We start from the raw sequence: 50,814 nt of genomic DNA on the forward strand, positions 1-50,814 counted from the left end.
CGCGTGCGGACCACCGCGCCGGCCACCGTGCCCACCGAAGCCGTGGCCGTACGGGCCGCCCATCGGCCGGCCGGGGCCGCCACCACCGAACGGCGGGCCGAAGCCGCCGAACGCCTCCCGGCCCTCGATGCCCTCACCGGGCATCCCCCGGAACTCCGGGCCCGGGCCGCGGCGTCGACCGCCGCCGCGCGGGCCCTCCCAACGGAAACTCATTCCTTGACGTTCTGAGCGCATCGCGCCCACCTCCTCGGATCTCCGAGTCGAACGAGTCAGTCGAGTCACTGTCTCGATAGTTCGACGATATATCGGTGACTGTCGCTCGTCAACGGATTCCGACACGCCCGCGGAGCACGCCGCATCCCCCGTCCAGCCGCTACGGTGGCGGGCATGGCCGCAGAACGAGACCTTGCGACGCTGCTGCGCGGAATGAGCCCGCAGCTCAACCCGGGGCGGTACGTCTACTGCACGCTCCCCGCGCGGGTGCCCGCCGGCATGCGGCCGGTGGTGACCGTCGCCGAGCCCGAGGGGGTGACGATGGTGGTCGCCCAGGAGGAGGCGGACGCGCTCGGGCTGCGCTACGAGTACGTGGCGGCCTGGATCACCCTGCGGATCCACTCGGCGCTGGAGGCCGTCGGGCTGACGGCCGCCGTGTCCGGCCGGCTCGCCGAGGAGGGCATCAGCTGCAACGTGGTGGCCGGCTTCCACCACGACCACCTGTTCGTCGCCGCCGACGACGCCGACCGCGCCGTCCGCGCCCTGGAGGACCTCGCCGCCCGCTCCGCCTGAGGCCGCCCCGTCCGCCCTCCTCCGCCCGACAGTCCCCCCGGGTGGCCGTGGCCGACCGGCCCTTCGACACTGGGAAACGAGCCACCCCGCCCCGGGGCGGCCCCACCGGAAGGAGACGGCCGCCATGGCCATCTGCGTCACCTGCGGCAACGACTACTGGCTGGCCTTCGAGATCAAGACGGTCACCGGCGACACCTACACCTTCGACAGCTTCGAGTGCGCGATGGAGAAGCTCGCCCCGCGCTGCGAGCACTGCAACGTCCGCATCGTCGGCCACGGCGTCGAAGTGGCGGGCATGTTCTTCTGCTGCGCCAACTGCGCCCGCGTCAACGGCGGCCTCGGCGACCAGATCCGCGACGCCGTCGGCGCCCGCCCCGCCTGACGGGGCCCCGCGCCGGACGGCGGGAAGGAAAGGGGGCGGAAGAGTCGGCCTGTACGCCGGGTACAGGCCACACTCCCCCACATGCGGCCCCTTCCGGGAGTGGCGACCTGGGGAAACGCGGGAACAGCCGCGCTCTCTACGCCGCCCTGGGGAGCGGTTGGGGAGATCCGTTTCCGGCGCCCTCTCCGGGGAGCACTTCCGGTGCCGCAGGCGTCGACGCAATCCACCGGCCGAGGGCCGACAGCGCCTGCCGGCCGGCCTCCGGCAGGAAGTGGACATACGTGCGAAGCGTGAACGCAGGGTCGCTGTGCCCGAGCCACGCCGCCAGCGTCGTCACGGTCTCGCCGGCCTGAAGTACGACCGAGGCGAACGTGTGCCTGAGAACGTGGAATCCGTCGGAGCGCTCCATCTTCCAGGACACCCTCGTCCACATGACCTTCGCGCCCTGCACCTGCTCGCGCTCCGGCTCCGGAATCACGCCAGCCTTGACGAGCGCTGGCTTCCACGCCTTCTCATCCCACGTGGTCCGGTTGATGGCACCCCCGCCCTTACCGCTCACCCGGGCCGTCGTCACCAGGAGTCGCACGGTCTTCAGCGGCCTTTCCTCCCAGGGCAGGTTGGGCCTGTCCGGGTCGACCCAGGGCAGCGTGACCTCGACCGTGGGGAACTCCTCGGCGTAGGCGGCGACCCGCTCGGCCAGGCCAGGCGGGCAGGCCGTCACCCGGATCTTGTTGCCCTTGGGCGGCCCGAACGCAAGTTTGCCGTCGATCTTCAGCACCTGCCGGGTGACACGGATCTCTTGCCCGACGATGTCGTCCGGACTGAAGCCGAATGCCTCGCCCTGCCGCAGGCCCGCACCGACCGCTAGGTCGGGGAGGATCCGGTACCTGGGCGCCAGAGCCTCTCGCACCGCCAGGACGGTGGCCAGCGGCCAGGCCTTCGCCTTGCTGGCGGGAGCCGTCGGCGGCCTCAACTCGGGGTCTCGGAAGGGGTTCTCCGGGATCCGCTTCGCCTTGAATGCGGCCTGCATGATCGCGCTGAAGTGCTTCCAGGTAGTCCGGATGGTGCCGACGTCGATCGAGTTCTCCGCCTGCCTCACCCACCACTTGATCTGCTCGTCCCCGATCCGGATCAGCGGCTGTTCGCCCAGGTGCGGCAGGATGTGGTTCCAGATCCTGGGCCGCATGGACGACTTGGTGTTCGGCGGCTTGCGCAGGCTTGGCCACCAGTGCGTCTCGACGTACTCCCGCAGCGTGATCTCACCATTGCGGGGGTCGTAGAGGTTGCCGCGGGTGCTGTCCGTGGCGGCCTCGCGCAGCCACTTCTTCGCGTCTTCCAGGCCGGCGAACGAGCGGTCCCGGACTCCGGGAATGCCGGCCACGCGGTAGCGCTTGCCCTTGCCCCAGCGCTCGGTTCGGCGCTTCTTTCCGGTCGTCGGGTCCGGGCGCTTCGTCATCCACCGGTCTTCGATGTACCCAGCCACTGGGCACCCCCTTCCAGGTCGGCCGCACGGGTGCGGAGGATCCAGCCGGTCACGCCGAGCTCGGCGGCGAGCTCGGCCTCAGATGTTGCCCACTGCACAGCCGCGCAGAAGTCGCTGAGCGCAACCAGCTTTCGGGCGGCATGGAGGTCGGCGAGGCGTTCGGCTCGAAGGCCAGCCATGCCGCCGCAGCCGACGTCCCCGGCGAGGATGTGCTCGATCTCGTGCGCGAGCACGCAGCGTTCCTGAGTGGGACTGAGGCCCTGGGCAAGAATGACAACACGGTGCCGGGGAGACCACGCGCCCCAGGTGTCCCGCAGCCACTGGCGGATGACGGGTATGCCCATCTGCTCCAGCGTGGCGAGCGGGTCGTACTGCTGCGCTACCTCGGCGGCGTTGCCGACGGCTGTGGGCATGCCTCTCCCCCTGAGTCCTGACGTGTGGGAGGCATGCCGGAGAGCCGATTCTGGCATATGCGCGCGAGTAAACGTGAGGAAATACGCACGTAAAGTCACGCGTGTCGCGGGTGTGTCGGGGAGTTACGGCTGTTGCCGGCCCCGCTCGTACCCCTCGATGGCCTGGCGAATCCGCGCCGCATCGTCGTCCGGGACGCCCGGGTCGCCCTCCGCCCAGCCGTGCGGCCGGTACGCCGCGAGGCCGTAGGAGGTCTGCTGAGTGGCTGCTTCTCGCGGGATCGACTGAAGCAATCGGTCCGCGGCGTCTTCCAGCAGGTCCCGAAGCCTCGGATCGCCGCCGGCCTGGACTGCCGCGCGGGCAAACCGGCCAACCGCCGGAAACAGCTCAGCAGGAGACAGGCCGCTGACCCCTGGGGCCTCGGCGGCAGGCTCGATTGGTACTGGCTGCTCACCTCGCAGATAGCTGTCGACCCTGTCGGGGGTCCAGCCGAGGATCTCGCCAACCTTGTAGTAGCCGTCCGGAACCCGGTCAGCCCTGGCGGGTGCCCGACCGTTTTCGTAGTTGCTGATCGACTTCCGATCGAGGCCGGCTGCGGCACCAAGCTCCGACTGGTTCATGCCGCGCTTGATCCGCTCACGCCGAATCATGTGGCCGATCGCGGCCCAGTCGAGGTCAGCCTGCCTGGCTGCACTCATCACGGCCCCCGGGTTCCTGTCGATGGACAACGTTAGGCAACAGCATCGCAGATCACTGCCCATCGATGCGCGTCAGGTTCCCGCCATTTCCGCAGGTCGCAGCCATCATTGCTCACCATTACTCACCAGGGCTTGTCATTGCTCATCACTGCGCATAGTCTTCAGCTGTGAGAACGCGAGGCGCAGAAATCCGGCGAAGGCGCGAACTGGCAGGCCACGGCCTACGTAACTTCGCTGCTCAAGTCGACATCTCTGCCTCGCACTTGTCCCGCCTTGAGCGAGACCTGCGAGGCGCCCAACCCGAGGTGGTGAGGCGCATAGCCGACAAGCTCAACGCGGCCGTCTCGGACATCGCCGACCTATCAACCTGAGCAATGGAGGTAAGTGATGGGTGCCATTGAGGCATCGTCGCCCCTGCTCCCCCACGACCAGGCCGCTGCCTACATCGGACGCACTCCGAAGGCTCTGTACTGCCTGAACGACCGACGGATGGGCCCGCCGTCCTTCCGCCTCGGCGGCCGACGGATGTACCGCATCGTCGCCCTCAATGAGTGGCTCGCCGCACACGAGGCCCTCGACTCCCGGTCGAACCCCGAGTTGGACCCCACCCGCCAGGCCCCCGAGCCGCGCCGCGCCAAGCGCCGACAGCCGCTCGCCGCCTGAGCCGCCCCTGACATGGGTCGGGCCCCCGCCGGGATGCCGCCCGTACGAGAGCCCTCGGCCCACCCGTGCGTCAAACGATCACGAAAGAGAGGTGGACCTGTGTCCATCATCCACCACACGTCCCCGGAGACCGCAACCACGGTCCGGGTGACGGTCATCAACTCCGAATCCGAGCCCTGGCCCATCCCCGCCGACGTTGCCATGGTGCTCGACGGTGCGCTCGCGAAGTTGACCGCGCCGGCCACCCAGCTGGTGCTCAAGGACCCGTGGCTGGACCGGCTGTACGACGTGCTGGGCGGGCGGGCGGAAACCCCGCCGCCGGCGTGGTCCCCGGGGACCACCGCGCTGGTCGCCGAGTACGCGGCGCGGACGGGCGGTGCCCTGTGAGTACGGGTTTCTCGACGGGTCAGCACCCGTTGCAGTCACAGGCCGGTCTGCTGCGTGCGGCTCTGATGCTGGCGGAGGCGTTCCCGGAGCTGCCGGCAACGACCGTGGACGTGCGGTACGGCGAGATCGCGGTACACCTGCACCACGACGATGTGACCGCGTTCGACCAGTGGGTGGAGACGCTCGACCTGTCGGTGAAGGAGCCGCGGCAGTACGAGTGCCTGGGCCGGCTGCACGAGTCGTGGACCGCCGTGGGTGTGTGGGCCGAGGTCGAGCTGACGGTGAAGGCGTACCCGGCTGAACCGGTCGCGGCCCCGGCAGGGGTGGCGGCGTGATGGCGTCGGAACTGCCGGTGCGTCGGCCGATGGAGGCCGAGGTCGACCTGGCGACGGAGTTCCTGCTCGCGTACGGCGGTGACAGGCAGTCGTGGCCAGCTGAGGTTCGTCGGGCGTACGGGGCTGCGGTGGCCACGATGCGGTGGCGGTGGCTGCGGGGTGAGATCTGGTGACCGAGCCGAATGGCTGTGGCGTCTGCGGGGTGCCGCCCCGCGAGCACATGCAGCTGTGGAAGCTCCCGGCCGGCTGGCACCAGTGGTCGCCGCCCTCGAACGCTCAGATTCTCGCGCGGATGCAGGCCCGTCGTGCCGCCCGCGCCACCAACTCCCCGAAGGACGGTGTCTGATGCTCGGCACCCTGATCGCCCTGTCCATCGGCGCGTTCGCCCTGCTGCTGTGGCTGGACTGGCGGTCGCGTCACCGGGTTCGCCCGGTCCGGGCCGCTGAGGTGACGCCGGAGCAGATCCGGCACGTGGCCTCGCGGCAGCCCCAGGACGGTGACCAGTGATCGGCCACCTCCGAGCCCTGACCTCCCTCCGCATCGTGCGCGTCACCTGGCCGTACCCGGCCCTGGAGCTCGCCCGGCCCGACGGCCGCGGCTGGCTGATCTGCCCCCTCCCCACGAACTACCGCACGGAGAACGACCGATGACCGCTGAGATCGTCCGTACCGCCGCGCTGCCGGATCTCGTCCGGTACGCCGAGCACCTGGCGCACGCCGACTTGCTGCCCAAGCAGTTCGTCAACCGTCCCGCCAACGTCCTGTACGCCATTGAGTACGGCCGCACCCTGGGCATCACCCCGATTGCCGCGCTGACCGGCATCCACGTCATCGAGGGCAAGCCCTCGGCCAGCTCCGGCCTCATCGGCGGCCTGGTCCGTCAGGCCGGCCACAAGCTGCGGGTGAAGGGCGACGATCGGTCCGCGATCGCGCAGATCATCCGCGCCGATGACCCGGACTGGACGTACGAGGTCACGTGGACGCTGGAGCGGGCCGCGCAGGCGGGCCTGTGCCAGATCAAGAACGGAAGGCCGTACGCCCGGGACTACAAGGACCGGCCGACGGCGTGGGAGAAGTACCCGGCCGCGATGCTCAAGGCCCGCGCGATCACCGAGGTTGCTCGGGACGCGTGCGAGGACGTCCTGTTCGGCCTGCACTACACCCCGGAGGAGTTGGGGGCGTACGTCAACCAGGACGGCGAGCCGGTTGAGGCGCCGGTGCAGCCGCTGCGGGCGGTGCCTGCCGAGCCGGTGGCCGAGCAGCGTGACTTCCTGCACGAGGCGTACGAGGCGGCCACGGCGGCTGACGTCCGCCGGATCTGGCAGGAGGCGAAGGCGTTCGGCTCGTACGAGCCGTACTTGGAGCAGATCGCCGAGGTCGGCCGGAAGAAGGCAGCTGAGGTGGCCGAGCCGGTCGACGCGGAGATTGTCGAGGACGACGGGCGAACGGCTGCGGTGGACGCCCTGCGGGGCGCCGCGCTGGCCGCTGGTGTCGCGTCGAGCATCGAGCAGGACTTCGCCCAGTCGTACGGCGTGCCGATCACCGAGGCCTCGGTCGAGCAGCTCACCCAGATGACCGAGCTGCTGGCGGGTGCGGCATGAGCCTCGCCGATCTGGCCGCCCGCGAGGCGGTGTTGAAGGCCCTCGCCGACGCGATCGGCGACCAGCTCAAGGCCGTACGGGCTGACGTGCAGGCTGCACTGGATGAGTCGGTTGGCGTGCGGCAGGTGGCCGCCCTCCTGCCCGACGGCAAGCAGGTGGCGAAGGTGTCGCTCACCGACCCGGCCCCGGCCGCAACGGTCACCGACTCGGAGGCGTTCCTCGCCTGGGTCCGCGACAACCACCCCGACAAGGACGCCATCACCCGCCGGGTGGTGACCGAGGTCCGGCCGGCCACGCAGACCGCGTTGCTGGCGGAGATGACGGCCGCCGGGGTGCCGCAGTGGTGCGACACGGAGACGGGCGAGGTGCACACGGTGCCGGGTGTGGAGATCCGTGCGACCCGGGCCAGGAGCCACAGCGTTCGGTTCGACAAGGGTGGTCGCGACTTGGTGGCTGCCGCGTGGCAGGCCGGGGAGCTGGCGGCGCTGGTGCTCCCGGAGCTGACCGCCGGGGGTGCGGAGTGAGCAGGTTCTGGCACACCGAGCCGCTGGTCGGCTTCGACATCGAATCTACGGGCATCAACCCGGAGTCGGACCGCATCGTCACGGCCGCCGTTCTGCGGGTGGGCCCGCAGCGGTCGGACAACGCGGAGGACAACGCGATCCGCTGGAAGGCGGTTGACCGGTACGGCTGGGTCGCGGACCCGGGCGTGGAGATCCCCGAGGCTGCCGCGGCGGTGCACGGCATCACGACGGAGCGGGCCCGGATGATTGGCCGCTCGGCGCGGCGGGTGGTGCAGGAGATCGCGATCACCTTGGCCGAGCACGTCGACGAGGGCACGCCGATCGTGACCATGAACGCGCCGTACGACTTCACCATGCTGGACCGGGAGTTGCGACGCCACGGGCACCCCACGCTTGCCGAGCTGGCTGGCCGCGAGCCGATCGTGGTGGACCCGCTGGTCCTGGACCGGCAGGTGGACCGGTACCGGCGCGGGAAGCGCAACCTTGGTGCCCTGTCCGAGCACTACGGGGTCCGCCTCGACGGCGCGCACGAGGCCGCAGCCGACGCGCTTGCCGCGGTCCGGGTGTCGGTCGAGATTGCGACTCGCTACCCGGCGGTCCGGGAGACCCCGCTGGCCGAGCTGCACGTGTTGCAGCAGGGCTGGGCCCGGAAGCAGGCCGACGGCCTGCGCGAGTACCTGGCCGCGCGGGGCCGCGACGCCTCCGGTGTCCACGGGCACTGGCCGCTTATCCCTCGGCAGGGGGTGGCCAAGTGAGCGCCGAACAGCTCGGCGACACGGCTGAGCGCCTGCTGCCGATCGCGGCTGGCCTGGCGTGCATTGTTCGCGGTGAGGGCGGCCCCCGCGAGATCGCCCACATCCTCGGGCAGCTCGACGCCCGTGAGCGTGAGGTGATGATCGTCGTCCTCGCGGGCCTGGTCGACCCGGACCGGCAGGTGGCCGACGTGCTCGGCTACCTGACGTGGGACGAGCACGAGCAGCCCGTGCCGGCTCCGACGCTGACGAAGTCGCTGCGGGAGATCGCAGTCATGCCGCGGCTGTCGTCGCCGCTGATCAGCTGGTTCAAGGACGAGCAGCGCACCAAGGCCCGGATCCGCTACCACCAGCTCGGCGAGTTCCAGGGCGACATCGCCCGCGACCTCGGCGTGAACGAGCGGACCATCGGCCGCTGGGTCAACGAGGTGGCGGCGTGACGGCGAACCGGTACCGGGACCCGGCGGATCGGGCGGAGGTGTTCGGTGCCTCGTTGACGGCCACCGTGGTGCCCGAGGAGGGCCGGGAGAGCGCCCGCCGGTACGTGGCCCGTCGGGCCCGGGACGGCGCGGACGAGCAGCTGCTGCTGTCCGCCCTCGGCCTCGACCAGCCCTCGGCGTGACGTGCGGCCAGTGGCTGCCCGCGGTGCGTGAGTACTGCGGGCAGCCGGCCAGGCCCTACATCCCGGGGCCGCGTTGCCCCGACCACACCCCCGCCCGGCAGAACGGGCGCCCCGAACCACCAGACCCCAAGGACATGCGATGAGCGAGACGCCCACCGAGGAACCCTGCCAGCTCTGCAGCCAGACCCGCGTGCTCTTCACGTACGAGCACCAGGAGGTCTTCGACTGGGGCTTCGGCGACACCTTGATCTACCAGTTCTGCGTGCGCTGCTGGGAAAAGGTCGAGGCGGCCGAAGAGGCGGACAACCCGCTGGACCTGCCGTACCTGACCAACCAGGCCAAGCGGTACATCGCCGCGATGAGCCGGAACGCCGAGCGCGCCCTGGCCGTCCAGCCGGCCTGATCGGCCCCACCTGACTGCCTGGGGCGGGGTGACCGTCCCCCGCCCCAGGCCACCAACCCCGACCGCACCAACTGACCGGAGAGCAGCACATGGCCGAGAAGGACCGGCGCACTTACGTCCGTGTCCACGATGGGCTGACGGACCACCCGAAGATCATCGAGGTGGGCGGGGAAGCTGCGTGGCTGTACATCAGCGCACTCTGCTACTCGTCTCGTCAGCTGACCGACGGCCTGGTTCCGAAGCGTCTGATCCGCCGGCTGACCGATCTAAGCAACCCTGAAGCACTTGCTTCGGCACTGCTTCGCGTTGGCTTGCTTCACGAAGGCGAACACGACTGCTCGCGATGCCCTGTTGGCGGCCCCGATGTGTACGTCGTGCACGACTACCTGGAGCACCAGCGGTCCGCCGCCGAGGTCGCCGCACTCCGCGAGAAGCGTTCCGCCGCAGGTCAAAGGGGTGGAAGGCGCTCCGGCGAGTCCCGTCGGGCCGCTTCGAAGGGCGAAGCAAACGGTGAAGCACTTGCTTCGGATTTGCTGAAGCAAACGCGAACCAAAACCGAAGCAGAGACAGAGACAGAGACAGAGGTAGAAGAAGTACTACGTACTTCTTCACGTGCGCGCCGTGGAGCCGGCCACGATGAGCCGCCGAGGGCCGACGTTGAACGCGTCTGCCGGGCCCTCGCCGACGCCATCGAAGCCAACGGCAGCAAGCGGCCCACCATCACCAAGCAATGGCGGGACTCAGCCCGGCTGCTGATCGACAAGGACCGCCGCACGGTCGAGCAGGTCCTCGGCGCCATCGAGTGGTCCCAGAACAGCGACTTCTGGCGGCCCAACGTCCAGTCAATGCCCAAGCTCCGCAAGCAGTACGACCAGATGCGCCTCCAGGCCATGCGCGACAAGCCCAAGGCCAACCTGCCGGCCACCGCCAACGGCCACCTGCCCGGCACCGACAGCCGCGTAGCCGAGCACTACGACCTCATGAACGAACTCCTCGCCGAAGGGAGCAACTAGTGGACGCCGTCGAAGCCACCCGGCTCCTCGCCCACGCAGCCGCGTTCGACAACCGCAAGCCGTCCAAGGCCGCCAGCATTGCCTGGGCCGAAGCCCTCAAGGACATTCCCGCGGACCCCGACGCGTTCGCCGCAGTCGCCAAGTTCTACTCCCAGCCCAGCCGCGACGGAGACCTTGACTCCACCCGCTGGATTCAGCCCCACCACGTCCGCGCCCTCCGCAAGGAGATCCGCGACGAGCGCATCCCCGACGGCGCGTTCACCTACCCCCTGCCAGCCGGCAGCGAGACCGGCGCCGAGTTCGTCGAACGCCGCCGCCAGCAGATCGCCGCCATCGCCGACGGCCGCATCGCCGCCGAACCGATTCGTCAGCTCACCGGCGGGCCGCACCCGTCCGTCGCTGACGCCCTCACCGGTGTCGGCCGCATGCCCGACCACGTCCGCGAAGCCCTCGCCGATGCCCTCCCCGGCCGCAAGGCCCGCGAAGAGGCCCGCTTCCGCGGAGACGCCGACGCCCTCGCCGTCCCGTGCCCCTGGTGCCACTCCGCCGCCGGCGACCCCTGCAAGCGACGCCGAGGCGCCCGAGGCGACAAGCCCGGCACCTGGTTCCACCGGACCAGCCCCCACCCCGGCCGGGTCGACGCCGCGGCCATAGCGGCCCGGGCATGCCCCAGCTGCCAAGCACCCATGGGCGTGCCGTGCGCCTGGCCCGACGGCCGCTTCTACGACGGCGTCCACCCCACCCGCCAGACCACCCAACCCGCCGCCTGAGGAGACCTCGATGACCCGCAAGCCGTGGCCGCCCACCACAGTCGCCGGCAACCCCACCTGCCGAACCACCCACTGGACCCTCCCCGTTGCCTGCGCCCAGCCCCGCGGCCACCGCGACAACTGGCACAGCGGCTGGACAGGCCCCAGCGGCACACGCGGGCGGAAGCTATACCGCTGGCGCCGCACCGTCGGGGTCACTGAGCTTTCGGTCGGCAAGATCTGGCAGCCCACCAGTATCCCCGGCCCCAACCAGCCCCCGGCCGCCGCCGACCTGCCGGACTGCTCCATGACCACGCACACCTACGTCGACCCTGACGGCCACATTCTCCGCGTCACCGCTTACCCCGGCGCCCAAGCCGAAGTGCTGATCACCGTTCAGGGCCTCGACGACGGCCTCATGGTCGGCGCCAGCATCACCGCCGAAGCCGCCGCCCCCATCGGCGCCGCCATCCTCACCCACACGGACATGGGTGACCTGATCGCTGAGGTCAAGGGTCTCCGTGCTGCGTACCAGCGCCTCCAGTACACCGCTCGATGCGCCTCCGCGATCCTTCGCGAAGTTGACGCGAACGCCAACACGGGGCGGCCCCAGAACATCGGGGCCATCCGGTCCGTCGCCGACGCGCTCGACACCGACTCCGCCTGACCGTCCCGGGCGGCCGGCACCCACCGGCCGCCCCGTCGCCGGCGGCGCCCACCCCAGCCGCACCGGCGCCTGGATCGTCCACACCACCCAACCCGCCGCCTGAGGAGACCCCCGTGACCGACCAGCCCACCGAGTGGGTCCTGACGCCCGAGAACCTCTATCGCCTGTGGACCACCATCGGCCACAGCAAGGTCCACAACCGGTTCGACGCCGGCCACGTCGTCCCCGACGGCCTCACCATCTGGGCCCACAAGAGCCAGCCCCGGACTTGGGCCCGCTTCGGCGACACCATCACCCGCCAGCCCAACGGCACCTGGACCGTCACCCACGCCGAAGCGAACGCCTGATGGCCACCCAGCCCGTCGAGGCCCGGTGTGCACGCTGCCAGCAACGCCGCGTCGTCCACCCCGCAAGCCCCGCCTGGGGCCACGCCCCCACCCCGCTCTGCACCCACTGCTGGCAGCAGTACGCCGACGCCCGCGCCGCCGGCGACTACGTCGACTGGCCCGACGCCCTCCGCAACGCCGACGACGACCAGCTCACCCGCGCACTCACCACCGAGGAGACCACCCAATGACCCAGCCCGAGCCGTTCACCGACCCCGGCCTTACCGACCTCGCCACCAACTGGGTCGCCACCCGCCGCAACCCTGCCGACGCCCTCACTGCCGCACGACACGGCCTACGCCGCTTCGGCCTCCTCGGCGGCTTCCACATCGACATTGCCCGCTTCGAGGCCGCCATCCGTGCCGACACCCAGGCAGCCCTCCTCGACCGGGTCCGACAGCTGGAGACCGAGCGGGACCGCTACCGCACCGCCTGGCACTCCGCCAAGACCCGCGCCAGCAACCTCCGCGAACGCCTCGACAACGCCGACCACGGTCTCGCCTGCACCGGCGAGACCATCGAACAACTCCAAGCCACGCTCGACCAGATGCCCCGCTGCAACACGCCCCACCCCACCGTGGACGAAGCCTGGTGCGAGCTGATCATCCAACACCCCGGCTGGCACGCCGCCCAGGTCGGCGCCTGGCCCCACGCGAGCTGGCCCCGCGACCCGCAGTCGTAGAGGCCCCGTACGCGGCCAGGACCGGACCGACAACGGCCGCGCACGGCCCCAGGCGCCCCGAGTGCCACCCCACTGCCCACAGGCCCCCACAAGAGCCGCCACGCCAACCACCACGGAGACCCAGGTGACACCGCCCCGCATCGGCAGCCTCTTCAGCGGCTACGGCGGCCTCGACCTCGCCGTCGAAGCTTTCTTCGGCGCCGAAACCGCCTGGCACTGCCAGTACGACCCCGAAGACCCCCACCAGTACGCCGCCGCCATCCTCCGCAAGCACTGGCCCGACGTCCCCAACCACGGCGACATCACCGCCGTCGACTGGGACCAGGTCGAGCCCGTCGACATCCTCACCGGCGGATTCCCCTGCACCGACGTCAGCCTCGCCGGCCACCGCGCCGGCCTCAACGACCAGACCCGCTCCGGCCTGTGGGCCCACATGGCCCGCGCCATAGCCGCACTCCAACCCCGACTGGTGGTGATCGAGAATGTCCGTGGACTCCTCTCCGCGCCCGCCCACAGCGACGTGGAACCCTGCACGTGGTGCATGGGAGACGGGCCTGACGAGCCTGTTCTGCGAGCACTCGGAGCTGTACTCGCGGACCTGGCCCGCCTCGGGTTCGATGCGGAATGGCTCGGCCTACCAGCGTCCGCCGTGGGCGCTCCGCACGAGCGCTACCGCATCTTCGTCCTCGCGTGGCCTGCCGACACCGAGGGCCCGCGGCTGGAAGACCGGCGGCAAGGACGGCCTGGACGAGGCGTTGAAGCTCCTTCCGACGCCGACCAGCTCGGAGCACACCGGCCCCGGGCACGCAGCGCAGGGCGGGATGAACCTGCGAACCACGGTGTCGCTGCTGCCGACGCCCACGGTGGCCGACTCGCGGAACACGGCAAACTTCCGTCCGGACGGGACACCGTACGGGGCGGGCTACGGTCAGACGCTGGTCGACGCGACGAGGCTGCTGCCCACCCCTGTGGCGGCGGACAGCGCCCGGCAGAGCACCACGTACAGCCGGGGCAACCCGACGTTGGTAGGCGCGCTCCTGCCGACACCGCGAGCCTCGGACGGGGCGAAGGGCGGCCCGAACCAGCGCGGCTCGGCGGGGGACCTGACGTTGCCCTCGGCGGCGCACCGGATTGGGGCATCTACGGTGCGGCGGTCCGCCGCTGGGAGCACGTCACCGGACGGCCTGCTCCCCGGCCAACTGACGATCGAGGACGCCTCCACCCCGCCTTCGTCGAGTGGATGATGGGCCTCCCCGCCGGCTGGATCACCGACATCCCCCGGCCGGACGGCATGACCGCCTCCAAGGCCCGCAACGCGCAGTTGAAGGCGGGCGGTAACGGTGTCGTCCCGCAGCAGGCCTACGCCGCGCTCACCGAACTCTGGCACCGCGCCACCGCACCTGCCGTCCCTGCGGCCGCCTGACCACCTGACGCCCGACGCCGCCCGCAACCCGCGGGCGGCCCAACCCGAGGAGCACCCGTGGCCCGGTACATCACCAACCCCACCGTCGTCGACGCAATGCAGCTCACCGAAACCAACCTCCAGGCCGTTGCGGAGTGGTGTCAGCAGTTGGGAGCCACCCCCGAGACCCAGAGCTACCACTTCCAGCCCTGGGCTCTGAACTTCGACGCAGAACACATGACCAGTGGCCAGATCGACTCGGCCAGCGAAGGCGACTGGGTCCTTCACCACGAAGACGGCAAGTTCGAGGTCATGAACGAGAACCAGTTCGAGATCACCTACACCGAGTACCGCAACTGACCCTGCCCCGGCCTGCCGTCACCCAGCGGCAGGCCCCACCTACCCGAGGAGCACACCGTGACCGACCAGCCCGCCGACCTGCTCACCGCCGCAGCCCAGCGGCTCCGAGACCTCTACGCCTCTGCCGCCACCCACGGCAGCCCCCACTGGACCTACATCCAGCGGCGCGACAGCCCCGAGTACGGCGGCTCCGGCTCCGTCTGCGCCCAGGACGGCAAGACCATCGCGGGCACGCGTGCCTCCGTCGGCGGCCACACCCGAGTGCCCGCCATCATCCGACCGTACGGCGAGTGGATCGCCACCATGGACCCCGCCACCGGCCTCGCCATCGCCCGCATGCTCGACCAGGCCGCCGAAGCCCTCGCCGGGCAGGACATCCCCGACGACGAGCCCGCCCTCGCGGTGGCCCGCGCGGTGCTCGGCCAGGACGGCGGCCAGAAGTGACCGCCACCGCGTTTGCCCCACCACCCATCGGCGCCAAGGTCATCATCACCGCCTGGTGCGCCACACATCACCGTGCCATCGGCCACGAGCGCTTCACCTGGACCGAGGGGCGCCACGCCTTCCAGTTCGTCGGCTGCGGCCAATCGAACTGCCGACTCGGAACGACCACCACCTACACCAGAACCGCCACCGCGTGACCGTGTCCCCGTGGCTGGTCCTGGCCGGCGCCCTCCTCGGCGCCGGCCTCGCAGCCGCCCTCCTCGCACTCCACCCCTGGAGGCGCACATGACCACCAACCTGGCCGTCCTCGCTACATGCAGCCCCCTCATCCTCTGGTGGGCCTGCCGCATCGCCACCCTCCGGAGGCTCCCCATGCCCGACCTGCCCGACGACATCGGCATCACCCCCGCCACCGGCACACGGCCCCCCATCCTCTGGGCCCGCTACGGCAACACCATCGAGTACTACGCGGTGCGGCCCGCCGTCCACGGAACCCAGCCGGACCACGAGGAGCCGCAGCCGTGACCAGCACTCCCCGCACCAGCCACCGCATCCACGGTCCCACCCTCTGGGCCGCCCTCGACAAGAAGCGACGTGCCGAGGGCCTCTCCTGGCGTGGCGTCGCCCGCATCACCGGATGTACCACTGGCGCGCTCTTTACCCGGCTCCAGCGCGACGACATCGGCCTCCACTCCCACGCCCTCGTCAGCCTCCTTGTCTGGCTCGGCCGGGACGAGCAGATCCGCGACCTCATTGTCGACGCGTCGCCCACCACAGGCGAAAGGGGGCGTTTCACCGCTGTCGATCGGCTCGCCGCGGCACTCGCCGACGCCACCGCGAGCGACGTGCAGGAGGCGTTCCACCGGATGGGAGCCACGGTCCATCTCGTCGAGGAGCCGCAGCCGTGACCCGCCTCACCGAACGGCAGCGACAGATCCTCACCCTCGCCGCCGAGGGACTCACGTACGCCGAAATCGGCGAGCGCCTGTTCATCGCCGCCGCCACCGTGAAAGTCCACCTCAACGGGGCCAGCAGCCGCCTTGGCGCCAACGACCGGGCCCACGCCGTCGTCCTGGCCTCCCGCCTCGGCGAGATCGACGTCCTCGGCAACGCCACCCAGGAGGCCGCCGCCCGGGTTCGCGCGCTCTGCGCCGCAGCCGAACCAGTCACCATCCAGGCCGGCCGTTCCACAGTCCCCGTGGGCTGGACGCTCGACCCGGCCGCCGTCGAGCGGGCCCTCAGCCCCAGGAGTGTCGCATGACCAGCGCCTACCAGCAGCAGCTCGCCAAGCAGCTCCACGCCGCCGAGGCCCGCATTGCCGCCGTCCGGGCACTTCACCAGCCCGTCACCGGCTACACCGGCTGGGGCCCCGACGACGACCCCACCCCCGGCGCATACGGGCCCATCAGCCAGGCATGCACCACCTGCGGCTCCGAGGACGACGCCGTCCGCTGGCCCTGCGGCACCATCCGAGCCCTCAACACATCCCGCTCGTCTGCCGGAGACCTCCTTGCCGCGCTGACCCACTCCGTGCGGGCCGCACAGGACTACGACCGCGCCATGCAGAAGCTCGCCACCGAGCTGGGGTTCGGGGCCGAGGCCCAGCCATGACCTGCCCCGACGACGTGGCCGACTACCAGCTCACCCGCTGAACCCACCACCCGCACAGCGCCAGGAGACCGGCATGCTCCCCACCCCGCACCTCGACCGCCTCCGTACCCAGCTCGGCCAGCTCCCCGAGCTGATAGTCCTCGCTCACCTCGCGTTGCAGCCCGGTTCCGGCCGGCGTGGGGCCCGTGTCTCCGGCGCCACCCGCACCGCGCCCCTGCCCTGCCGGGTCGACGTGCTGTCCCTCATCGGCCCCACCGCCGAGGCCGGCGTGCACGACGACCACGGCGACCAGGACCAGACCCCCGGCCTCGACCTCCTCGTCGATTGGGCCCGCACCGTCCTCGAGGACCGGCAGGCCGCCAACGACTGGTCCGGCTGGGTCCGACCCGCGGGCCACGACTGGGAGCGGACCGTCAGCCGCGCGGTGAAGGTGCTGCTGTTCCACCTCGACTGGGCCGCAGGCCGCCCGTACGCCCGGGACCTCGCCGACGAGATCGGCCAACTCCACGACCACCTCAATCGGGCCGCTGGCCAGCCCATAGCGGCCCCCGCCCGGCGGCAGGTCTGCCCCACCTGCCAGCACCTCACCATCACCATCCGGGCCGACGGCATGCGCGAGTGCACCAACGACGACTGCCGCTCCGTCCGCAGCGAGCAGGAGTACGCCGACCGCGCCGAGCAGGTCCTTGAGGAGCTGGCCGCGGCCTGAGTTGCCAATGATCGCCGGGCCAACCAGCGTGATGCGCCGGTGATGCGCGGCGGATGCGCCGCAGGTCAAGGGCATGAAGCGGCCCCGCTCGGATACTCCGGGCGGGGCCGTGATGCGCGGTGATGCGTCAGGACTGCGGCTTCGACTTCGCGCTGACGACGGTGCGCTCACGTAGCGGGGGGACACCGCCGGCTTTGCCGATCCGGCCAACATGCTGGCGTTCATAGGGGACAAGGCGGGTGACCTCGGAAGGCCCGAGCGTGCGAGCCATGAGCACGTCCACGATGCCGGCGTTTAGCGCTTCGCGGGCTTCCTCCAGTTTGGCTTCGGCCTCCGTGTAGGCAGCACTGAGCTCGGCGAGCCGGGCGCGTGCCGCCTTTTGGTCATCAGTGCTGGTCATGCCCCGATGATGCCACGCCCTGTTCCGTCGCTGATAGAGCCGACACATGCCACCTCGTGATGCATCTTGACGTTGCAACTTCATGATGCAAGTATGGGCGAAGGCAAGCAGCAGCGCCACCCCCAAGGGGAGGAACCCGATGCGCACCACCGCCAAGACCCGCACCCGCAACACCAACCAGGCCCGCCAGGCCGGCCGCCACATCCAGTGCGCCACCCTCAACGGCCGCTACCAGGCCGCCCTCGACCGCGGCCAGATCATCCGCACCGGTGACCACCTCACCCGCCTCGGCATCCAGCTCCCCGACGGCCAGCAGTCCTGGTACGGCCGGCATGTCGCCAAGGCCCACCGCGCCGTCACCGGCCACGACGCCCACCGCGCCTGGGTTCAGCACCGCACCACCAACCGCTGGATCGCCGTGTACGTCTACGCCCCCGACGCGCCCGCGCTCACCGCCGGCCTCTGGTCCTACAAGGCCACCAGGCCGTACGCCGCCGCGCTGTTCACGGAGGCCGCCTGATGCCTGCCGCCACCGCCGACCTGCTCAGCCTCATCACCGCCGACATGCTGGCCGGCTGCCCGCACACCGACGCCGCTGAGCCCAACGAGGGCCGCGAGTCCGAGTGCGTCGACTGCCGGGACCGGCTCGCCGACGACACCGCCGAGTACCGCGCGTACGCCTACCACTGACCGCCCCGCTTCCCCGGAGCACACCAACATGACCACCACCCCGCCCGACTGGGCCCGGACGGCCGCCGCCAACATCGGCCGACACGCCGTCATGGCCCTCGTCCGCACCGCCGCCGCACTCATGGCCGCCTGGTCCCTCTACGCCGTTGCCAGGCACTACGGCGTCCCGAAGGAACTGGCCGTCGCCGCCGGCCTCGTCTTCGACGGCATCGCCTACCTGTGCCTCAGGTCCGCCAGCGACGCCATCCGCGCCGCCCGCTCCGCCGCACCCAGCATCCTCGCCACCCTCGGTATGGCCACCACCTCCGTGTACCTCAACCTGGTCCACGCCGACATCACCCACGGCGGCCGCCCCGCCCAGGTCCTCTACGCCTCCCCGGCCATCGGCCTGCTCGTCGTCTCCGCCCTCGCCTGGAACGCCGACCGGGCCACCGCCCGAGCCGCCCGCGGCGAGGACGCGTTCCGCCTCCCCTCCTTCGGCTTCTGGGGCTGGGCGCTTGCTGCCGAGGAGGCGACCACCGCAGTCCGTGAGCGGGCCGTTGCCCACGTGACCAGCGGCGCATCCGCCACGCATCAGCCCGCATCAGCCCTCCCGGCTCGCACTGCCGAGGACGACATTGCCGCCGAGTTCGCCGAGATCGGCCCCGCCGCCGCCGTCCACCGCGTTGCCGCAGCCAACCCCGACGCCACCGACGAGGAGATCGCCGAGACCCTCGCCACGTACCAGGTCACCGTCACCCCGCCCCAGGTCGCCCTGCTGCTCGACCGGGCCGCCGTACCCACCGTCCGGCTCGACCGCGTACCCCAGCCCGCGGCCGTCGAGGAGCACCCCGCACTCGACCCCGCCCGAGCGATGCGCCGTGATGCGCCCCAGGTCAGCGGCATGGTTCTCGCCGACGCGATCGCCACCATGTCTCGCCACCTCGACAACGGTGGCCTCAAGGCCGAGCCCAAGAAGGTCGTCCAGGCCCTCGCCCTTCAGGGCATGGCAACGGACAACGCCTACGTCCGTACCGCCCTGGGCCGTGCCCGCAAGGCCGAACAGAAGGCAGCAGCCGAGGCCGCCACGCAGACCGAGCGGCAGCGCGCCGAGTACGAGCGCCGCCACGGTAACGGCGGCTACGCATGACTGCCGCTATCGCATGGTCGGTCACCGCCGTGCTCGCCTACGCCGGCCTCTACCGGTGCGCGGACCAGACCGAACGCCTCACCCTGCGCCTGATCGGCGCCTACGCGCTCAGCGCACTCACACTCGCCCTCCTCACCTGGAGGTAGCCATGGGCCTCTGGTCCAAGCTCACCGGCGGCCAGTCCGCCAGCACCACCCCGACCGGCCGAAGCGCCCGCGAACAGGTCCGCCGCAACGCCGAGATCCGCCGCATCGACGCCGGCACCGCAGCCTGGCTCCGCCGCGGCGGCATCGGCCCCCGGAAGGACCGCTGACCATGACCATCCCCCCGCCCCCAAGCGAGCCGCCCACCATCGGCGCGCTCGGGCCCGATTCCGACCCCGTGGTCGGCGAGTGGTGGCGCAAGGATGGCCCCGTCTACACCCCGGTCCCGATCGGCACCGGCCACGGCCAGGCCGTCCAGGCCGCCTCGGTCGCGGCCGCTGCCGAGGCCTTCTGGGCCCCGGCCCGCGAGATCTTCGCCGAGCAGGCCACCACGATCGCCTCGGCGGTCGGCGAGACGATCGACCAGCTCTTCAACGAGACCCCGGCCCAGCGCGCGGCCCGTCAGCAGGTCGAGTACGAGGCCATGCTCGCCGCGCAGCGCGCCCGGATGGACGCCGCGCTCGGCAAGGTCGGGGAGACGCCGAAGGAGAAGACCGAGCGGCACCGCGTCGAGGACATCCTCACCCCGTCCGCCCCCACCCAACGGGACGACCTCGTCGGCCTGGTCGACCTCCTCGCCGACCGGCTCTCCGAGACCCCCGAGGACCGGGCCGCCCGCCAGGCGACCCAGCGCGAGGTCGAGAAGCAGCGGGCCCGCGCCCGGGAGGACGCCCGCCTCGCCGCCGCCGGGGAGACCCCCGCCCAGCGCGCCCTGCGCCACCGTCAGCAGCAGCTCGCCAACCAGCGCGAGGCCCGCGCCCGGGCCCGCCGCCAGCGCCTGTGGGCCGCCCGCGCCAAGGTCGGCGGCTCCGCCCGGTACCGGCGCTTCAGGCGCTGGTGCACGCTCACCGCGATCAGTGCCGTCGGCGGCTACAGCCTTGGCCTTGTTCCGCTGCTCGGCACCGGGGGACCGGCCGTCGGCGCCCTGGCCGCCGCCTTCGGCTGGGGACTCGACCTCCACACCCGCGACAAGGGCCGCCTGCGCGTGAGCGAGGTCCGCGGCCCCGGCCCCCTCCTGATCCTGACCGTCCTGCGCATCCCGGTCGCCTCCGGCCTCGCCGTCGCCCTCGGCCTCGGCCCGCTCCTCCCCTCCCTCCACCTCTTCAACTGACCCCAGGAGCCACCCCATGAGCAGCCTGATCGCGTTGGGCAGCGGCGGCGCCGCCACGGCCGCCACGTTCTACCTCTACGTCGGCATCCGCGGAAAGAACAAGATCGACGTGAAGCCGGACCACGTGCCCTACTGGTCGTACGGCATCGGGCTGCTCGCGTCCAACGCCGGCGCCGCATTCCAGCAGCTGCCCAGCATCGGCCAGCAGTTGAACGACGCGTTCCAGGGCAACCCCGCCGTCGGGGAGTGGAAGCCCGGCGCCACGGCCGCCCTCGCCACCATCGCTGTCTTCGGGCTCGCGCCCCGCGCCTGGAAGGACGCCCTCCTCGGCGCCATCAGCCCCAGCCTGTTCGTCTACGCCGGGGGACTGTGGGTCATCCCCGGCTCGTTCCTCACCAGCCTGCTCACCTCGGTCGTGGTCTGAGCCATGGAGAAGCTGATCCCAGAGAAGCTGTTCCCCACCGAACGGGCCGTCCCCGGCCACCGGATGCGGATCGTCGCCACCCTGGTGTGGCCGGTCACCGGCCTGCTCACTGGCACCCCCGTCCTCGTCCGCAAGCTGACGGCCCCCCAACGCGAGCGCCGCACCAAAGCCGCGGCTCTTCGGGCCCGGCAGACCGAGCTGGACGCCCAGGCCGCCATCGACGCCGAGGCCGCGTTCAGGAAGAAGCTCGCCGAAGCCGACCCCGCCAAGCGCCCCTCGATGATCCAGGCCCGGGAGGCCTCCGCCGTCGCCGCCCGCCAGATCGAACTCGACCTCGCCAAGGCCGCCCGCAAGGAGGCACGGAGCCACTTCGGGGACTCCGCCGGCGCGGCCGCCCTGCTCCTGGTCGTCGGAGGCCCCCTCGTCTGGTCGCTGGCCCGTGACCTGATCGAGCCCGGCATCGGCCTCGCCATCGGCGGGTGGTGGATCGCCGCCCTCATCCACGCCCCCACCCCCGGCAAGAAGGCCGCCGAAGAGAAGGAGGAGGGGGCCGAGCGAGGCGCCGCCGAGGACGTCGCGGAGCAGCCCTCGCCGACCCCCGATCAGGCCCCCGCCGAGGCACCCGTCGAGACCCCCGCGGCGACCGCCCCGACCCCCGCCGACGCCCGCCGCACGGTGGCACTCCTCGGGGCCGACGGCACCCACGTCGCCCTCACCATCCTGACCGCCCACCTGGCCGCCGAACACCCCCTCTGGAAGCGGTCCGGGAGGGCCGTCCGGGCGCTCCTCCAGGAGGCCGGCATCAGGGTCCGCGACGGGGTGAAGGTGGCCGGCGTCAGCGTGCCCGGCATCCACCACGACGACGTGCCCCCGCTCCCCTCCCCCTCCGAGAGCGCTCCCGGCCCCGTTGTTGTGCCAGGTCAGAGCAACAACAACAACCACAACAACGCCACCGAGTGGTCCACCCGAGAGGGGTTCGTCATGCGCGCCGACCCCGACAACCCCGCCCGGACGATCATCGTCCGCCCGGTCGGCGCCGCCTGACCAACCGACCCTTCAACCGTCTACCAGCCCGACCAAGGAGAACCCCATGAACAAGGCCGAAGCCATTGAGGCTGCCGCCCGCGAGGTCCTCGACCACAGCGGACCCGACTGCCTGACCGACCGCCTCACCACCCTCCGCGCCGTGGACGACGCCATGGCCCTCGGCATCACCGAGGACGAGATCCGCGCCGCAGCGATTGCCGTTGCAGAGGGCCGCCTCTCCCAGCTCCAGCAGGCGTTCGTCGACGAGGCCTACGACGCGGCCAAGCGCCGCCTCCTGCACCAGAAGATCCGCGAGACCCGCGCCCGCATCGCCCGGCTGTACGAGCTCCTGCCGGCCTGACCACACCTCGCAGCAACCCAACCACCACGAACCCGAGGAGAACCCCATGGCCATCACCACCACCGCCAAGTACCCCACCAGCAACGGCGGCACCGTCTACATGCGCCAGGACGACCGCGGCAACGAGGGCTACACCTGCACCGGCTGCGACACGCTCATGAAGATGGGCAGCGACGCCGACGCCCGTGCCCACGCCGCGGCCTGCACCGGCCGCTGACCACGCCCCGGGGCGGCCGCCACAGCCTGCCAGCCCAGCCGGCCGCCCCGGGCCTCCACCACCCAACACAGAGCAGGGAGACCAACATCATGGCCTACGCCAACGGCACCGACCAGCAGCCCGACCAGCCCGAGCCGATCGTTCTCTCGCGCGGAGGCGGCGAGAGCACCATCTGGCCCCAGCCCGCCCCGCAGCCCCAGCCCCAGCCCGAGAACTGAGAGGACGCCATGTCATATCACTGGGTCATCACCCTGCAGCACACGTCTTCAGCTAGCCTGCGGCAGCTCAGCGCAGAGGGCGAGATTGTGCCCGGCCCCCGGCAGACCCGTCAGGATGTCTACCGACAGGTCCTGTCCAAGGTGTTGCACGATCACGGCCTGTCGGTCCAGAACATCGTGACCGTGTTCTGGTCGCTGGAGCCCATGCGGCTGACGTAGCCGCTCGCACAAGATCGGCGCTTGTGCAACGCTGGCGACAGCACCACAGGTGCGTCCGCATCACGAAGGGCCCGACACACGTCGGGCCCTTCGGCATTCTCGGGGAGGCCGCATGGACGTCCTACTCACCGGCCCTGAGGCCGCCGCTTGCGCTTGATCGCCGCCCGTCGTAACCTGCGTTGCAGCAGGTAGCCCCTGCCCAGAAACGCCCCGAAGGCCCCGCAGACCAACGTCGCGGGGCCTTCGTGCTGCCCGGGGAGGTGCCGTGGTTCGCTACCCCAACCCGCCGCTCGCCGACATCAACCCGGCTGACCTCGCCGACCGGGCCGGCACCGCCCAGGCGTTCGGCATCAGCGAGTCCGCAGTGAAGAAGTGGGCGATGCTCGGCCTGATCGAGGCCCTGCCAATCCCCGGCGGCCCCCACCTCTACCACCTGCCCACCGTCGCCAAGGCCGAGCTGCACACCTGGCAACGTGGCGCCGACCGGCCCGCACGCGGCGGCCGCCGACCCGGCTGGCGACCCGGACAAGCCGCAGCCTGACCACCGAGGACGGAGCCCCATGACCACGCCCGCCCCGTACAGCCCCGACACCGCATGCGCCCTCGCCATCGGCGCCACCAGCAACGGATGGGTCGACGGGCCCGACAGCATCCCCTGGGACCACGACCTCGCCAGCTACAACACGCGCGCGATCGAGCAGCGCACCACCACCCTCCTCGCCGACCTGCGCGACAACCTAGCCAACCTCCGCGCCACCATCGCACCGCCCACCGCCACCGTGCGGATCATGTGCGTCGGCGACAGCATCACCCAGGGCATCGGCGCCGCCGCCGGCGCGAGCGGACAGATGGACGCCTACGGCAACGGGCAAGGTGGCCAGGGCTATCCCACGTGGCTGACCGACCTCCTCGCCCGCCGCCGCATCGCCACCCAGATCACCAACATCTCCGAGGGCGGCAAGACCCTGCGGATCACCGCACCCCGGGCACTCGCTGCCCTGCCGGCCGCCCAGCCCGACATCGTCCTCGTACACCTCGGCACCAACGACATCGGCACCGACACCGGGGACTGGGAAGCCCGCTACGGCACGTTCGTCGACCAGCTCCTCGCATCCACCCCGACCGTCCGCGTCGCCTGCGCCCGCCTTGCCCACTACCGCAACCCTGCGTTGGACGCCGGCACCGGCCAGATCAACGGGTGGGTCGACAACGTCGTCGCCGCACGCCAGAACACCGGCCGGGTCGTCGCCGCCGACATGCGGCCCATCAGCACCCACTGGACCGCCGACGGCACCCACCCCCTTGACGCCGCCTACCTCACCATGGCCCGGCAGTGGATCGGCGCCATCAACCCCTGGCTGCCGCAAGGCTGACACCTGACCCCCGAGGAGGTGACCGTGCCCGGACGTAACCTCGGCCCCGTCACCGACGAGGTCCGCGCCGAGATCCTCCGCCTCCAAGCCGAGGGCCTCAGCCGCAACGAGATCATGCGCCGCGTCGACCGATCCGCCCGCGTTGTCACCGAGACCGTCCACGCTGCCGGGCTCGGCTTCGAACGATCCGGCCAGGTACAGGTGGCCACCGAGGCCCGTCGCATTGACCTCGAAGCTCGGCGCGTTGACCTCGCCCACCAGCTCCACGAGGACGCCGAACGGCTCCGTGCCCAGCTCTGGGAACCCGCCACGGTGTACGCGTTCGGCGGCCGCGACAACGAGTACAACGAACACGAGCTGTCCGAGCCGCCGCCCGCCGACAAGAAGGCCCTGCTCGGCGCCGCAGGCATGGCCATCGACCGCTCGCTGAAGCTCGTCCCCCCGAAGGCCGGCACCGGCGCTGAGGAAGCCCTGTCCATGCTCGGCTCGCTCGCGGCCGGCATCGCGCGCTACGCGGAGGAGGACACCGGCGAGGAGGGCTGATGCTCGACCAGCTCCCGCTCTCCCGTAAGCAGCTTCGCTCGATCGCGCAGGCCACGGCCCGCATCAACATCTGGTCCGGGGCAATTCGGTCCGGTAAGACCATCGCCTCGTTGCTGGCGTTCCTGATTGCGATCTCCACCGCGCCGACGGCCGGCCTGATCGTGATTGTCGGCCGCAGCTTGCAAACGATTGAGCGCAACGTCCTCGACCCGCTCCAGACCATCGAGCTGTTTGGCCCGCTCGCCCACCAGGTTCATCACACCCGCGGCGCCACCACCGCCACCATTCTGGGCCGCACGATCCATCTGATCGGCGCCTCCGACGCCCGTGCCGAGGGCCGACTGCGTGGCCTCACCGCCTCACTCGCCTACGTGGACGAGGCCACCCTGCTGCCCGAGGGGTTCTGGAACCAGCTCCTCGGCCGCCTCAGCGTCCCGGGCGCCCGGCTGTTCGCCACCACGAACCCGGACAGCCCCGCCCACTGGCTGAAGCGGAAGTTCCTCGACCGACGGGCCCAGCTGGACCTGCAAGCGTGGCATTTCACGCTCAACGACAACCCCTCGTTGGCACCTGCCTACGTCACCGCGCTGAAGTCCGAGTACGTCGGGCTCTGGTACCGGCGGATGATCGACGGTGCCTGGGTCGCCGCCGAAGGCGCGGTCTTTGACATGTGGGACCCGGAGCGGCACGTCGTTCCGGCCGGCCGGGTACCCGCAATGCAGCGCCTGCTCGCGCTCGGCGTCGACTACGGCACCACCAATCCGTCGACCGGACTGCTACTCGGCCTCGGAGTAGATCGCCGCCTGTACCTCGTAGACGAGTGGCGCCACGACCCGCAGCAAGGCCACCAGCGGCTGACCGACGGCCAGCTGTCCGCATCCCTCCGGCAGTGGATGGCCGACCAACGACACACTCCCGAGTGGGTAGTCGTCGACCCTGCCGCCGCCAGCTTCCGTGTGCAGCTTCACCAGGACGGCGTGACCGCGCAGGAAGCCGACAACGACGTCTCCCGCGGCATTTCGCTGCTGGCCACGCTCCTTGCCCAGGGGCAGCTCCTGGTGTCCGACCACTGCCAGGGGTTCATCAACGAGGCGCCTGGCTATTCGTGGGACCCGAAGGCAACCGAGGAGGGCAAGGACAAGCCCATCAAGGTCGCCGACCACTCGCTCGACGGCGGCCGGTACGCCATCACCACCACCGAGGCACTGTGGCGCCCGCACCTGATCACCCCGCTGGAGATGGCGGCCTGACGTGAGGAGGCGGCCGTGACAGCCCAGAGCTACGAGGAGTACGAGGCCGCCTACGCCCACGAGCACGGCCTCGAACAAGCCCGCCAGAACTGCCCGCCGTACATGCGCTACATCGCCGCTCAGTTGCGGCAAATGGCCAACGAAGAGGCCAACCCCGTAGGGGCTGAAGCACTGAGACGTCGAGCCGACCGGATGGATCCCGACCTACGCCGAGACCCCAAGGAGGCGGCCGATGCCCCTGCCGGATGATGACGACATGTGCTGGCCGCCGAGGCGCATCACCCCCGCCCTCAAGGCGATCAACGAGTGGGACACCTGGTGGTCCGGTGACCCGCAGCGGCTCACCGCCCTCTACGGTGGCGGCGGCACCTACGGCATGCCCGACCCGAAGAACAGCCAGTACCGGGGCGGAATGCTCGGCCGGATCTCCCGCTGGTGGTGGGGCACCCCGCCCGCACCCGGTGAGCTCCGCTCCCACACCCACATTCCGATCGCCGGCGACATCTGCTCCGCCAGTGCCAACCTGCTGTTCAGCGAACCGCCCAGGGTCAGCGTCACCGACTCCGAGGCCACCCAGGCCCGCATCGATTCGGTGTGCGGGGACCGCTTCCACGCGACGCTCCTGCGCGCCGCCGAGCTGGCCGCAGCCCTGGGCGGGGTGTACCTGCGACCGGTCGCCGACGTCACGCTCGCCGACGCCCCGTGGCTCGACATCGTTCACCCCGACCGGGCCCTGCCCGAGTTCACCTGGGGAAGGCTCAGCGCCGTCACGTTCTGGCGGGTCGTCGAGTGCGAGGACGGCCAGGTCTGGCGCCACCTCGAACGCCACGAGCCCGGCGTCATCCTCCACGGCCTCTACCAGGGCACCGACGACCGCCTCGGCCACCCCGTGCCGCTGGAGGACCAGGAAGAGACCGCCCCGCTCGCCGCCAAGGTCGACGACCAGGGCCGCATCCCCACCGCCTACCCGCGGCTCGGCATCGCCTACGTCCCCAACCAGCCCACCCGCCGCTGGCGCTCCCTGCCGCTGCTGTCCAACCTCGGACGCTCCGACCTCGACGGCATCGAAAACCTGATGGACGACCTCGACCAAGCCCACGCCTCCTGGATGCGCGACCTGCGCCTCGGCGCCGGCCGGGCCGTCATCCCGAACGCCATGATGCAGTCCCTCGGCCCGGGCCGCGGCGGCTACTGGAACCCGGCCCAGGAGATGTACACCGGCCTGGACATGCTCACCAAGCCCGGCGAGAGTCCGCTGACCCTGGTCCAGTTCGACATCCGCGTGCAGGAGCACAAGGACACCTGCGACGACCTAGTGAAGAAGATCGTTCGCAGTGCGGGCTACTCAGAGCAGACGTTCGGCTCGGACGGCGAAGTGGCGGTCACCGCAACCGAGGTCAGCGCCAAGGGTCAGCGGAGCGAGACCACCCGCGGCAACAAGATCCTGTCCTGGCGGCCGGGCCTGGGCGACGTCATCCAGGCCCTGCTCGCCATGGACGCCGACCTGTACCGCTCCGGTGCGGACTGGAGCCAGCGCCCCCTCGTGGAGTTCCAGGACGGAATCCAGGAGGACGCCCTCACCTTGGCCAACACTGCCGAAGTACTGGAACGGGCCAAGGCTGCGAGCACCGAGACCAAGGTTCGCATGCAGCATCCCGAGTGGGACGACACACGCGTGCAGACCGAGGTCGCGGCGATCCACGCCGAGACCGGGCAGGCCGTGCCCGACCCGATGCAGACCGGCCTTATCCCGTAGGAGGCCAGCATGCCGGTATCCCCGGACATGGCCGAGGATCTCGCCCGTACTGTCGGCTCCCTGTACGAGCAGGCCGAGATTGCCCTCCTGGAACGCCTGCGTACGGACCTGGCTGCGGGCATCGACAGCCCGATGTGGGTGAACCAGAAGCTCGCCGGCCTCGGCGACTTCCAACAGGGCATCCGCACACTGCTGGACGGACTCCAGACCGACACGGACGGCGCCCTGCGAGAGGCCATCTCACAGGCGTACGAGCGCGGCCAGCAGGCGGCCGTTGCCGAACTCGGCGCCCTGCCGGTCGGGCAGACCGCTGCAGCGGCCGAGGCCCTGCCCGGGGCGGCCGTCGTGGACCGCCTTGCCGCCGCGGTCGTCGGCGACACCGGGCCGGTGTACCAGCGAGTGCTGCGGGTCAGCGTAGACGTGTACCGGCAGACGGTGGCCGAGGCTGCCGCCTCCGCGCTCACGGGCGCTGAGACCCGCCGCCAGGCCGCCGCCCGCGCGCTCGCAAAGTTTGCCCAGCGGGGCGTGACCGGGTTCGTCGACAAGGCCGGCCGCTCCTGGGACATGGCCTCGTACGCGGAGATGGCCACCCGATCGGCCGTCGGCAAGGCTGCCGTCCAGGCGCACACCGACCGGCTGGAGGCCGCCGGCCTCGACCTGGTCGTCGTGTCCGATTCACCCGAGGAGTGCCCGCTCTGCCGCCCATGGGAGCGCAAGGTCCTCTCCATCGGCGGCTCGGGCGCCCGAACCGTCGAGGTGCAGCACGCCACCGCCGACGACCGCACGGTGACCGTGCACATTGCCGGATCCCTCGCGGACGCCCGCGCAGCCGGCCTGCAACACCCCAACTGCCGCCACCGGGTCAGCGCCTACCTGCCCGGCGTCACCCAGCGCCCGCCCGCCCAGGAGGACCGGGCGAGCTACGAGCAGACCCAGCAACAGCGCTACCTCGAACGGCAGATCCGCACCTGGAAGCGTCGGGCCGCGGCCGCCATGGACGACGACCAGCGCAAGGCCGCGAACGCCAAGGTCCGCGAGTACCAGGGCCGCGTACGTGACCTGCTCGCCGAGACCGACGGCCTGCCACGCAAAAGCCACCGCGAGCAGACGGGCAGCGCCCGCTGAGCTTCCGGCCGCCGGGTGCGGCCGGGTGAACCACGGCCCGCCAGGAGCGGGCCACTCCAGGCCGGCCAGGAGTCGGCCCCGACGCGCCCCAGGAGGGCACGATGCGACGCTCCACTCTGCCCCGCACCGGCTGGGCCCACCCCTACGGCCACGCCCCTTTCTCCCCGTTCCTCTACGCGGACGGAGGGGACGGCGGCGACTCCGGCTCCAACGGCGACGCCACCGGCAGTGAGACTGCCAGCAGCGGATCCGATGCTGGCGGCAGCGGGACCGAGGGCGACGGCACGGACAGCACCGACGACAGCGCGAAGCCGAAGCCGCCGGCCAAGGGCGGGGCGGGTGACGATCAGGCGGCGGAGATCGCCCGGCTCACCAAGGAACTGACCGATGCCCGCAAGCAGGTCGGCAAGGAGCGCAACGACGCCAAGGCCACCGCGGCCCAGGAGGCCCGAACCGCCCTGGTGCAGGAGCTCGGCAGGGCCCTCGGCCTCGTGCAGGACGAGAAGGACACCCCGCCCGACCCGGCGAAGCTGACCGCGGAGATCGAGCGGGTCACCTCTGCCCACCGCGAGACCGCCGTCGAACTGGCGGTCTTCAGGGGGGCCGCGACGCACGGCGCCGACCCGGGCGCGCTCACCGACTCCCGGGCGTTCATGGCCCAGCTCGCCAAGCTCGACCCCGCCGACGACAAGTTCACGGCGAAGGTCGGCGAGGCCATCAAGGCCGCCGTCGCCGACAACCCCAAGCTGGCCGCCGCCCCGGCCAAGACCGACAGCGGCAGCACCGACTTCAACGGCTCCACGGGCGACAAGCCCAAGTCCACCAGTTCCAGCGTCGAGGCCCAGCGCGAGGCGTATCGCAAGGGCCGGCGCTGACCCCTAGATAGGAGGCCGTCGTGGCCAACACCTTCCTCACCCCGAGCATGATCGCCACGCGAGCGCTCGCGACCTTGTACGAGAACACGGTCATGGCGAACCTCGTGCACCGCGACTACGAGGCCGACTTCCAGGGCCGCGTGGGCGACACCATCACCGTCCGCAAGCCGGCCACGTTCACCGCCTCCGAGTTCAATCGCTCGACCGGCATCGTGCCGCAGAACATCACCGAGTCCGGCGTCGCGGTCACCCTCAACCACATGCCGGACGTGTCCGCGGTCGTCACCACCGAGCAGCTCGCCCTGAACATCAACGACTTCGGCACGCAGATCCTCGACCCGATGATGAAGGCCATCGCTGAGAAGCTCGACAGGGACCTGCTCGCCCTGCGTTCCGACGTCGTGCAGACCATCGGCAACGCCACCGCGAATGCCGCGGGCGAGGACTATCAGGGCTACAACGGGGCGTACCCGTGGTCGGACTCCCGCGTCCTCATCCAGGCCGGCGAGGTGCTCGACACCAAGAACGTGCCGATGGACGAGCGGCGTGTCGTGGTCGGCCCGCGCACCAAGGCCCGCTGGATGGCGGAGAAGATCTGGCGGTCCGCGGAGAAGCGCGGCGGCACGGTCGGCCTGGAGCAGGCCCAGTTCGGCTCCACCGCCTCCGGGTTCGACCCGTACATGACCCAGAACATCGCCGGACCTGCCGGAACCCCGACCACCGGGCAGCCCACCACCGAGGTCGACCTCGCGTTCCACAAGACCGCGTTCGCCCTCGTCACCCGAACCCTGGAGATCCCGCCGGGCGCCCAGGACGCCGCGATCATGTCGTTCGAGGGCTTCGCCCTGCGCGTCGTCTACGCCTACGACATCAAGTACAAGCAGACCACGGTCAGCGTCGACACCCTGTACGGCACCAAGACGTTGGACCCGAACCGCGCCGTCCTCATCCAGGGCCCGCTCGCCCCCTGACCTGAACGGAGCCCCTGGTGACGTACGCGTACTGGAACCAGAACACCGGGCAGATCGCCCGGTCCGACGAGCCGAACCCGCGGCTGGAGCTGCTGGACAACTGGCACCCGATCGATCCGGCCGTCCCGGACGAGGACGCCCCGAAGGCTGCCACTGGCGGGGTGTTCCGGCCGGTCGAGCTGCCGCACATCCCGCTGCCCGAGCCGCAGGCCAAGACCGCGCGCAAGCCCGCCAGCAAGGGAGCGGCCGATGCCCAGGACTGACCTACCGGCCGCGCAGCAGGTGAACGCGTCCACGCCGATCTCCACACTCAACCTCACCGCGGTCGACGGAACCAACGGCAACCAGTGGACCTACCGGGGCCGTCAGCTCCTCGTGGTCCGCAACGGCGGCGGTGCCAGCATTACCGCCACCATCAAGTCCGCAACCACCGTGGACGGCCTGGCCATCCCGGACCGCACCGTCACAGTCGCGGCCAGTGCGACCGCCGTCATCCTCGAAGCCCAGGTTGCCCGGCAGCCCGTCAACGGCAAGGTCTACATCGACTGGTCGGCCGCCGCCTCGGTGACGGCCGGGCTGATCGACCCCGCGTAGACCGGAGGGAGGTGGCCGTGGCCCGCGTGTACGCCACCACCAGCGACTACCAGGCCGTTACCGGCCAGGCACCCGGAGCCGATACCGAACGGCTGCTGGCCGACGCCTCCGAGATGCTCGACGCCCTGGTGCTACGGACAGCCTGCTACCAGGTCGATAGCACGGGCATGCCGACCGATCCGGTCGTCATTGAGGCGCTCCGGCGGGCCACCTGCCGTCAGGTTGCCTGGTGGGGCCTGGTCGGGGACTCGACCGGCGCGTCGGGTGCGGGCTGGGGCAGCGTCTCCATCGGGTCGGTGTCGCTCGGCCGCGGGGCGGGCTCCAGCGGTCTGCCGGACGGCTCCGATTCGGCAGCCCGGCAGGTTGCCCCGCAGGCCTGGGACGCCCTGCGGTCACCGGATCTGACTCCGGACCGGATGCTGTTCGGGTCGGTGTTCGCTCCGTGAGCGGCCTGCCTGGCTGGCTGTTGCAGCACTCGATCACCGTGGAGCCGTATGAGGGCACCGGCGCCTACGGGCACGTCTACGGGCTGCCCGCGGTCGTGCGGTGCTTCGTCGATGAGCAGACGCGTACGGTCCGGTCGGCGGCCGGCGATCAGACCACCAGCAGCGGTACCGCCTACGCGCCGTTGGCGACGGTGGCGCCACCGCTGTCCCGGGTCACCCTGCCGACCGGCCGGACCACCGTCGTCATCCAGGCCCTGCGCCGCGACGGCGGGACCCTCCCGGTGCCGTCCCACCTGGAGATCCAGCTCGAATAGAGGAGGCCGCTGGTGGCCGGACGCGTCCGTCTCACGCTCAACCTCAACCAGGTCACCTCGGAGTTCCGGGCCGCGGCCGCGCAGGGCCTCATGGACGGCATGGAGCACGTCCTCGCCCAGTCCACCGCACTGGTGCCGCTGGACGAGGGCCCGCTACAGCACTCCGGTACCGCCTCGGTCGATCCGTCCTCACTGCGGGGCGCCGTCTCCTATGACACCCCGTACGCGGTTCGCCAGCACGAGGACATGACCCTGCGGCACGCCTCCGGCCGGCAGGCCAAGTACCTGGAACAACCCCTCAACTCGGAGTCGTCCACCGTGTGGGAGCTGGTGGCGGCCCGGATTCGGCGGGGGCTGCGATCGTGACCGGCCCGTCGACCACCACGCTCCTGACCGAGGGCCTCGCGGTGATGCTGGCCGACGCCGGCCTCGGCACGTGGCGGCCCACCGGCGCCTACACTGCGGCGGAAACCGGCATCACAGTGACAAAGATGCCGCCCGAGCCGGACTGGGCGATCTGCCTCACCCCGTACCCGGTCACCGACGGACCGATGACCGAGGCCGTGGTCGGGGTGCAGGCCCGCATGCGGGCTGGCACCGACCCGCGGGCGGTCCTCAACCTCGCCGACGGTGTCTTCGATCTGCTCCACAACCGCGCCCACGCGGTGGTCGGCGGCATCAAGTGCCCACTGATCTGGCGCAACTCCCAGGCGTGGATCGGCGCCGACTCGCGGGACCGCATGGAACTGACCGCGAACTACTACCTGAACGTCTCGCGCCCGGCGGGCGCGAACCTCGACCCCTAGGAGGGGACCGTGGCCACGGACACCACCGCACTCGCCCGCCGCTGGCGGCTGGAACTCAACGCCGGAACGACCGCAACGCCGGACTGGCAGCAGGTCTTCGGCATCTCGGAGTTCACGGCGAAGATGCCCCCGAACATCGAGGACAGCTCGACCTACGACTCCGGTGGGTGGAAGGAGAACACCAAGACCGGCCAGGAGTGGAGCATCGAGCTCACGATCAACCGCAAGATCGATGACACCGCGAAGACGTACGTGCCGACGCACGAGCAGCTCCGCCTCGCCGCGTTCGCCTCCGGCAGCGCCTCCTACGTGCAGCTCCGGTACATGGACCGCAACGGCCTGCCCGAGGCCTACCAGGGCCGCGCGCTGGTCACGTGGGAGCCGCAGGGCGGCGCCTACACCGACCTGGACACCGTCAAGGTGACCCTGACCGGCGACGGCCCGCTCATCCCGATCACGAACCCGCTCGCCTGATGGCGCGCCAGTTCGCCGCGCTGGACACGGCACTCGACGACGCCATCGAACTACCCGCCGGTCCGAACGGCGAGGTCTACCGCATCGAGGGCCCCTCCGCCGAGGACGGCCTGCGCATCGAACGCATCATGACCCTCGCCACCCGGCTCGCCGCCGGAGGCGAGACGCCCGAGGCCGAGGTACTCGACGACGACGCCGAACTCGACCTGTACAAGGCAGCACTCGGAAGCTCCTACGACCAGCTCCTCGCCGAGCTGTCCTGGCCCCGCTTCAAGCACGTCGCGATGACGGTCGTGTTCTGGATCACCGCCGACCTCGACACCGCCGAACGCTACTGGGCCTCGGGCGGCGACCCTTCTCGCATGGCCCCGAACCGGGCGACCCGTCGCGCTGGCACCCGGTCCTCGGGTACGGCGGCGGCGAGCAAGACCCCGCGACGGGGCTCTACGAGTGGTACGAGCACCCGCACGGCCAAGCCCCGGGCCGCGAAGGCCTGACCTGGCAGGCGCTGCTGGAGCAGTGGCCGCTGGTCGAGGCCGACCTCCACCAGGTCTACGGCATCGACCTCGGCACCCCCGGCCTGCTCCGTGAGCGCTCCTGGCGCTGGCTGAGGGTCCGCATCCTCGGCCTGCTCAGCGCCAAGTCCCGCCTCCAAAGGCACTTCTTCCCGCCTGACCAGGCTGGCTGACCTGCTCCGAGGGGAGGTGCCCTATGGCGCTGACCGTCGGAGAGCTCACCGGCTACGCAGACCTCGACGACTCCCGGTTCACCTCTGGTGTGCAGCGGGTCGGCCGCGGCATGGAGACCCTCGCCAGCGAGGTTGAGCAGGATGCCGCGCAGGCGGGCCAGGCCGGGGGTGAGGCCCTTGGCGAGGGTCTCGCCACCGAGGCCGAGCAGGGCGCCGAGAAGGCCGGAAGCCGCATCGGCACCGCACTCAAGGCCGTTGCGGTCACCGCCGCGGCGGCCGGGCTCGCCGCTGGCGCCGCCCTCATCAAGGGCGTCACCGGCGCGATGGAGCAGGAGAAGGTCGCCGGGAAGTTGGGCGCCCAGCTCGGCGCGACACCGGAGGTGGCCCGCCAGTACGGGCAGATCGCCGGCCGCATGTACGCGGATGCGGTCACCGAGGACGTCCAGGGGGCCGCCGACGCGGTTCGCAGCACCATGTCGGCCGGGCTGCTGCCGCCCGGCGCGACGAACGACCAGATCCAGCAGATCGCCACCCGGGTCCATGACTTGGCGGACACCTTCGAGCTAGACCTCGGCCAGTCCGCGAACGCCGCCGGGCAGATGATCAAAACGGGTCTGGCGAAGGACGGTGCCGAGGCGCTGGACGTCATGACCCGCGGTATGCAGGTCATGGGCCCGAGGGCCGATGACCTGGCCGACACCTTCAACGAGTACAGCACCATCTTCCGTCAGATGGGCCTGTCGGCGACCCAGGCCACCGGGCTGCTTGCGCAGGGCATGGCCGCGGGCGCCCGCGACACGGACGTCGTCGCCGACTCGCTTAAGGAGCTCGTTCTCATCACCCAGGGCGGCGGAGACGCCGTCAACGAGGCGTTCGCCAAGATCGGCCTGTCCGGCTCGGCAATGCAGAAGGCGTTCGTGGAGGGCGGCCCGGCCGCGGCCCAGGGTCTCGACACGCTGCTTGACCGACTCCGCGCAATGAAAGACCCGGTCGAGCGGCAGTCCGTCGCACTCACGCTGTTCGGCACCAAGTCGGAGGACGTCCAGCGCGCCCTGTACGCGCTCGACCCGTCCTCGGCAACTGCGGCCCTCGGCGATGTCGGCGGCGCCGCCCAGCGCATGGGCGACTCCCTGCGCGACAACGCCTCCACCCGTATCGAGCAGTTCAAGCGCAGCATCGAACAAGGCTTGACCGAGGTCGTTGGAGGCCGGGTTCTGCCCGTCCTGGAGCGCGTGATCGGCGTGGTGGAGTCCCAGTTCGGACCGGCGTTCAGCGCAGCCTCCAGCTGGATCACCGGCACTGCGGTGCCTGCCGTTGTCTCGTTCGGACGTGCATTGATCGAGACGGTCGTGCCGGCTGTCACCCGGATCGGCAGCGAACTCGCCGACCGGTTCGGCCCGGTGGCCGCCAAGGCCGGCCAGGTGCTGCGGGACGATTTGGCGCCTGCGGTGACCAAGCTCGGCCGCTTCCTGCGGGACGACGTCGTCCCGCCCGTGAAGGATGCGGTGCGGTGGCTTGGCGAGCACCTCGTCCCCGCTGCCGCCACGGTTGCGGGCGTACTTGTCGGCACCGTCATTCCGGCCCTCGCCGACACTGCACGGTGGCTGTCCGACAACCGGACCACCATTGCGGTGGTGGCCGGGGCCATCACCGCGGTGCTGCTGCCGGTCCTCATCACGACTGCCGTGGGCTACGCGCAGGCCGGAATCGCCGCAACAATCAGCGCAGCCCAGCAAGTCGCCGCGTGGGCCACCTCGGGCGGCGCCGCCGTCACCAACGGCGCGATGAGCGTCGTTGCGTCCTACCAGACCGTGGGCGGGTGGATCGCCGCCGGTGCCTCCGCCGTCGCGTCCGGCGCCCAGCAGGTGTGGGCGTGGGTGACCTCGGGGGCCGCGGCCATCGCCAGCGGTGCCCAGCAGGCTGCCGCGTGGATCACGATCGGAGCCCGCATCGTCTGGGGCATGGCCCTCCAGGCCGCCGCCGTGGTCGAGATTGTGGCCGGCTGGGTCATGATGGGCGCCCAGTCCATGCTCCAGGCGGCCCGCATGGCCGCGGCCTGGGTCCTCGCGATGGGCCCGCTCGGCTGGGTGATCGCCGCTGTCGTGGCCGTGGTCGCACTGGTCATAGCCAACTGGGACACCGTCCGAAACGCCACGGTCGCGGCCTGGAACTGGATCAGCAACCTCGTCGTCAACGTCGCCAACAGCATCCGAAACTTCTTCTCCGGCTGGGACATCGCCGGTGTCCTGTCCCGGATCTGGGGCTCGGTGTACGACGGTGCGGTCAACGGCTGGAACGCAACGGTCAACTGGATCAAGGGGGTTCCGGGCTGGATCAAGTCGGCCCTGGGCGACCTTGGGGGTCTGCTCGTTTCCGCTGGTGGTGACGTCGTCCGCGGCTTGTGGGCCGGCATCAGCAGCATGGGCAGCTGGCTCAAGGGGCAGCTGATCAATTTCGCGAAGTCGGCGATTCCGGGCCCGATCCGCGACGCGCTCGGCATCGCCTCACCGAGCCGCGTGATGGCCGAACAGGTCGGCCGATGGATCCCCGCTGGCATTGTCTCCGGCATCCAGGCCGGAACCGGCGAACTCGACGCCACGATGCGCTCCCTCGTCCAACCACCGCCCGTACCGGCCATGGCTGGAGCAGCTGTCGGCAGCGCCGGCTACGGCACGGCGGCAGGTGGCGGCGGGTTCCACATCACCAACTACTACGAGTCTGACAGCGGATCAGCGGCGGCCACCGCCGAGGACCTGCTGTGGCTGTCCAAGGGCAGGGGGTGACCTTGTGCCCTCGGTGACCTGGCTCGGCTCGCAGCCCGGCCATGTGCAGTACGGAGATCTCCTGTTGGGCCCCGGGACCGGCTGGAGCATGGCCGCTGACCAGCCGATCCAGGGCTGGGAGGAGACCGTCCCGGTCGACTCCGGCACCGTGCTCCGCAGCCAGCAGCACGGCGCCTGGCCGGGGCGCCTCCTGAGCCAGGCCCGCACGGTGACACTCACCCTGATCGGCCGGTGCGAACCGGGCCAGGCATCGGCGGCGGCACGGGCGCTGGCAGCAAAGACCCCACCGGACAGCACTGCCGAGCTACCGTTCGTTGTTCAGCTCGACGACATGCCGATGCTCGCTTGGGGCCGAGTCGTCCGCCGGTACGTTCCGCCAAGCACCGCAAGCCGCAACGGCCTGATCAAGGGTGCCTCGCTGCAGATCGTGTGCAGCGACCCGCGCCGCTACGTCGTCACCGAGTCCACGGCTTCGGCCGTATTGCCAATCGCGGAGACAGGCCTCAGCTTCGGCAGCCCAACCGAGACCGGCCTCAACTTCGGCTCGCCAACCGAGGTGGGACTCGACTTCGGAACGCCCGGATCCACCGGCGACCTCATCGTCACCAACTCCGGCACCACTGCCGCTCACCCGGTCGTCGAGATCCGCGGCCCGGTCACCACGCCGACTGTCACCTTGGGCGCGCTCCGCCTTGAGTACGACATCACGCTCGGTGCGGCCGACACCCTCATCGTCGATACCTGGGCCGGGACGGTCACTCTGGGCGGCCAGGACCGCCTTTACACCGCTACCAGCCGATCCGCGCCCGAGGGGCTGTTCACGGTGCCGCCGGGCACGAACACCATCTCGTTCCGGGCCGATCCCAGTTCCACCGACCCCGCCGCGCAGGCCACCGTCCGGTGGCGCTCCGCCTACCTGTAGGAGGTCCGCCATGGCCGTGTACGCCGCGTGGAACGGCCTGACGGGCCTGACCCGCGTCATGATCCGCCTCGCCACGACCCTGATGACCCCGACCGGCTCGCTGACCGTACGCTCCGGGGTGATCCCGGGCGGCACCCCGTTGCTGCTGACCGGCTCCGGCATGACCGGCTCCGTCGCGCCCGGCCGGGCCGTCGTCCAGGGCACGTCCGCCCAGGGCGCCTACCCGGCCGTGGTGGACGCCGCGACCAGCATCACCGTTGCTCCCGGGCACGCGTCGCTTGCCCGGATTGACACCGTGTGGCTGGTCGTCCTCGACACCGACCACGACTCGTCCGGCACCAGGGCGGCCCAGGTCGTCTACCAGCAGGGCACCGCCGGTTCGGGCTCCGCCCCGACCGCCCCGGCGTCCGGCACGGCCTACCTGAGGCTGTGGGACATCAACGTAAAGGCCGGCGCGTCATCGGGCGACCCAATCAACTGGGGCACTGCGCTGACCGACCAGCGGGTCTACACGGTGCCGGTGGGAGGCATCACACCCGGTACTGCGGCCGGTTCCTACGCCGGGCAGTGGCGCGACGCTGGAGGCGTGGCCGGCATCCTGGAGCGCTACACGGGCGCCGTGTGGGAGGCTGCGGTCCGCCTCGGCAACGCCGGCGTGCTCGGTCTAGGCGATGTCACGATCACTCGTTCCGCGACGGCTACCGCGCAGGTCAACGGCAACCTGTCCGTGACCGGGGTGGGGCAGGTTCTCCACGCCCGCAAAACCAGTGCAACCCAGCCTGTGACGTCGTCGACCACGCTAGTCCCTGCCACCGACTTGTCCCTGCCGGTCGTCGCTGGTGCCACCTACGAGATCGACGGCTGGGTTGTCTACGACGGGCAGTTCAATGCCGGCGATCTCAAGCTCGGATGGTCCGTTCCGGCCGGCTCCACCGGGACGTGGTCGATCAACGCGCCCGGTACGGGCGGCACCTTGACGTACAGTCCCAACACGGTTGCGATCGCGGCGACGACCACGGCAGGCACGTATGGCGCTGGCGGCATGGTGAATGCCGCCGTTCGCGGGTACATCACCGCCGCCAACTCCGGCAACCTGCAGCTCCAGTTCGCCCAGAACTCCGCCCAGCCCACGCCGACCAGCATCTACCCGGGGTCCTGGCTGCGGCTGCACAGGGTCGCCTGATGGCCACCTATGAGCTGCTGGTATGCGACCTGCGTACGGACAGGCTTCTCGACCGGATCCCGGTCCGCGACGTGTCCTACGACGCCTACATCGGCAAGACCGGCTCGCTCAGTGCGACGATCGATGTGCCGGACAGCGCCATGGCTCGGCGGGTCCGTACTTCCGTGCTGCCGGGGCGGACCATGCTTTACCTGGAGCGCTGGGATGCGGTCGCGGGCACGATCGTGTGGGGCGGCATCCTGTGGACCCGCACGCCGTCTAGAGATGCTCGCGGCGTCTGGACGTGCGCCATTCAGGCGGCCGGCCTGGAGTCGGTCCTCCGCTCGCATCGCATGCTGACCGACAGCATGACCTCGACCGGCGTAGACCAGCTCGACATCGCCCGGCAGCTCGTGGCCTACGCCCAATCCGCACCCGGCGGGCACTTGGGCGTAGAGATCGACTACGGCCAGACCAGCGGCGTCCCACGCGACCGGGTGTACTCCCGCTACGACCTGCCGTGGATCGGCGGCCTCATCGACCAACTTGCCGCCGTCCAGAACGGGTTCGAGTGGATCATCCAGTGCTACCGGGACGCCACCGGCGCTCGGCACCGGGCCCTGCGGCTCGGCTACCCGCGCCTCAGTGTCGGCGGTGGCGACCTCGTGTTGTCCAGCCCGGGCCCGATCACCACCTACTCACTGCCCGAGGACGCGACCAGGCTCGCCAACGCCTGGCAGTCCCGGGGCGCCACGGTCAACAGCAACTTGGCCGCCGAGTCGACGCCGCTCATGTCCGCCCTGCTCACAACTCCGACTGACATCGCGGCCGGCTGGCCGCGGCTGGACGGCACGTCGGACTACTCAACGGTGATCAGCCAGGACGTGCTCGACCAGCACGCCCAGGCCGACCTCGCCGCTGCCCGTCGCCCCTCGCTCATTCCGTCCGTTGCGTACACGGGGAGCGGGGTTGACCAGCCCCAGCTCGGTTCGTACGTGCGGATCCGGATCACGGACGACTGGTACTACGACGGGCTGTCCGCCCGGTACCGGGTCGTCGGCCTCAAGGTCTCGCCGGAGCAACGCGGGCGGCCGGAGTCCACCGAGCTCTACCTGGAGGCTGCCTGATGCCTGATCTGCCGTTGGACATCCTCGACCGCATCCGGCAGCTGGAGGACCAGGTCCGCCTGGTGATGGGCCGGGCCCAGATGCGGCCCGCCATGAACCAGGTCCTCACCGGCAACGTCACTGTCGGGCAGGGTGGTCGCTTCTACGTCACGGCGCCCAATGGCAATTCGATCTTCTACATTGGCGACATCGACCCGCCCCACTCGGATGGATCGCGTCAGACCGGCATGATCCTCTCCCGAGAGGACGGCAACATCGCCATGACTCTCTGGGCTCCCGACGGCGGCCAGCAGAATCCGATTATTTGGGACCGGACCGGACACGCGATCTTCTCCGAGGATCGCACCACTGGGCAGGGTCTTGCCCGGCCGTTCATCGGTGGTGGGACTTGGTTTGGCACCACGGAGGTGCCTCAGTTCACCACGACGTCCACATCGTTCACCACGCTGATGCGGTCGCCGTGGATCAAGCAGCAGCCTCGCGTTGCGGCGTGGTTCCTGGTCCGTTGTTCGGATGGGACTACGTCGGGCGAGATCCAGCTCACGGACGACAACGGCACGCCGATCAGCTCGGTTGTGTCTGTCGGTGCCGGGGCATTTTTCTATGGCGGTACCAGTGGTCTGGTTGCCGGTGACCACGAATCTCAGGGCTACCTGAACTGGCGGGCTCGCGTGCTGCCGGGTAGCACCGGCAACATTGGGGTACGCGGGCTCGCCGTGTACGGCATGCCGGCCTAGAAGGGGTTCTGGGCCGTCTGGGACGGGATCGGCACACCGGGGCCGCGGGTCGAGTACGGGCCCTGGTCGACCGTGCCGCTACCGCCGTTGTTCCGGTTGTCCGGGTTGCCAGTGGATGCCGGGGGCTGCGTGGCTGGCGGGGTGTCAACCGGGTCTGCGGGGGCGATCTGCTTCGGCTGTTGCACGGTGCTGTTCTCCTTCGTTTTGCTGCTGGGTTTGGCCGTGGCGGCCGGGCTTGGCGTGGTGTGTGCCGGTGCGGCGGTCGTCGGCGTGGGCAGCGCGCTCGGCACGGCTGTCGGTGAGGCCTCGGCCGGTGCGGTCGGGCTGCTGGCGTCCGTCGTGGTTGGTGTTGGGCTGGCCTCGGCGGCGACCTGTTGCTGCGGCGTCGGCTTGTCGTCTTCGCTGGTGAGCGCGGCTGCGGTCACGCTCCCGCCTGCGATCACCGCCACGCTGCCGATGATTGCCCACGTCTGCCGTCTCAACGCCTGTACCCCCTGGCCTGTTTGCGGTCCCTTGACGGTACCGGCACCACCCGACACATCGCCATCACTTGCCCCGAGCCGCCCGGCCGGGGCTTCTTCATGCCCAGGAGGCGCCCCTATGCGTGACGAGTTCGTGTCCCTGCTCACCAGCCAGGAGGGCTACCACGAGGGCCGCGACAGCAGCGGCGCGTGGAACAACCACCAGAAGTACTCGCCCGCCGTCCCCGGCCTGGAGTGGTCCCAGGACCAGGCATGGTGTGCGACGTTCACCGCGTGGGGCGCCACCCAGACCGAGGGGATGGCCGACCGGTGGCCGATCACCGCCTCGTGCTGGAACGCCGTGCAGTGGTGGAAGGAGCACAGCCGCTTCACTGAGTACCCGGTACTGGGCGGCCCCTTCTACATGGGCACGTCCGGGCAGGACCACGTCGGCGTGGTCACCGGCTACGACCAGAACACGATCTGGACCATCGAGGGCAACACCAACACGAGCGGCTCGCCCCAGGGCGACGGGGTGTACGTCCGCCAGCGGCCCCGCCGCGGCCCGGGCAGCCCGTACGGGTACGGCGTGCCCGACTACCCCGAGGGCACGATCAGCGCGGACCCGGCGCTCGGCGGAGTCCCGGCCGCTCGCGTCGGCGTCCCGCAGGTGCCGGCCGAGCCCGTCCCCGCGCCGGCCCCGGCCCCGGCCCGCCACCAGACCACCATCGGCGGCCTGTCGTACGGCTACGGCGCCCAGGGCGACCAGGTGACCGCCGTCGGCGCGGCCCTGGTCGCGGCCGGCTTCGACGACCACTACCAGGAGGGCCCGGGCCCGAACTGGACGGACGCCGACACCGAGAACTACGCCGAGTACCAGCGGAGTCTGGGCTTCACCGGGGCGGACGCGGACGGCGTGCCGGGCGAGGCGTCGCTGCGGCAGCTGCTCGGCTACCTGCCCGGGTCCGCGCCCGACTTCCCCGGCCGGCAGTTCTTCGGCTCGGGCCAGAACAACGACTACGTGCGCCAGCTCGGCGAGCAGCTGGTCCGCAAGGGCTTCGGCGGCTCGTACCGGGTCGGCCCCGGCCCACAGTGGAGTGACGCTGACCGCCGGGCCGTCCAGGCCTTCCAGCGCTCCCGGCCCGAGCTGGCCGGCGACGCCGACGGCTACCCGGGCCCCCTGACCTGGCGCCTGCTCTTCTCCTGACCTATCCCCACTCACAGATCGGACATCACATGCCCAGATTCATCCTCGACCTCGCCGAGCGGACTGCCGCGACGTACGCGGTGGCGTTCCTCGGTCTGCTGCTGGCGGACGGCTTCGACCTGACCTCGGTCGGCGCGCTGAGGGCGGCTGCGGTGGCGGCGCTGCCGGCCGCGCTGACCGTCCTGAAGGGTGCGATCAGCACGTTCGTGGGTGACCCGAACTCGGCGGCCCTGCTGGCCCGGAGCCGCGAGTGACCGGCCCCGCCCCGGATGCCGGGATCGTGATCACTGCTACCCAGATGTACGAGGAGGTCCGGCGCGTGGGCGATGGCCTGATCCGGCTGGAGGCCAAGCTCGATGCGCTCGGCGCCGCTGATCGGGACGTCGACACCAGACTCGCCGACCACGAGGGGCGCCTGCGCCGTCTGGAGGCTGGCCGGTGGCCACTACCTGCCGTTGGGGCCCTGACCGGCATAGCCGGCCTGATCGCTGGTGTCGCCCCGCTCATCTCCCGCTGAACCAGCACGCCCCCGCTCGGCTTCGGCCGGGCGGGGGCGTTCCGTCGTTCAGCTGGTCCATGCCTTGATCTCGGCCGGATTCCACAGCGGGGTCCGGCCCACCCGTCGAACGGGGGCGGGAGCTTGCCCTCGTGCAACGTAGGAGCTCCACGTCCCGGGCGCGATTGGCCTGCCCGCCGCGCGCAGGTAGTCGAGCACCTGCTGGCGGGTCCATCCGTCATCTGCTGCACCGGCCGCATAGGAGGGCACCGGGGTGCGAGGGTGGGCGCCGACAATGGAGTAGGCAGGGTTGATGCGACGGGCCTGCTGTTCCAGGTAGTCGTGCGGGTCCATCTCGGAGTCGTCCGGGTAGGCGGACCAGGCGGACCAGGGAACGAAGACGGGCTCGCCCAGGTCGTCGTCGGCGTGCCACTGTTCGGCGTCCGGGATCAGCGAGCGAACCGTGCCGAGAGCGCACCAGATCACGCCAGCGGTGGCGAGGCTGCGCTGTTGGACGGCCTCGGCCAGCGCGCGGGCACGTGGGGAGAGCTGGTCGAGGTCGATGTCTTCGTACCGGGCGTGGTCGCACTCCGGGGCCGCGCGCAGGGCGAGGCGGGCAATGGTGGGCATCAGGCACCGTCCTCGGCAAGCCTGTCAAGGCGCTCGTCCTCAGCGTCGACTCGGGCCTGCATGTCCAGCAGCCGCTGGGTGCGGGCTGCCTTTGCCTGCCGGTACGCCTCCGCGATGCCGGGCGCGTCGTCCAGTCGCTCCATGTCGATCAGGTACACCGCGAGGCGCTCGCCCTTGTACGGGCCGCCCTGCGAGATGAACTCCTGGTCGAGGCCGATTCGCTGGAGCGCCACCGCGTCGCGGTCGAGGTCGAAGGTCTCGCGGGTGACGCCGAGGTAGACCCGCTCCCCGGTGAACTGCTTGCCCGTGATGGTGACCTGCTCTCCAGCTGCATAGGCGGCGGCGAGCACCTCGGGCCTGCCAACCGCGCCAAGCCCCAAGTGTTCCGTGGTCCGGAGGTTCTTCGTGATCCCGATCGGGACGTCCATACCCATTCCCCTTTTTGGTGGCTGCGTGCCGACAGCAGAAAGCTACAGCCTCACGCTGTACAGCGTCAAGCTGTATTCGGGTTGCGTCACGCCGCCTGCCACGCCGGATACGATCTGGCACATCGGCCCCACCCCAGCGGGGATGGCTCGACGGTTGCCCAACTTGGCACAGTCGACCTGAGGCAGGCCCCGCATTCGCGGGGATGGTTCGTGGCCCTGTTTCAACGGCTCGTTGCGCCCGCGCTCGCGGGCAACAGAACGCCCCCGCTCTCCTTCAGGAGGGCGGGGGCGCTTCGCCGTTCCGTCAGACGGCGGCCTGCAGTCCCTGCGCCTGGTCGGGCGTCAGCAGCTTCGACACCCTGACCAGCACCGGGCCGCGCACGTAGTCGTACTCCATCAGCGCGGGCATGCCCTTGACGATGCCCTGGATGTAGTCAGCGCGGGTTTTGGCGTCGGCTTCGGTGGCGAACACCTCGATGGCGCCGCCACGGTTGACCGAGTCGTCCTTCTCCCCTTCGACGTCGGCGGCCTTGATGCGCGAGTCCGCGAACGTGACCTTGGACGTGTACTGGCCCGGCCGTCCGAGCAAGTGGTTCGGGTCCGACTCGGCGGTCACCGGCGCGCCCGCCTTGACGGACTTCACGGTCGCGGCAAGCTTCGCGAGGACGGCTGTCGCATCGGCTGCGGGGGCAGGTGCGCTGGGTTGTGCGGGAGCGGCGGCTCCGCCGGTCTGAACTGCGGCCGCACCGGTCGGGGCTGCGGCGGCCGGCTTGTCGGCCGAGTTACTGCTGGAGCAGGCTGCGGTTGCGGCGAGCAGGGCAGCGGCGGTGAGGCTGAGGGTGGTGCGGCGCATGGTCCCCCCTGGGACACGGGTTTGTGGTGAGGGGACCGTATCGGCCGGGGACGTCGGGTTTGGCCGGGTTAGCCGACCTGTGACCTAACGGGTCAGGCCTCGGCGCCGTCGAGCGCCTTCTTCGCGGCCTGGAGGGACTGCTGTCACGCCTTGTAGTGCTCGCCTGCCTGCCGGGCCTGCTCCCAGTAGGGGTGCTCCTCCAGCGCCGCGGCTGCGGCCAGGTAGGTCTCGCGTGCGGCCTCGACGTCGCCGCCGACCTCCCGTGCCGCAGTCATGCCCCGGTCCGCCGCCAGCGCGGCAGTGTGGAGAGGCAGCAGGTCATCGGGGAGCGCGAGGTCGGCCATGCAGACATCGTACGACCAGGTTCGAACAAGCCGAGGCAGGTAGGCTCACGCCATGCGCTCCGTGGTGTTCGACATCGGCGAGACCCTGACCAGCGACACTCGCTACTGGGGTGACTGGGCCCGATGGCTCGATGTCCCAACACACACGATGTCCGCGCTGGTCGGCTCGGTGCTGGCCCACGGCCGCGACAACGCCGACGCGATCCGGATCATCAGGCCGGGCGTCGACGTGGCTGCCGAATGGCAGGCCCGGCAGGCGGCCGGCCAGGGCGACTACCTCGACGAGTCTGACCTCTACCCGGACGTGCGCCCGGCACTGTCCCGGCTGCGCGAGGCCGGGCTGTGGGTGGGCATCGCGGGCAACCAGAACGCCGCGGTCTCGGCCCTGCTAGCCGATCTCGCGCTTCCGGCAGACGCCATCGCCACCTCGGCCGAATGGGGAGCGTCCAAGCCATCGCCGACCTTCTTCGAGCGGGTGATGGAGTGGGCGCCCGGCGAGCCTCACGAGATCGTGTACGTCGGCGATCACCCGGCAAACGACGTGGCGCCTGCCCAGGCCGCCGGCCTCCGGGCCGTGCATCTTCGCCGCGGCCCGATCGGCCTCACAACCAACGCGCCGGATGCGGACTGGACCGTGAACTCGCTGACAGAGCTGGCCGAGCTGCTGGCTGGCCTGTAGCAGGACCGCCCCGGCAGTCACGCCGCCGGGGCGAATCCGCCCAGTGCCCGCACGGGCGCCGGTACCGTTCCGAGTGCGACCACGGAACGGAGCCAAACTATGCCCGGCACGACTGCTGCCGCACTCGGTCAGCGGATCGAAACCGCCCGACACGCAGCCGGACTGACTCGGCACCAGGTGTTCGACGCGTCCGGCGTGAGCGTCAGCATGCTCCGCAAGGTTGAGGGTGGGGAGCGTTGGCCCTCCGACTCCGTGCTCGATGCCCTGGCGCGGGCAGTCCAGACCACGCCGGAGGAACTGCTGGCGGGGCCCCGCCGTACGGACAGCCGGGTTCACCAGGCCATTCCCGAGCTGCAGCGCGTGATTGCCGCCTACGACCTGCCGGAGGACGGCCCGGTCCGGCCGCTGCCCGAACTGGCGGCGGCTGTCGATCGGGCGGTCGAGGACCGGGTGCAGTCGCAGTACGCCCGGCTCGCCGAGCAGATGCCGCGCCTGCTGGAGGAGTTGTTCCGTGCGGTCGACCGGGCAGGCGGCGCCGACCGCGCGCAGGCCGCCCGCTACCTCGCGCTGGTCATCCGGTCAGCGGACGCGGTGGCCTACAAGTACGGCTACGGGGATCTATCGGCCAGGCTGGTCGAGTTGATGCGGTGGGCTGCATCGCTCGCCGCCGACCCAGCTTTGGAAGCCGCGGCAGCCTACGTTCGCATGGAGACGTTCTTCTCTGCTGGCCAGCTCGGTTCTGGATTGCGGTCGCTTCGGGTCGCTGTTGACCGGATGCCGGCACCCAGCACAGAGCCCCTCATGGCTGCGGCGGCGGCGTTGCACATGCGGGCTGCGGTTGTGGCGGGCCGGATGCGTCGGCCCGACGAGGCCCGGACTCACCTCCGTGAGGCCGAGGCGCTCGCCGTCCGGGTCCGCGAGCGGCTGTACGACGGAACAGCGGTGGGCCCGGATTCGCTGGAGATTCATCGGCTGGCGGTGGCGGTCGAGCTGGGCGAGTCGGGTGATCTGCGGGAAGCGGTCGATGCGGCGGCGCGGTGGGCGCCGCCGCGGAGCCTGCCGGCTGAGCGCCGGTCGCACTACTACATCGACCTCAGCAGGGCTCAGGTGCAACTCGGCCGGCCGCAGCATGCTGCGGAGTCGCTGCTGGTGGCGCGGCAGATTGCGCCACAGCACGTGCGGGAGCACGGACAGGTGCGGGCCGAGCTGGCAACGATGGTGCGGCTGACCCGAGGGCGTGACGCCCGGGTGATGGCGCTTGCTCGGTGGGCTCGGGCTGTGTAGGTGCCACAGGTTGTGACACTTCCGGGGGTAGCGGTCGGGGATCGTAGTCGGCGTGACAGGGACACCGAACCCGATCGCTATTGACCCGGCAACGATCAGCCCCGCGCGACTCCACGGAGAGGCATGCGTGGCATGCGGCTCCCCGGAGCCACCGCTGATCCCGGCCGGCCATGTCTACACGCCGACCGGCGAGGACTCCGCCCCGCTCGGCTGGCCTGTGGTGGCACACCCGGACTGCACACCCAAGGAGAGTGCCTGATGCACCCCAACGACAAGCCGACCTACGAGGCGATCGACCCGCAGCAGCTGGCGGCCATCGAGGCCAGCTTCGACGAGCTCGGCGCGCACATCCGTTCCCTCCCGGCAGCCGATGAGGCAGCACCGGCCGAGGCCTCGAAGGCGGATCGGTGAGCGGCACCCCGCCGCCGGCCGACCTGTGTAGCGGGTACTGCGTGGTGTGCGGTGAGTACGGCCGCGGCACGTACAACGCCCCGATCAACAGCCACTCGGACACGATCCGCGACCACGTCGGCTGCGCTGGCACCGCCCCGGACGGCGTCCGCAGCCGTCACCTGCCGCACGGTATCCGCTGACCTCCTGGCCGGCCGTACGGCGGCGCGGCCGGCCGGGATCACTTCTCGCGGAACAGCCGCCACAGCGGCACACCGATCGCCCGTGCGATCGCGCCCAGCTGATCAAGGGTGGCTGGTACGAGCCCGTTCTCTAGCCGCCCGATGGTCCGCCGATCAAGGCCTGCGCGTTCCCCGAGCTTCTCCTGCGTGAGGTCGGCTTGTCGTCTGAGCGATAAGATCCGCGCCCCTACGTCTCTGCGGTCACGGATCTGCTGGTCATCGGGTTGGTACGGGGCTGGCACCCCTTGACGCTGACCGGATCATGATCAAAAGTCTGTACCGGTATGCCGCCATTTATCGTCCACCAGTTCGATGCAGCCGACCCGCCGCAGCCCGGGGGGACCTGAACCGGGAGCACCTGTGAGCTACACCATCACCGTCGAGGGCCTCACGGAACCCTCCACCCACACCACATTGGCGGCCGCCGTGGCGGCCCTGCGGACACTACTCGCCGAGCTCCCCCTGGACCCGGCCACTGCCGAGGCCTTCGACCTGTTCCTCGCCGATCCCGACCGGGCCGCCGACTACATCCGGCGCGACGGCCGGATGAGCCTGGAGTTTGCGGCGGCCGGCCGGGCATTCACTGCGGTCATCGCTTCAGGCCATCAGCCCGATCAGACCTGATCACAGTGCAACCCATACCAGTACATAAGCTGGGCAATGTTGCGCGATCCAGTGGCCTCGCGCAGTTCTGACAGCCGGTTCGCGACGGTTCGCCGGGAAACGTGGAGTTCGGCTGCCACATCCTCTTGTTCGAGGCCGCGGCCGATGCCCTCCAGGATGTCCCGCTGTAGCTGCGTAAGCGTGACGCCCGCGTCAACCCCGTCCCACGGCTGCGCTCGGGCCCAGTCCCGTTCCCAGGCGGCTACCAGTAGCTGCACAACGGTCTCATCTGTGATGAAGACTGCACGGTCGACTGCCACCGGATCGGGCTCGCCTCGCGTCAGAACTGACGTGACGGCAAGCCTTCGATCGATGATGATCATGCGACTGAGGTGGCGGGATGTTCTGATTTCCGCCCCGCGCTCAGTCACCGTGCGGGCCCACCTTGCGGTGGGCTCATCCCCGCGAACCGAGGGCAGGTAGATCGTCCGCAGCACCAGCCCGCGTTCGAGTGCGGCCATGTCCTGCACGTAGGACGCGGCCAGGACGTGCGCCGGCCGTGGGCCGGACGCCTGGGCGCTGAGCAGCTCCTCGCTGGCCCCGCGTACGGCCGCGGCGATTCGCTCGTTGATGGCCTGCGTGCCGGTGACGTACTCGACTGGCGCGATCTTCGGGCGAGACCTTCGGTAGGCATCACTTAGCTCTCGCAGCTGAGCCGGCACCAACTGCGCCTCGGCCAGGAACTGGCCTGCCATGGTTTGGAGTGTGGCCTGCCACTGATGGATGACCATGTCGACGTCGGCAGGCTCCCACTCGCCTGTGTCCGGATGGCGTTCCACGAGCTGGGACTGGATCAGAAGCTGGAGGGCGGCGTTATCAGCGGAGGCTGGTTGACCGTCAAGCAGCCGAAGATAGAGGTCTTTTGATGCACTCGTGAGCAAAAGTCGACCATCATCGACGTCCAGTTTAACCCTGCTTGTCACACTATCCCCCGAGTGTCTGAATGCACTTGAGTGCAGGGTTTCGAGAGTATCGCGTGAACGGGTTGATTCAAGAGAGAACCAACTGGACCATGAGTGCACGGGGTTTTCGCCCCTGACCACCCACACCACAGGCTACCGAGCAGCAGCAGCGAAAGGGGTGCTTGCATGTCCAAGTACAAGACGCCGCGCCGCGCCGCCGTCATCGGCGCCCTGGCCAGCATCGGCCTGGCCGTCGGCCTCGGCCTGACCGCGGGGACGCCCGCTCAGCGCCAACCGGCAACGGTTGCAGACACGATCTGGGGCGCCGTCCCGTCGCAGCCCAGTCCCACGCCCACGGTCACGGCGAGCGCCGCAACGCTCGACGACACCATCTGGGGCTGACAGTCAGGGCCGGCCGCATGAAGGCGGCCGGCCCTGCCTCATGCTCCCGCCGCGCAGTGCCCGCTTCCATCGGGCGCTGACCGGCGGGATCCCTGGGGCCGGTAGGAGACCCTCACGCCATGGGAGGCATCCGGAATCCTACCGACCCACGAAGCCGCCCCGTATCCCCCATGTGGAGGGTGCGGGGCGGCTTACGTGCGCCCCGAAGCGGGAAGATCTGGGGAGTTTCCGGGGAGTGGGGAGTCCCTGGGGAGCCCCAGATCGAGCACTCATGGGAACACGTGAGAAATCCTGAGGAAACTGAACCCCCAGATCAGGCCGCTTGTCGCGGTCCCGACCTGGAAGGGGGCGGAAGAGTCGGCCTGTACGCCGGGTTCTGTCTCCCGGGTTGCTTGCGCGGCCCGGGGAGGCGGCCATCCATCTAGGGCTGCCGTTGCCGACAGCCTCGTGCGGTCCACCCGCGGACTCGGGCGAGCAGCCTTCAAACGTCCGCGCACGGCGCCCGAGGGCACCGATCTTGACCTTGCTCCAGGTGGGGTTTACCTAGCCGGCCGGGTCACCCCGGTCGCTGGTGGTCTCTTACACCACCGTTTCACCCTTACCCACCGCGAAAAGCGGTGGGCGGTCTGTTTTCTGTGGCACTGTCCCGCGGGTCACCCCGGGTGGGCGTTACCCACCACCCTGCTCTGTGGAGCCCGGACGTTCCTCGGCGGGTCTGGGACCCGTCGCGACCGCCCGGCCGGCTCTTCCGCCGTAGTGGTCATCGTAGCCGCTCGGGCGGCGCCTCCCGTACACCGGACCGGACGGCCGGCGGCTCGGA

Annotated in this window: 86 protein-coding genes, 1 other RNA gene and 1 pseudogene (1 of these 88 only partly in view); 74 read left to right on the top strand and 14 right to left on the bottom strand. The window is 70.6% G+C overall.

Going from position 1 to position 50,814, the window contains the following annotated elements:
* Positions 1-213, bottom strand: a pseudogene (locus KS423_RS01590) (hypothetical protein); the annotation flags it as partial.
* A gap of 174 nt (positions 214-387) precedes the next feature.
* On the opposite strand from KS423_RS01590, the gene KS423_RS01595 reads away from it, so the two are divergent.
* Positions 388-786, top strand: a complete 399-nt coding sequence (locus KS423_RS01595) for an ACT domain-containing protein (RefSeq protein WP_224273954.1) — start codon at positions 388-390, stop codon at positions 784-786.
* A 124-nt stretch (positions 787-910) separates the two neighbouring features.
* Entirely contained in the window at positions 911-1,168 is a 258-nt protein-coding gene (locus KS423_RS01600) for a Prokaryotic metallothionein (RefSeq protein ID WP_224273956.1), read from the top strand.
* A 136-nt stretch (positions 1,169-1,304) separates the two neighbouring features.
* Here KS423_RS01600 and KS423_RS01605 read toward each other — a convergent pair whose 3' ends face one another.
* The 3 genes from KS423_RS01605 to KS423_RS01615 all read right to left on the bottom strand — a co-directional run bounded on the left by KS423_RS01605 (position 1,305) and on the right by KS423_RS01615 (position 3,760).
* Entirely contained in the window at positions 1,305-2,624 is a 1,320-nt protein-coding gene (locus KS423_RS01605; RefSeq protein WP_224273958.1) for a site-specific integrase, read from the bottom strand.
* Positions 2,621-3,064: an ImmA/IrrE family metallo-endopeptidase gene (locus KS423_RS01610; protein ID WP_224273959.1), complete on the bottom strand. Its 444-nt coding sequence runs from the start codon at positions 3,062-3,064 to the stop codon at positions 2,621-2,623. Before KS423_RS01610 ends, KS423_RS01605 begins: the two co-directional genes overlap by 4 nt.
* Before the next feature lie 123 nt (positions 3,065-3,187).
* Positions 3,188-3,760: a helix-turn-helix domain-containing protein gene (locus tag KS423_RS01615; RefSeq protein ID WP_224273961.1), complete on the bottom strand. Its 573-nt coding sequence runs from the start codon at positions 3,758-3,760 to the stop codon at positions 3,188-3,190.
* Between the two features lie 167 nt (positions 3,761-3,927).
* Here KS423_RS01615 and KS423_RS48355 point away from each other — a divergent pair, with 167 nt between their 5' ends.
* The 29 genes from KS423_RS48355 to KS423_RS01760 all read left to right on the top strand — a co-directional run bounded on the left by KS423_RS48355 (position 3,928) and on the right by KS423_RS01760 (position 17,069).
* Complete coding sequence (locus KS423_RS48355) at positions 3,928-4,131, top strand: helix-turn-helix transcriptional regulator (RefSeq protein WP_224273963.1); 204 nt, start codon at positions 3,928-3,930, stop codon at positions 4,129-4,131.
* Between the two features lie 16 nt (positions 4,132-4,147).
* The gene (locus KS423_RS01625) at positions 4,148-4,423 is read left to right on the top strand and encodes a helix-turn-helix domain-containing protein (protein ID WP_224273965.1); all 276 of its coding nucleotides are present in this window, start codon (positions 4,148-4,150) and stop codon (positions 4,421-4,423) included.
* 99 nt (positions 4,424-4,522) lie between these two features.
* Complete coding sequence (locus KS423_RS01630) at positions 4,523-4,810, top strand: hypothetical protein (RefSeq protein WP_224273966.1); 288 nt, start codon at positions 4,523-4,525, stop codon at positions 4,808-4,810.
* A 65-nt stretch (positions 4,811-4,875) separates the two neighbouring features.
* A complete protein-coding gene (locus KS423_RS01635) occupies positions 4,876-5,145 on the top strand; it encodes a hypothetical protein (RefSeq protein WP_224273968.1) in 270 nt (89 codons plus the stop codon).
* Positions 5,145-5,318: a hypothetical protein gene (locus tag KS423_RS01640; protein ID WP_224273970.1), complete on the top strand. Its 174-nt coding sequence runs from the start codon at positions 5,145-5,147 to the stop codon at positions 5,316-5,318. The genes KS423_RS01635 and KS423_RS01640 overlap by 1 nt, the downstream gene beginning before the upstream one ends.
* Positions 5,315-5,491: a hypothetical protein gene (locus tag KS423_RS01645; protein ID WP_224273971.1), complete on the top strand. Its 177-nt coding sequence runs from the start codon at positions 5,315-5,317 to the stop codon at positions 5,489-5,491. The genes KS423_RS01640 and KS423_RS01645 overlap by 4 nt, the downstream gene beginning before the upstream one ends.
* Positions 5,491-5,652, top strand: a complete 162-nt coding sequence (locus tag KS423_RS01650) for a hypothetical protein (RefSeq protein WP_224273978.1) — start codon at positions 5,491-5,493, stop codon at positions 5,650-5,652. The genes KS423_RS01645 and KS423_RS01650 overlap by 1 nt, the downstream gene beginning before the upstream one ends.
* Positions 5,649-5,795, top strand: a complete 147-nt coding sequence (locus tag KS423_RS01655) for a hypothetical protein (protein ID WP_224273985.1) — start codon at positions 5,649-5,651, stop codon at positions 5,793-5,795. Before KS423_RS01650 ends, KS423_RS01655 begins: the two co-directional genes overlap by 4 nt.
* Positions 5,792-6,745 (top strand): hypothetical protein, encoded by a 954-nt coding sequence (locus KS423_RS01660; protein ID WP_224273987.1) that lies wholly within the window; start codon positions 5,792-5,794, stop codon positions 6,743-6,745. The genes KS423_RS01655 and KS423_RS01660 overlap by 4 nt, the downstream gene beginning before the upstream one ends.
* The gene (locus KS423_RS01665) at positions 6,742-7,269 is read left to right on the top strand and encodes a hypothetical protein (protein WP_224273989.1); all 528 of its coding nucleotides are present in this window, start codon (positions 6,742-6,744) and stop codon (positions 7,267-7,269) included. The genes KS423_RS01660 and KS423_RS01665 overlap by 4 nt, the downstream gene beginning before the upstream one ends.
* On the top strand, positions 7,266-8,024 hold the full coding sequence (locus KS423_RS01670; RefSeq protein WP_224273990.1) for an exonuclease domain-containing protein: 759 nt from the start codon (positions 7,266-7,268) through the stop codon (positions 8,022-8,024). Before KS423_RS01665 ends, KS423_RS01670 begins: the two co-directional genes overlap by 4 nt.
* A complete protein-coding gene (locus KS423_RS01675; RefSeq protein ID WP_224273992.1) occupies positions 8,021-8,461 on the top strand; it encodes a hypothetical protein in 441 nt (146 codons plus the stop codon). Before KS423_RS01670 ends, KS423_RS01675 begins: the two co-directional genes overlap by 4 nt.
* Positions 8,458-8,643 carry a hypothetical protein gene (locus tag KS423_RS01680; protein WP_224273994.1) on the top strand — a complete coding sequence of 62 codons (186 nt, stop codon included), beginning with the start codon at positions 8,458-8,460 and terminating at the stop codon, positions 8,641-8,643. Before KS423_RS01675 ends, KS423_RS01680 begins: the two co-directional genes overlap by 4 nt.
* 139 nt (positions 8,644-8,782) lie before the next feature.
* A complete protein-coding gene (locus KS423_RS01685; protein WP_224274000.1) occupies positions 8,783-9,046 on the top strand; it encodes a hypothetical protein in 264 nt (87 codons plus the stop codon).
* Positions 9,047-9,135: 89 nt separating this feature from the next.
* Positions 9,136-10,059, top strand: coding sequence for a hypothetical protein (locus KS423_RS01690; RefSeq protein ID WP_224274002.1), 924 nt, complete (start codon positions 9,136-9,138; stop codon positions 10,057-10,059).
* Positions 10,059-10,829: a hypothetical protein gene (locus KS423_RS01695; protein WP_224274004.1), complete on the top strand. Its 771-nt coding sequence runs from the start codon at positions 10,059-10,061 to the stop codon at positions 10,827-10,829. Before KS423_RS01690 ends, KS423_RS01695 begins: the two co-directional genes overlap by 1 nt.
* A 10-nt stretch (positions 10,830-10,839) precedes the next feature.
* Positions 10,840-11,475, top strand: coding sequence for a hypothetical protein (locus KS423_RS01700; RefSeq protein ID WP_224274006.1), 636 nt, complete (start codon positions 10,840-10,842; stop codon positions 11,473-11,475).
* 113 nt (positions 11,476-11,588) lie between these two features.
* The gene (locus tag KS423_RS01705) at positions 11,589-11,822 is read left to right on the top strand and encodes a hypothetical protein (protein WP_224274008.1); all 234 of its coding nucleotides are present in this window, start codon (positions 11,589-11,591) and stop codon (positions 11,820-11,822) included.
* Positions 11,822-12,052: a hypothetical protein gene (locus tag KS423_RS01710; protein ID WP_224274009.1), complete on the top strand. Its 231-nt coding sequence runs from the start codon at positions 11,822-11,824 to the stop codon at positions 12,050-12,052. Before KS423_RS01705 ends, KS423_RS01710 begins: the two co-directional genes overlap by 1 nt.
* Positions 12,049-12,543 (top strand): hypothetical protein, encoded by a 495-nt coding sequence (locus tag KS423_RS01715; protein ID WP_224274011.1) that lies wholly within the window; start codon positions 12,049-12,051, stop codon positions 12,541-12,543. The genes KS423_RS01710 and KS423_RS01715 overlap by 4 nt, the downstream gene beginning before the upstream one ends.
* 124 nt (positions 12,544-12,667) lie before the next feature.
* On the top strand, positions 12,668-13,966 hold the full coding sequence (locus KS423_RS01720; protein ID WP_224274012.1) for a DNA cytosine methyltransferase: 1,299 nt from the start codon (positions 12,668-12,670) through the stop codon (positions 13,964-13,966).
* 57 nt (positions 13,967-14,023) lie between these two features.
* Positions 14,024-14,305, top strand: a complete 282-nt coding sequence (locus tag KS423_RS01725; protein ID WP_224274014.1) for a hypothetical protein — start codon at positions 14,024-14,026, stop codon at positions 14,303-14,305.
* Between the two features lie 57 nt (positions 14,306-14,362).
* Positions 14,363-14,749: a hypothetical protein gene (locus KS423_RS01730; RefSeq protein ID WP_224274021.1), complete on the top strand. Its 387-nt coding sequence runs from the start codon at positions 14,363-14,365 to the stop codon at positions 14,747-14,749.
* Complete coding sequence (locus KS423_RS01735; RefSeq protein ID WP_224274022.1) at positions 14,746-14,946, top strand: hypothetical protein; 201 nt, start codon at positions 14,746-14,748, stop codon at positions 14,944-14,946. Before KS423_RS01730 ends, KS423_RS01735 begins: the two co-directional genes overlap by 4 nt.
* 88 nt (positions 14,947-15,034) lie before the next feature.
* The gene (locus KS423_RS01740; protein ID WP_224274024.1) at positions 15,035-15,274 is read left to right on the top strand and encodes a hypothetical protein; all 240 of its coding nucleotides are present in this window, start codon (positions 15,035-15,037) and stop codon (positions 15,272-15,274) included.
* On the top strand, positions 15,271-15,657 hold the full coding sequence (locus KS423_RS47855; protein ID WP_224274026.1) for a hypothetical protein: 387 nt from the start codon (positions 15,271-15,273) through the stop codon (positions 15,655-15,657). The genes KS423_RS01740 and KS423_RS47855 overlap by 4 nt, the downstream gene beginning before the upstream one ends.
* Positions 15,654-16,010: a response regulator transcription factor gene (locus KS423_RS47860; protein ID WP_224274028.1), complete on the top strand. Its 357-nt coding sequence runs from the start codon at positions 15,654-15,656 to the stop codon at positions 16,008-16,010. Before KS423_RS47855 ends, KS423_RS47860 begins: the two co-directional genes overlap by 4 nt.
* On the top strand, positions 16,007-16,360 hold the full coding sequence (locus KS423_RS01755; protein WP_224274030.1) for a hypothetical protein: 354 nt from the start codon (positions 16,007-16,009) through the stop codon (positions 16,358-16,360). Before KS423_RS47860 ends, KS423_RS01755 begins: the two co-directional genes overlap by 4 nt.
* Before the next feature lie 73 nt (positions 16,361-16,433).
* Entirely contained in the window at positions 16,434-17,069 is a 636-nt protein-coding gene (locus KS423_RS01760; RefSeq protein ID WP_224274032.1) for a hypothetical protein, read from the top strand.
* Between the two features lie 127 nt (positions 17,070-17,196).
* Here KS423_RS01760 and KS423_RS01765 read toward each other — a convergent pair whose 3' ends face one another.
* Positions 17,197-17,469 carry a hypothetical protein gene (locus tag KS423_RS01765; RefSeq protein ID WP_224274034.1) on the bottom strand — a complete coding sequence of 91 codons (273 nt, stop codon included), beginning with the start codon at positions 17,467-17,469 and terminating at the stop codon, positions 17,197-17,199.
* Positions 17,470-17,608: 139 nt separating this feature from the next.
* Between KS423_RS01765 and KS423_RS01770 the strand changes: the two genes are divergently transcribed.
* The 34 genes from KS423_RS01770 to KS423_RS01930 all read left to right on the top strand — a co-directional run bounded on the left by KS423_RS01770 (position 17,609) and on the right by KS423_RS01930 (position 41,013).
* On the top strand, positions 17,609-17,989 hold the full coding sequence (locus tag KS423_RS01770) for a hypothetical protein (protein WP_224274036.1): 381 nt from the start codon (positions 17,609-17,611) through the stop codon (positions 17,987-17,989).
* Positions 17,989-18,159 carry a hypothetical protein gene (locus KS423_RS01775; RefSeq protein WP_224274038.1) on the top strand — a complete coding sequence of 57 codons (171 nt, stop codon included), beginning with the start codon at positions 17,989-17,991 and terminating at the stop codon, positions 18,157-18,159. Before KS423_RS01770 ends, KS423_RS01775 begins: the two co-directional genes overlap by 1 nt.
* 28 nt (positions 18,160-18,187) lie before the next feature.
* Positions 18,188-19,288, top strand: a complete 1,101-nt coding sequence (locus KS423_RS01780) for a hypothetical protein (protein ID WP_224274045.1) — start codon at positions 18,188-18,190, stop codon at positions 19,286-19,288.
* A complete protein-coding gene (locus KS423_RS01785; RefSeq protein ID WP_224274047.1) occupies positions 19,285-19,434 on the top strand; it encodes a hypothetical protein in 150 nt (49 codons plus the stop codon). The genes KS423_RS01780 and KS423_RS01785 overlap by 4 nt, the downstream gene beginning before the upstream one ends.
* A 2-nt stretch (positions 19,435-19,436) precedes the next feature.
* Complete coding sequence (locus KS423_RS01790; RefSeq protein WP_224274049.1) at positions 19,437-19,601, top strand: hypothetical protein; 165 nt, start codon at positions 19,437-19,439, stop codon at positions 19,599-19,601.
* Between the two features lie 2 nt (positions 19,602-19,603).
* Positions 19,604-20,602, top strand: coding sequence for a hypothetical protein (locus KS423_RS01795; protein ID WP_224274051.1), 999 nt, complete (start codon positions 19,604-19,606; stop codon positions 20,600-20,602).
* Between the two features lie 16 nt (positions 20,603-20,618).
* Entirely contained in the window at positions 20,619-21,026 is a 408-nt protein-coding gene (locus KS423_RS01800) for a hypothetical protein (RefSeq protein WP_224274053.1), read from the top strand.
* 3 nt (positions 21,027-21,029) lie between these two features.
* Entirely contained in the window at positions 21,030-22,070 is a 1,041-nt protein-coding gene (locus KS423_RS01805; protein WP_224274054.1) for a hypothetical protein, read from the top strand.
* Positions 22,071-22,116: 46 nt separating this feature from the next.
* Positions 22,117-22,413, top strand: a complete 297-nt coding sequence (locus KS423_RS01810; protein ID WP_224274056.1) for a hypothetical protein — start codon at positions 22,117-22,119, stop codon at positions 22,411-22,413.
* Between the two features lie 46 nt (positions 22,414-22,459).
* On the top strand, positions 22,460-22,630 hold the full coding sequence (locus KS423_RS01815) for a hypothetical protein (protein WP_224274058.1): 171 nt from the start codon (positions 22,460-22,462) through the stop codon (positions 22,628-22,630).
* Between the two features lie 89 nt (positions 22,631-22,719).
* The gene (locus KS423_RS47120) at positions 22,720-22,848 is read left to right on the top strand and encodes a hypothetical protein (protein ID WP_263454362.1); all 129 of its coding nucleotides are present in this window, start codon (positions 22,720-22,722) and stop codon (positions 22,846-22,848) included.
* A 9-nt stretch (positions 22,849-22,857) separates the two neighbouring features.
* Positions 22,858-23,067: a hypothetical protein gene (locus tag KS423_RS01820; protein ID WP_224274060.1), complete on the top strand. Its 210-nt coding sequence runs from the start codon at positions 22,858-22,860 to the stop codon at positions 23,065-23,067.
* Positions 23,068-23,332: 265 nt separating this feature from the next.
* Complete coding sequence (locus KS423_RS01825; protein WP_224274062.1) at positions 23,333-23,608, top strand: hypothetical protein; 276 nt, start codon at positions 23,333-23,335, stop codon at positions 23,606-23,608.
* A gap of 19 nt (positions 23,609-23,627) precedes the next feature.
* Complete coding sequence (locus tag KS423_RS01830; RefSeq protein WP_224274064.1) at positions 23,628-24,440, top strand: GDSL-type esterase/lipase family protein; 813 nt, start codon at positions 23,628-23,630, stop codon at positions 24,438-24,440.
* A 24-nt stretch (positions 24,441-24,464) separates the two neighbouring features.
* Entirely contained in the window at positions 24,465-24,983 is a 519-nt protein-coding gene (locus KS423_RS01835; protein WP_224274066.1) for a helix-turn-helix domain-containing protein, read from the top strand.
* On the top strand, positions 24,983-26,233 hold the full coding sequence (locus KS423_RS01840; RefSeq protein WP_224274068.1) for a PBSX family phage terminase large subunit: 1,251 nt from the start codon (positions 24,983-24,985) through the stop codon (positions 26,231-26,233). The genes KS423_RS01835 and KS423_RS01840 overlap by 1 nt, the downstream gene beginning before the upstream one ends.
* Positions 26,234-26,248: 15 nt before the next feature.
* Positions 26,249-26,482, top strand: coding sequence for a hypothetical protein (locus KS423_RS01845; protein ID WP_224274069.1), 234 nt, complete (start codon positions 26,249-26,251; stop codon positions 26,480-26,482).
* Entirely contained in the window at positions 26,466-27,989 is a 1,524-nt protein-coding gene (locus tag KS423_RS01850) for a phage portal protein (protein ID WP_224274071.1), read from the top strand. Before KS423_RS01845 ends, KS423_RS01850 begins: the two co-directional genes overlap by 17 nt.
* A gap of 9 nt (positions 27,990-27,998) precedes the next feature.
* Positions 27,999-29,114 carry a phage minor capsid protein gene (locus KS423_RS01855; protein WP_224274073.1) on the top strand — a complete coding sequence of 372 codons (1,116 nt, stop codon included), beginning with the start codon at positions 27,999-28,001 and terminating at the stop codon, positions 29,112-29,114.
* Positions 29,115-29,215: 101 nt separating this feature from the next.
* The gene (locus KS423_RS01860; RefSeq protein WP_224274075.1) at positions 29,216-29,989 is read left to right on the top strand and encodes a hypothetical protein; all 774 of its coding nucleotides are present in this window, start codon (positions 29,216-29,218) and stop codon (positions 29,987-29,989) included.
* A gap of 20 nt (positions 29,990-30,009) precedes the next feature.
* Positions 30,010-30,960, top strand: a complete 951-nt coding sequence (locus KS423_RS01865) for a P22 phage major capsid protein family protein (protein ID WP_224274077.1) — start codon at positions 30,010-30,012, stop codon at positions 30,958-30,960.
* A gap of 17 nt (positions 30,961-30,977) precedes the next feature.
* Positions 30,978-31,223, top strand: coding sequence for a hypothetical protein (locus KS423_RS01870; protein ID WP_224274079.1), 246 nt, complete (start codon positions 30,978-30,980; stop codon positions 31,221-31,223).
* Positions 31,210-31,554 carry a hypothetical protein gene (locus tag KS423_RS01875; RefSeq protein ID WP_224274080.1) on the top strand — a complete coding sequence of 115 codons (345 nt, stop codon included), beginning with the start codon at positions 31,210-31,212 and terminating at the stop codon, positions 31,552-31,554. Before KS423_RS01870 ends, KS423_RS01875 begins: the two co-directional genes overlap by 14 nt.
* A gap of 26 nt (positions 31,555-31,580) precedes the next feature.
* On the top strand, positions 31,581-32,000 hold the full coding sequence (locus tag KS423_RS01880) for a hypothetical protein (RefSeq protein ID WP_224274082.1): 420 nt from the start codon (positions 31,581-31,583) through the stop codon (positions 31,998-32,000).
* Entirely contained in the window at positions 31,997-32,314 is a 318-nt protein-coding gene (locus tag KS423_RS01885) for a hypothetical protein (RefSeq protein ID WP_224274084.1), read from the top strand. Before KS423_RS01880 ends, KS423_RS01885 begins: the two co-directional genes overlap by 4 nt.
* A gap of 12 nt (positions 32,315-32,326) precedes the next feature.
* Positions 32,327-32,680 (top strand): minor capsid protein, encoded by a 354-nt coding sequence (locus KS423_RS01890; RefSeq protein WP_224274085.1) that lies wholly within the window; start codon positions 32,327-32,329, stop codon positions 32,678-32,680.
* Positions 32,677-33,120 carry a minor capsid protein gene (locus tag KS423_RS01895; RefSeq protein WP_224274087.1) on the top strand — a complete coding sequence of 148 codons (444 nt, stop codon included), beginning with the start codon at positions 32,677-32,679 and terminating at the stop codon, positions 33,118-33,120. Before KS423_RS01890 ends, KS423_RS01895 begins: the two co-directional genes overlap by 4 nt.
* Before the next feature lie 9 nt (positions 33,121-33,129).
* On the top strand, positions 33,130-33,594 hold the full coding sequence (locus KS423_RS01900) for a phage tail tube protein (protein ID WP_224274089.1): 465 nt from the start codon (positions 33,130-33,132) through the stop codon (positions 33,592-33,594).
* Positions 33,594-34,091, top strand: a complete 498-nt coding sequence (locus KS423_RS01905) for a hypothetical protein (RefSeq protein ID WP_224274091.1) — start codon at positions 33,594-33,596, stop codon at positions 34,089-34,091. The genes KS423_RS01900 and KS423_RS01905 overlap by 1 nt, the downstream gene beginning before the upstream one ends.
* A 214-nt stretch (positions 34,092-34,305) precedes the next feature.
* The gene (locus KS423_RS01910) at positions 34,306-37,065 is read left to right on the top strand and encodes a phage tail tape measure protein (protein WP_224274093.1); all 2,760 of its coding nucleotides are present in this window, start codon (positions 34,306-34,308) and stop codon (positions 37,063-37,065) included.
* A gap of 88 nt (positions 37,066-37,153) precedes the next feature.
* On the top strand, positions 37,154-37,987 hold the full coding sequence (locus tag KS423_RS01915) for a phage tail domain-containing protein (protein ID WP_224274094.1): 834 nt from the start codon (positions 37,154-37,156) through the stop codon (positions 37,985-37,987).
* 10 nt (positions 37,988-37,997) lie between these two features.
* Positions 37,998-39,170 carry a hypothetical protein gene (locus KS423_RS01920; RefSeq protein ID WP_224274096.1) on the top strand — a complete coding sequence of 391 codons (1,173 nt, stop codon included), beginning with the start codon at positions 37,998-38,000 and terminating at the stop codon, positions 39,168-39,170.
* Positions 39,170-40,276 (top strand): hypothetical protein, encoded by a 1,107-nt coding sequence (locus tag KS423_RS01925; RefSeq protein WP_224274098.1) that lies wholly within the window; start codon positions 39,170-39,172, stop codon positions 40,274-40,276. The genes KS423_RS01920 and KS423_RS01925 overlap by 1 nt, the downstream gene beginning before the upstream one ends.
* Complete coding sequence (locus KS423_RS01930) at positions 40,276-41,013, top strand: hypothetical protein (protein ID WP_224274100.1); 738 nt, start codon at positions 40,276-40,278, stop codon at positions 41,011-41,013. The genes KS423_RS01925 and KS423_RS01930 overlap by 1 nt, the downstream gene beginning before the upstream one ends.
* Here the strand turns inward: KS423_RS01930 and KS423_RS01935 are convergent.
* On the bottom strand, positions 41,010-41,462 hold the full coding sequence (locus KS423_RS01935) for a hypothetical protein (protein ID WP_224274101.1): 453 nt from the start codon (positions 41,460-41,462) through the stop codon (positions 41,010-41,012). The genes KS423_RS01930 and KS423_RS01935 overlap by 4 nt on opposite strands.
* A 151-nt stretch (positions 41,463-41,613) precedes the next feature.
* Here KS423_RS01935 and KS423_RS01940 point away from each other — a divergent pair, with 151 nt between their 5' ends.
* Genes KS423_RS01940 through KS423_RS01950 form a run of 3 tightly spaced genes read left to right on the top strand, consistent with a single transcriptional unit; the run spans position 41,614 to position 43,198 of the window.
* Positions 41,614-42,681, top strand: coding sequence for a peptidoglycan-binding protein (locus tag KS423_RS01940; RefSeq protein ID WP_224274103.1), 1,068 nt, complete (start codon positions 41,614-41,616; stop codon positions 42,679-42,681).
* 29 nt (positions 42,682-42,710) lie between these two features.
* Positions 42,711-42,935, top strand: coding sequence for a holin (locus tag KS423_RS01945; protein WP_224274105.1), 225 nt, complete (start codon positions 42,711-42,713; stop codon positions 42,933-42,935).
* A 26-nt stretch (positions 42,936-42,961) separates the two neighbouring features.
* Entirely contained in the window at positions 42,962-43,198 is a 237-nt protein-coding gene (locus KS423_RS01950) for a hypothetical protein (protein ID WP_224274107.1), read from the top strand.
* A 48-nt stretch (positions 43,199-43,246) separates the two neighbouring features.
* On the opposite strand, the gene KS423_RS01955 is transcribed toward KS423_RS01950, so the two are convergent.
* The 4 genes from KS423_RS01955 to KS423_RS47130 all read right to left on the bottom strand — a co-directional run bounded on the left by KS423_RS01955 (position 43,247) and on the right by KS423_RS47130 (position 45,363).
* On the bottom strand, positions 43,247-43,807 hold the full coding sequence (locus KS423_RS01955) for an AlpA family transcriptional regulator (protein WP_224274109.1): 561 nt from the start codon (positions 43,805-43,807) through the stop codon (positions 43,247-43,249).
* Positions 43,807-44,235 carry a hypothetical protein gene (locus KS423_RS01960; protein ID WP_224274111.1) on the bottom strand — a complete coding sequence of 143 codons (429 nt, stop codon included), beginning with the start codon at positions 44,233-44,235 and terminating at the stop codon, positions 43,807-43,809. Before KS423_RS01960 ends, KS423_RS01955 begins: the two co-directional genes overlap by 1 nt.
* Positions 44,236-44,539: 304 nt before the next feature.
* On the bottom strand, positions 44,540-45,088 hold the full coding sequence (locus KS423_RS01965) for a hypothetical protein (RefSeq protein ID WP_224274113.1): 549 nt from the start codon (positions 45,086-45,088) through the stop codon (positions 44,540-44,542).
* A gap of 143 nt (positions 45,089-45,231) precedes the next feature.
* The gene (locus tag KS423_RS47130; protein WP_263454363.1) at positions 45,232-45,363 is read right to left on the bottom strand and encodes a hypothetical protein; all 132 of its coding nucleotides are present in this window, start codon (positions 45,361-45,363) and stop codon (positions 45,232-45,234) included.
* A gap of 121 nt (positions 45,364-45,484) precedes the next feature.
* Between KS423_RS47130 and KS423_RS01970 the strand changes: the two genes are divergently transcribed.
* The 4 genes from KS423_RS01970 (at position 45,485) to KS423_RS01985 (ending at position 47,988) form a co-directional block, all read left to right on the top strand.
* On the top strand, positions 45,485-46,111 hold the full coding sequence (locus KS423_RS01970; protein ID WP_224274115.1) for an HAD family hydrolase: 627 nt from the start codon (positions 45,485-45,487) through the stop codon (positions 46,109-46,111).
* Between the two features lie 99 nt (positions 46,112-46,210).
* Positions 46,211-47,395 (top strand): helix-turn-helix domain-containing protein, encoded by a 1,185-nt coding sequence (locus tag KS423_RS01975; protein ID WP_224274116.1) that lies wholly within the window; start codon positions 46,211-46,213, stop codon positions 47,393-47,395.
* Between the two features lie 258 nt (positions 47,396-47,653).
* Positions 47,654-47,806 (top strand): hypothetical protein, encoded by a 153-nt coding sequence (locus KS423_RS01980; RefSeq protein WP_224274118.1) that lies wholly within the window; start codon positions 47,654-47,656, stop codon positions 47,804-47,806.
* Positions 47,803-47,988 (top strand): hypothetical protein, encoded by a 186-nt coding sequence (locus tag KS423_RS01985; RefSeq protein WP_224274120.1) that lies wholly within the window; start codon positions 47,803-47,805, stop codon positions 47,986-47,988. Before KS423_RS01980 ends, KS423_RS01985 begins: the two co-directional genes overlap by 4 nt.
* A gap of 38 nt (positions 47,989-48,026) precedes the next feature.
* Here the strand turns inward: KS423_RS01985 and KS423_RS01990 are convergent, their stop codons facing one another.
* Positions 48,027-48,269, bottom strand: a complete 243-nt coding sequence (locus tag KS423_RS01990) for a helix-turn-helix domain-containing protein (protein ID WP_224274122.1) — start codon at positions 48,267-48,269, stop codon at positions 48,027-48,029.
* Positions 48,270-48,387: 118 nt separating this feature from the next.
* Here KS423_RS01990 and KS423_RS01995 point away from each other — a divergent pair, with 118 nt between their 5' ends.
* Entirely contained in the window at positions 48,388-48,651 is a 264-nt protein-coding gene (locus KS423_RS01995; protein ID WP_224274124.1) for a hypothetical protein, read from the top strand.
* Here KS423_RS01995 and KS423_RS02000 read toward each other — a convergent pair.
* Positions 48,642-49,613, bottom strand: coding sequence for a LuxR C-terminal-related transcriptional regulator (locus KS423_RS02000; protein ID WP_224274126.1), 972 nt, complete (start codon positions 49,611-49,613; stop codon positions 48,642-48,644). The two genes, KS423_RS01995 and KS423_RS02000, sit on opposite strands and share 10 nt — an antisense overlap.
* 165 nt (positions 49,614-49,778) lie before the next feature.
* Between KS423_RS02000 and KS423_RS02005 the strand changes: the two genes are divergently transcribed.
* The gene (locus KS423_RS02005; protein WP_224274127.1) at positions 49,779-49,994 is read left to right on the top strand and encodes a hypothetical protein; all 216 of its coding nucleotides are present in this window, start codon (positions 49,779-49,781) and stop codon (positions 49,992-49,994) included.
* Between the two features lie 349 nt (positions 49,995-50,343).
* Here the strand turns inward: KS423_RS02005 and rnpB are convergent.
* Positions 50,344-50,741: RNase P RNA component class A (gene rnpB / locus KS423_RS02010), an RNA gene on the bottom strand.
* A gap of 13 nt (positions 50,742-50,754) precedes the next feature.
* Positions 50,755-50,814, bottom strand: the 3' end of a protein-coding gene (locus KS423_RS02015; RefSeq protein ID WP_374119887.1) for an MFS transporter. The gene runs 1,455 nt beyond the window's last position; 60 of the gene's 1,515 nt are visible here — the last part of the coding sequence; its start codon lies beyond the right edge, outside the window; its stop codon occupies positions 50,755-50,757.

Source organism: Streptomyces sp. LS1784 (genome assembly GCF_020103755.1).
In the GTDB taxonomy this organism is placed as follows: Bacteria; Actinomycetota; Actinomycetes; order Streptomycetales; family Streptomycetaceae; genus Kitasatospora.

Bases quoted from the DNA above. Each gene is read 5' to 3' on its own strand.
- KS423_RS01595 (WP_224273954.1), top strand. From the start codon at position 388: ATGGCCGCAGAACGAGACCTTGCGACGCTGCTGCGCGGAATGAGCCCG.
- KS423_RS01600 (WP_224273956.1), top strand. From the start codon at position 911: ATGGCCATCTGCGTCACCTGCGGCAACGACTACTGGCTGGCCTTCGAG.
- KS423_RS01605 (WP_224273958.1), bottom strand. From the start codon at position 2,624: ATGACGAAGCGCCCGGACCCGACGACCGGAAAGAAGCGCCGAACCGAG.
- KS423_RS01610 (WP_224273959.1), bottom strand. From the start codon at position 3,064: ATGCCCACAGCCGTCGGCAACGCCGCCGAGGTAGCGCAGCAGTACGAC.
- KS423_RS01615 (WP_224273961.1), bottom strand. From the start codon at position 3,760: ATGAGTGCAGCCAGGCAGGCTGACCTCGACTGGGCCGCGATCGGCCAC.
- KS423_RS01625 (WP_224273965.1), top strand. From the start codon at position 4,148: ATGGGTGCCATTGAGGCATCGTCGCCCCTGCTCCCCCACGACCAGGCC.
- KS423_RS01635 (WP_224273968.1), top strand. From the start codon at position 4,876: ATGCTGGCGGAGGCGTTCCCGGAGCTGCCGGCAACGACCGTGGACGTG.
- KS423_RS01640 (WP_224273970.1), top strand. From the start codon at position 5,145: ATGGCGTCGGAACTGCCGGTGCGTCGGCCGATGGAGGCCGAGGTCGAC.
- KS423_RS01650 (WP_224273978.1), top strand. From the start codon at position 5,491: ATGCTCGGCACCCTGATCGCCCTGTCCATCGGCGCGTTCGCCCTGCTG.
- KS423_RS01660 (WP_224273987.1), top strand. From the start codon at position 5,792: ATGACCGCTGAGATCGTCCGTACCGCCGCGCTGCCGGATCTCGTCCGG.
- KS423_RS01665 (WP_224273989.1), top strand. From the start codon at position 6,742: ATGAGCCTCGCCGATCTGGCCGCCCGCGAGGCGGTGTTGAAGGCCCTC.
- KS423_RS01685 (WP_224274000.1), top strand. From the start codon at position 8,783: ATGAGCGAGACGCCCACCGAGGAACCCTGCCAGCTCTGCAGCCAGACC.
- KS423_RS01690 (WP_224274002.1), top strand. From the start codon at position 9,136: ATGGCCGAGAAGGACCGGCGCACTTACGTCCGTGTCCACGATGGGCTG.
- KS423_RS01700 (WP_224274006.1), top strand. From the start codon at position 10,840: ATGACCCGCAAGCCGTGGCCGCCCACCACAGTCGCCGGCAACCCCACC.
- KS423_RS01710 (WP_224274009.1), top strand. From the start codon at position 11,822: ATGGCCACCCAGCCCGTCGAGGCCCGGTGTGCACGCTGCCAGCAACGC.
- KS423_RS01715 (WP_224274011.1), top strand. From the start codon at position 12,049: ATGACCCAGCCCGAGCCGTTCACCGACCCCGGCCTTACCGACCTCGCC.
- KS423_RS01740 (WP_224274024.1), top strand. From the start codon at position 15,035: ATGACCACCAACCTGGCCGTCCTCGCTACATGCAGCCCCCTCATCCTC.
- KS423_RS01755 (WP_224274030.1), top strand. From the start codon at position 16,007: ATGACCAGCGCCTACCAGCAGCAGCTCGCCAAGCAGCTCCACGCCGCC.
- KS423_RS01760 (WP_224274032.1), top strand. From the start codon at position 16,434: ATGCTCCCCACCCCGCACCTCGACCGCCTCCGTACCCAGCTCGGCCAG.
- KS423_RS01765 (WP_224274034.1), bottom strand. From the start codon at position 17,469: ATGACCAGCACTGATGACCAAAAGGCGGCACGCGCCCGGCTCGCCGAG.
- KS423_RS01770 (WP_224274036.1), top strand. From the start codon at position 17,609: ATGCGCACCACCGCCAAGACCCGCACCCGCAACACCAACCAGGCCCGC.
- KS423_RS01775 (WP_224274038.1), top strand. From the start codon at position 17,989: ATGCCTGCCGCCACCGCCGACCTGCTCAGCCTCATCACCGCCGACATG.
- KS423_RS01780 (WP_224274045.1), top strand. From the start codon at position 18,188: ATGACCACCACCCCGCCCGACTGGGCCCGGACGGCCGCCGCCAACATC.
- KS423_RS01785 (WP_224274047.1), top strand. From the start codon at position 19,285: ATGACTGCCGCTATCGCATGGTCGGTCACCGCCGTGCTCGCCTACGCC.
- KS423_RS01790 (WP_224274049.1), top strand. From the start codon at position 19,437: ATGGGCCTCTGGTCCAAGCTCACCGGCGGCCAGTCCGCCAGCACCACC.
- KS423_RS01795 (WP_224274051.1), top strand. From the start codon at position 19,604: ATGACCATCCCCCCGCCCCCAAGCGAGCCGCCCACCATCGGCGCGCTC.
- KS423_RS01800 (WP_224274053.1), top strand. From the start codon at position 20,619: ATGAGCAGCCTGATCGCGTTGGGCAGCGGCGGCGCCGCCACGGCCGCC.
- KS423_RS01805 (WP_224274054.1), top strand. From the start codon at position 21,030: ATGGAGAAGCTGATCCCAGAGAAGCTGTTCCCCACCGAACGGGCCGTC.
- KS423_RS01810 (WP_224274056.1), top strand. From the start codon at position 22,117: ATGAACAAGGCCGAAGCCATTGAGGCTGCCGCCCGCGAGGTCCTCGAC.
- KS423_RS01815 (WP_224274058.1), top strand. From the start codon at position 22,460: ATGGCCATCACCACCACCGCCAAGTACCCCACCAGCAACGGCGGCACC.
- KS423_RS47120 (WP_263454362.1), top strand. From the start codon at position 22,720: ATGGCCTACGCCAACGGCACCGACCAGCAGCCCGACCAGCCCGAGCCG.
- KS423_RS01820 (WP_224274060.1), top strand. From the start codon at position 22,858: ATGTCATATCACTGGGTCATCACCCTGCAGCACACGTCTTCAGCTAGC.
- KS423_RS01830 (WP_224274064.1), top strand. From the start codon at position 23,628: ATGACCACGCCCGCCCCGTACAGCCCCGACACCGCATGCGCCCTCGCC.
- KS423_RS01840 (WP_224274068.1), top strand. From the start codon at position 24,983: ATGCTCGACCAGCTCCCGCTCTCCCGTAAGCAGCTTCGCTCGATCGCG.
- KS423_RS01850 (WP_224274071.1), top strand. From the start codon at position 26,466: ATGCCCCTGCCGGATGATGACGACATGTGCTGGCCGCCGAGGCGCATC.
- KS423_RS01855 (WP_224274073.1), top strand. From the start codon at position 27,999: ATGCCGGTATCCCCGGACATGGCCGAGGATCTCGCCCGTACTGTCGGC.
- KS423_RS01860 (WP_224274075.1), top strand. From the start codon at position 29,216: ATGCGACGCTCCACTCTGCCCCGCACCGGCTGGGCCCACCCCTACGGC.
- KS423_RS01875 (WP_224274080.1), top strand. From the start codon at position 31,210: ATGCCCAGGACTGACCTACCGGCCGCGCAGCAGGTGAACGCGTCCACG.
- KS423_RS01905 (WP_224274091.1), top strand. From the start codon at position 33,594: ATGGCGCGCCAGTTCGCCGCGCTGGACACGGCACTCGACGACGCCATC.
- KS423_RS01910 (WP_224274093.1), top strand. From the start codon at position 34,306: ATGGCGCTGACCGTCGGAGAGCTCACCGGCTACGCAGACCTCGACGAC.
- KS423_RS01915 (WP_224274094.1), top strand. From the start codon at position 37,154: ATGGCCGCTGACCAGCCGATCCAGGGCTGGGAGGAGACCGTCCCGGTC.
- KS423_RS01920 (WP_224274096.1), top strand. From the start codon at position 37,998: ATGGCCGTGTACGCCGCGTGGAACGGCCTGACGGGCCTGACCCGCGTC.
- KS423_RS01925 (WP_224274098.1), top strand. From the start codon at position 39,170: ATGGCCACCTATGAGCTGCTGGTATGCGACCTGCGTACGGACAGGCTT.
- KS423_RS01930 (WP_224274100.1), top strand. From the start codon at position 40,276: ATGCCTGATCTGCCGTTGGACATCCTCGACCGCATCCGGCAGCTGGAG.
- KS423_RS01940 (WP_224274103.1), top strand. From the start codon at position 41,614: ATGCGTGACGAGTTCGTGTCCCTGCTCACCAGCCAGGAGGGCTACCAC.
- KS423_RS01945 (WP_224274105.1), top strand. From the start codon at position 42,711: ATGCCCAGATTCATCCTCGACCTCGCCGAGCGGACTGCCGCGACGTAC.
- KS423_RS01955 (WP_224274109.1), bottom strand. From the start codon at position 43,807: ATGCCCACCATTGCCCGCCTCGCCCTGCGCGCGGCCCCGGAGTGCGAC.
- KS423_RS01960 (WP_224274111.1), bottom strand. From the start codon at position 44,235: ATGGACGTCCCGATCGGGATCACGAAGAACCTCCGGACCACGGAACAC.
- KS423_RS01965 (WP_224274113.1), bottom strand. From the start codon at position 45,088: ATGCGCCGCACCACCCTCAGCCTCACCGCCGCTGCCCTGCTCGCCGCA.
- KS423_RS47130 (WP_263454363.1), bottom strand. From the start codon at position 45,363: ATGACTGCGGCACGGGAGGTCGGCGGCGACGTCGAGGCCGCACGCGAG.
- KS423_RS01970 (WP_224274115.1), top strand. From the start codon at position 45,485: ATGCGCTCCGTGGTGTTCGACATCGGCGAGACCCTGACCAGCGACACT.
- KS423_RS01975 (WP_224274116.1), top strand. From the start codon at position 46,211: ATGCCCGGCACGACTGCTGCCGCACTCGGTCAGCGGATCGAAACCGCC.
- KS423_RS01980 (WP_224274118.1), top strand. From the start codon at position 47,654: ATGCACCCCAACGACAAGCCGACCTACGAGGCGATCGACCCGCAGCAG.
- KS423_RS02005 (WP_224274127.1), top strand. From the start codon at position 49,779: ATGTCCAAGTACAAGACGCCGCGCCGCGCCGCCGTCATCGGCGCCCTG.